This is a genomic window from Mesorhizobium sp. B2-4-2 (assembly GCF_006442845.1).
Taxonomy (GTDB): domain Bacteria; phylum Pseudomonadota; class Alphaproteobacteria; order Rhizobiales; family Rhizobiaceae; genus Mesorhizobium.
On sequence record NZ_VFVM01000001.1, the window covers coordinates 679085 to 736187 of the forward strand.

Below are 57103 nucleotides of genomic sequence, written 5' to 3' on the forward strand. Positions count from 1 at the left end.
GCGCGGTTGCGGCAAGTCGACACCGAATGCCTCGCTGGAGGCCAACACCACATGGCACCTGGTCGCCGATATCGAGCGCCTGCGCGAAATGGCCGGCTTCGACAAATGGCTGGTCTTCGGCGGTTCCTGGGGTTCGACGCTGGCGCTCGCCTATGCCGAGACGCACCCGCAACGCGTCAGTGAGCTCGTCGTACGGGGCATATATACGCTGACCCGCCCCGAACTCGAATGGTACTATCAGTTCGGCGTCTCCGAGATGTTTCCCGACAAGTGGGAGCGCTTCCTGGCGCCGATCCCCGAGGCCGAGCGCGGCGACATGATGGCCGCCTATCGCAAGCGGCTGGTGGGGTCCGACAGAAACGCGCAGATCGAGGCGGCCCGCGCCTGGAGCCTGTGGGAAGGCGAGACGATCACGCTTTTGCCCGAGCCGGAGACCAGCGGACCGTTTGGTGAGGACGACTACGCCGTCGCCTTCGCCCGCATAGAGAACCACTACTTCGTCCATGCCGGTTGGCTGGAGGAGGGACAGTTGCTGCGCGATGCCTGGAAGTTGAAGGACATTCCCGGCACCATCGTCCACGGCCGCTACGACATGCCGTGCCCGGCACGCTACGCCTGGGCGCTGCACAAGGCCTGGCCGAAGGCGGATTTTCACCTGATCGAGGGTGCCGGCCATGCCTATTCCGAGCCAGGGATATTGGACCGGCTGATCCGGGCGACGGATCGGTTTGTGGGGAAGAATTAGTCTATGTACGGCGTTCCGTCACACCTCCCTCTGTCCTGCCGGACATCTCCCCCGCAAGCGGGGAGATTGGATGTCGCTTTCGCTTTCGCCAATCGCCGACGTTGCCGTATCAGCGCTGTCGGCAAAGCTGCTGATCTCCCCCCTTGCGGGGGAGATGGCCGGCAGGCCAGAGGGGGGTGCTCAAGCGCCTTGCCATCATGAAAAAACAAAGATTGTTTCTCTTCGACACAACCCTCCGCGATGGCCAGCAGACGCCCGGTGTCGACTTCTCGGTCGAGGACAAGATCGCTATCGCCAAGTTGCTCGACGAGTTCGGTCTCGACTATGTCGAGGGCGGTTACCCCGGCGCCAACCCGACCGACACGGCCTTCTTTAGGGAAAAGCGCACCGCGCAGGCAAAGTTCGTCGCCTTCGGCATGACCAAGCGGGCGGGGGTGTCGGCTTCCAACGATCCTGGGCTTGCCGCACTCGTCCAGTCGCGGTCGGACGCCATCTGCTTTGTCGCCAAGAGCTGGGACTATCATGTCCGTGTGGCGCTCGGCTGCACCAATGAGGAGAATCTGGAGTCCATCAAGGCCTCGGTGGAAGCCGCCATTGCCGCGGGGAAGGAGGCGATGGTCGATTGCGAGCATTTCTTCGACGGGTTCAAGGCCAATTCGGATTATGCGCTGGCGTGCGCCAAGACCGCTTATGATGCCGGCGCGCGCTGGGTGGTGCTGTGCGACACCAATGGCGGCACGCAGCCCTCGGAACTACGCGCAACCGTCGAAAGGGTCGTCGCCGCGGGCATTCCCGGCGACCATCTCGGCATCCATGCCCATGATGACACCGGCCAGGCGGTGGCGAATTCGCTGGCCGCGGTCGAAGCGGGCGTGCGCCAGATCCAGGGCACGCTGAACGGCATTGGCGAACGCTGCGGCAACGCCAATCTGATCTCCATCGTGCCGACGCTGGCGTTGAAGCCGGCCTTCGCCGACCGTTTCGAGACGGGGATTTCCGCCGAGGCGCTTACCGGCATTTCGCGCTTGTCGCGCGCTTTCGACGAACTCTTGAACCGCGCTCCGGAGGCGCAGGCGCCCTATGTCGGCGCTTCCGCCTTCGCCACCAAGGCCGGCATCCACGCTTCGGCGCTCGCCAAGGAACCTGCGACCTACGAGCATGTGCCGCCGGAAGCGGTTGGCAACCGCCGCCGCGTCATGGTTTCCGACCAGGGCGGCAAGGCCAATTTCCTGGCCGAGCTGAAGCGGCGCGGCATCGATGTGCCGAAGGACGATCACCGGCTCGACGCATTGATATCGGTGGTCAAGGAGCGTGAGGCCTCCGGCTATGCCTATGAGGGCGCCGACGCCTCCTTCGAGCTTCTGGCGCGCAAGATGCTGCACGGCTTGCCCGAGTTCTTCCACGTCACATCGTTCCGCTGCATGATCGAACGCCGCTTCGATGCCAATGGCCAGTTGAAGACGGTGTCGGAAGCGGTGGTCAAGGTGCTGGTCGAGGGCGAGGAGAAGATGTCGGTGGCCGAGGGGCACGGCCCCGTCAACGCGCTCGACATAGCGCTGCGCAAGGATCTCGGCAAATACCAGGGCGAAATCGCCGATCTGGAACTCGCCGACTTCAAGGTGCGTATCCTCAATGGCGGCACCGAGGCGATCACTCGCGTTCTGATCGAATCGCATGATGCGACCGGTGCCCGCTGGTGGACGGTCGGCGTTTCCGAAAACATCATCGACGCCTCGTTCCAGGCGCTGATGGATTCCATCATCTACAAGCTGATGAAGAACCGGGACATGGCGGGTCTGGTGGCGGCGGAGTAAGTTTGAACCATCAGCGAAAGTCCATTGATCCATCAGAACTTTGCGATGGTCTTGCCAAGGTTACTGGGCCATAGCGTTGGGCCATGGCCGCTGAAGCAATTACCCAGGACGCAGTTTCAAAAGCCCGCCGCGGCTTCCTGCTGGCGCTGGCTGCCTATTTCTTGTGGGGTTTGCTGCCTTTCTACATGAAAGCGGTTGCGCACCTGCCGCTTGCCGAGGTGATTGCCCACCGCATCGTCTGGTCGGTGCCGATCGCCGCCGCGGTTCTGGTCTGGGCCGGCCGCACGGCGGATTTCAAGGCGGCAATCCGTTCGCCCCGCACGATCGCCATGGCGGCGCTGACGGCGGCGCTGATCTCGGTCAATTGGGGCGTCTACGTCTGGGCGATCGCCGTCGACCGCACCGTAGAAACCGCCCTTGGCTATTACATCAATCCCCTGGTCAGCGTCGTGGTCGGCGCCCTGCTGCTCGGCGAGCGGCTCGATCGGCTGCAGATCGCGGCCGTGGTGCTTGCGGCGATCGCGGTCGCCGTGCTGACGATCGAGGCTGGCAAGTTGCCATGGGTATCGCTGGCGCTGGCCTTTTCCTTCGCCGCCTACGGTTTTTTCCGCAAGACGCTGCCGATCGGCCCCAGCCAGGGTTTTCTGCTCGAAGTGCTTCTGTTGTCGGTGCCGGCCTTGGGTTATATCGCCTGGCTGATCGCCACCGGACAGGACCATTTCGTTTCCGGCAACGGCGTCGATGCAGCGTTGCTGGCCGGTTGCGGGCCGGTGACCGCGGTGCCGCTGCTGCTGTTCGCATTCGGCGCCAGGCTTTTGCGTCTCTCCACCATAGGCATCATGCAATATATTGCGCCGACCATTGTGTTCCTGATCGCCGTGCTGATCTTCAAAGAGCCGTTCGACACCACCCAGGCTGTCGCCTTTGCCCTGATCTGGGCGGCGCTGGCCATGTATTCCTGGTCGATGCTGGCGACGGCGCGCCGGGCTACATCTGCCCGAGCCGCCTGACGAAGAGATAGGTCGCTCCGGCGATCAGCATCGAAACGGCAGTCACCACCCAGAAGCCTATCGGCGTGTTGACCAGCGGCAAGCCGCCGACATTCATGCCGAACAGGCCCGAGATGATCGTCATTGGCAACAGCACCGCGGTCATCACCGACAGCACGTAGAGCAGCCGGTTCGACTGCGTCGTCAGCTTGGCCATCAGCTCGTCCTGCAACAGCCTGGCGCGCGCCTGCAACTGCTCGCCATCATAGTGCAGCGTCTGCGCGCGGTGCGAAAGCCGTGCTGCCATGTCGTTGATCGAATCGGGCAGGTCGTTGCGGTGCGAATGGTCGAGATGGCGAAACAGATTGGTCAGGGTCGCCATCTGCCGGTGAATCACCACCAGGTGCCGGCGCGCATCGACGAGCGCCTGCCGCTCATTGTGCCATGCGTCGCAGACGATGCGGTCCTCGATGCCGTCGAGACTGTCGCCAAGTGCAGCGAGTTCCACCGCCATGCCGTCGAACGACTGGCCCACGACCGCCTCGATCAGCTCGGCCGGCGAGCGAAACTTGCGCGAGCCGTTCTCGATCGCCTTGCGGATATTGTCGACCGACTGCAAGGGCTGCTTGCGGGCGCCGACCAGCATGGTGTCGTTGAGGGCGAAACGGAAATGGCCGAGCCCGCCGGCTTCCGCCGAATAGTCGTGACGCAGGTCCGGCAGGTCGCCGTAGAGCCAGTCATCCTCGAGGTCGATGTGGCAGCCATGGCTGGCGGACAGGAAGGCCTCGCGCACTGGCGCCGGCAGGGCCTGTTCGGCGGCGATCTCGTGGCGTGCGCGCATGTCGGAAAGCTGGTAGCTGCGCCACGTCCATTGCGCGCCGGCGGCATCCTTGGTGCGCAGGCCGTCGGCGGTGAAATGATAGATGAAGAACAGCCCATGCTCGTCTGGCAGGTAGGGCGACAGGTCGGCGCCTTCCGGGGCGAGAGCAGTATCCATGGTGTGGTGCCGGATGCATATTTCGAGCATCGCACCGCTTGGCGGCGCGTGATTGCAACATCTAGCATGGGCGGCGGGGTTTCGTGTGACGGTTCCTTGACAGCCGATCACACTCTCTCGAGCGGCCGCGTCAGTGCGGCGGCGCCTTTCGCCGCCACCGCATTGCGACTGCCACACTTAGCGCTTCGGACCGAAACCGGGATAAGGGTTCAGCGGCACGATTGCGGCAATGTCCATCATGCCGGCCTTGACCAGCGGCAAGCTGCCGAGATGGCTGCGCACGTCGGCATCGCTGGCCGCCTCGAACATCATGCCGCTCCCGGGAATGTCGCCACGGTTCCAGACCTGGCGAACCGCGCCCTGGGCGTAGAGCGTGCGCCGCTGCTCGGCCTCGCCGGGCAGCAGCGGCGCGAAATCGGCATCGGCGAATTTTTCGGTGTTGCGGGTGAGGAGGGCAAAGAACTGCATGTCGGTCTCCTGTTTGTCAGCGGTAGGTGACGGCAGGTATCGCGCTGGATAGTCAGACTGTCCAAGACTGATTAGGCTAAAGTTGAGACTTTTGAAGACTTGATGCCGCGCGGAGCAAAAAATGTTCGACTTGCGCCAGATCCGATATTTCGTCGCCGTCGCGGAAACCGGCAATGTCGGTCGCGCCGCCGAGCTGCTGCATATTTCGCAGTCGCCGCTGAGCCGGCAGATCATGCAGCTTGAACAGCAGCTTGGCGTAACCCTGTTCGAACGAGTAAAACAGCGCGTCCATCTCAATGCCGAGGGCCGCGCCTTTCTCGCCGAGGCCCGCGCGCTGCTGTCGAACGCGCGCCGGCTGGAGGAACTTGGTCGAAACCTTGCCAGCGGGTCTGTCGGGCGTCTTGCCATCGGCTATGTCGAAGGCGCCGTGCACGCCGGGCTTGTCGCCGCGATGCTGCGCCAATTCCGCCGCGACCGGCCGGATTTTCATCTCCAGTTGAGAAGCCTGCGCTCGGCGGCGCAGATCGAGGAGCTGCGGCAGCGGTCGCTGGATCTGGGCCTGGTCTATTCGCCGCCCGCCGCGGACGATCCCGATGTCGCCAGCATGCCGCTGCGCCACGAGCCGCTGGCGCTGGCGATGCCCGAAGGCGATCCGCTCGCCGAAGTGGCCGATATCCAGCCGCACCCTCTCGACGGCCGCGTCTGGATCACCGTCGTGCGCCAGCCCGACGACACCAATCGCGGCCAGTTCCTGGCCGCCTGCGCCAAGGCGGGTTTCCTGCCCGATATCGCCTATGAGACGGCGGACCCGTTGACCTCGCTCGGCCTTGTCAGCGCCGGCCTCGGCCTTGCCACCGTCCAGTCGAGCCTGCGCATCGCCGCGCCGCCCGGGATCCTGTTTCGGGACCTGCCATGGTTTGAGCGCAAGGTCTCGATCCATCTCGCCTGGCGGCGCCAGGATCGGCGAGCGGTAATCGATGATCTGCGGCTGGCCGGCAGTAGGGCAGTAGGGCAGTAGGGCAGTAGGGCAGTAGGGCAGTAGGTTCTGTCTTCAGCTACTGCCTTACATCTTGTCTATCACCGACTGCACGCCCTCCGTCGGCGCATCGACCGAGGAGCCTGCCACCATGATGGCGGCGACGATTGCCTCGGGGTCATTGACGACCAGCGGCTTGACCCGCTGTGCGGTGTGAATGAAGCCTTCGGTTGCCATATGGTCGATAAGCGCCAGCATCGGATCCCAGAATCCGCCGACATTGCCGAAGACGATCGGCTTGCGGTGATGGCCAAGTTGCGCCCAGGTCATGACCTCGACGATCTCCTCGACTGTGCCGATGCCGCCCGGCAGCGCCACAAAGGCGTCGGATTTCTCGAACATCTTATGTTTGCGCTCGTGCATGTTTTCGGTGATCACGAGCTCGTCGAGCCGGTCTAGCGCGGTTTCGGTTGCTTCCCTGTTGATCAGGAAGCGGGGAATGATGCCGGTGACCTTGCCGCCGGCCTTGAGCGCGCCTTCAGCGACGGCGCCCATGATGCCTTTGGTGCCGCCGCCATAGATCAGCCTGAGGCCGGAGCGCGCAAGCGATCGCCCGAGCAGGTGACCAGCCTTGACATAGGTTTCATCACGGCCCGGAGACGAGCCGCAATACACGCAGACGGATCGAATCGTATTCATGCCGATGATTGGTGATTGGGTCTGAAAGCGCGGTCAAGCCCTAAGGGCCGAGAAGTCCGGGCTTTTTCTTGTCGGTGATGGTAAAACAGGCTAGACCGGCGTTAGATGGCTAAGGGGCAGGGAAGTAGATGGCGATCAATCCTTTGAAGGCGTTTCTGTTCGCGGCGGGTGGGACCGTTGCGGTCGCGGGAACCGCCTATGTGTCGGGCGCGCTCGACCCATATTTCAATCGCACGCCGCCGGCGGACGTCGCGGCGCAGGCTCCGCCTGTGGCGCCGAAGCCGGCCAATCCGGGCACGGAAGCGCGGCTGCCGCAGGCTGCGGCACCGTCCGCTCCCACCTCTGAGGCAACCGCGCCTGCCGTCGCGGGTCCGATCGCCCCGACCTTCGACGTGGTGCGCGTTGAAGGCGATGGTTCGATCGTCGTCGCCGGCAATGCCGCGCCCAATTCAAAGGTCGAGATCCTCAACGGTTCGACCGTGATCGGCTCGACGGTCGCTGGTCCGGATGGCGCCTTCGTCATCGTGCTCGATGATCCGCTGAAGCCCGGTGACTATACGATTGCCTTGCGCTCCACCGCCGGCGATGTGGTGACCGCTTCGGCCCAGACGGCCGTCGTCTCCATTCCCGCCAATGCGAGCGGTCAGGTGCTGGCCATGGTCGAGGAACCGGGCAAGCCGGCCGAACTGCTGACCGTGCCCCAGCCGCAGACAACACCGGAAGCGCCTGCAGCCGCGGCTCCGGCGCCAGGCGCGTCCGCCGCCATCGAAGCAACGCCTGCTCCTGCGGCGCCGACAACGCCGCCCGCGCCATCCGTGGCCGAACCCAAGATCGTCGTCGAAGCGGTCGAGATTGACGGCAGCAAGATTTTTGTCGCCGGCCTCGCCGACCCGGGCCGCAAGGTGCGCGCCTATGCCAACGACATCCTGCTTGGCGAAGCGCAGACATCGCCGAATGGCCATTTCCTGGTTGAGGCGAGGCGCGACGTACCGGTCGGCAGTTACACCATCCGTGTCGATGGCCTCGATGCCGACGGGGTGAAGGTGGTGGCCCGCGCCGCCGTACCGTTCGAGCGCGAACCGGGCGAGGCGGTCGCCGCCGTGGCGCCTGCTGGATCCAAGGCGGCCGATGCAAAGTTTGCCGAACCGTCGGCTGCCGCTGAAGCGCCCGCCAACCCGGCGGAACCGGCTCCGGCCGATGCAGTGGCCACGCCGCCTTCCGATGTGGCCGAGACTGTTTCACCTAAGCTCGAACATGCCAACGGCGCCGTGATCATCCGCCGTCACGACACGCTGTGGCGGATTTCGCGGCGCGTTTACGGCTATGGCATGCGCTACTCGACCATCTATCTCGCCAACCAGGACCAGATCCGCAATCCCGACCGCATCTGGCCGGGACAGGTGTTCAAGGTCCCGCCACGGTCTAAGGAAGGCGAGGCCGCCGACCTCAAGGCGATGGGTGACCAGATGACGACGCATTCGGCGAAGACGGAGTAGGCAAGCGTCAGCGGGGCGGCTGCAAGCCGTTCCGAAGCCGATCCTTCGCAGCCCTCCGCCTGCAATCTCCCCATCCGGCCAGCTTGCCTCGTCACTGTTCATCGTCTATCGCCGATGAACGATGACCGAATCCCTGCCTGAACAAGACCGCGCGACGAGCGCGCCAACCTCTTGCACCACCGACAGCCACTCCATCGCTGCCCGCTTCGCCGCGCTCTCGCACCCTGCGCGCATCGAGATCCTGAAACGCCTGTCTGCCAGCGGTTTCTGCTGCTGTCGGGACGTTGTCGACCACCTCGATCTCGCCCAGTCGACCGTCTCGCAGCATCTGAAGATCCTGGTCGAGGCGGGGCTGGTGCGCTTCGCGCCTGACCGCCAGCGCTCGCGCTACGAGGTGGACCAAGCCGCGCTTGCCGGCGTGTCGGCTTCGCTGAGCGCGCTCGTCGTTTCCTGCTCGACCAGCCGCTGACCCTCTCACCCAAAAGGCAAGAAAAGTGGCCGAAAAAACCGTCTCCGCCGATTCCCCGACCTTCAAGACGCTGCTTAACCTCTGGCCCTATATGTGGCCGGCGGATCGTGCCGATCTGCGGGCGCGCGTCACCTGGGCGACAATTCTGCTGGTGGTTGCCAAGCTGACATTGGTCGCGGGACCCTATTTCTTCAAATGGGCGACCGACGCCTTGGCCGGTGACGGCAGATCGACGCCGCCGCTGCCCGCCTTCCTGCTCGCCCCGGTCATGTTGGTTGTCGCCTACAATGTCGTGCGGCTCGTGCAACTCGGCTTCAACCAGTTGCGCGACGCGCTGTTTGCCCGCGTCGGCCAGTACGCTGTGCGCCAGCTTGCCTTCCGCACCTTCGTCCACATGCACCAGTTGTCCCTGCGCTTCCATCTCGAGCGCCGCACCGGCGGCCTGTCGCGCATCATCGAGCGCGGCACCAAGGGCATCGAGACGATCGTGCGCTTCATCATGCTCAACACGGCGCCGACCATCCTCGAATTCGCGCTGACCACGGGCATCTTCGCCTACACCTATGGCTGGAAATACGTAGCCGTGGTGGCAGTCACCGTCTGGCTCTATGTCTGGTTCACGGTTCGCGCCAGCGACTGGCGCATTTCGATCCGCCGCGACATGAACGACAGCGACACCGACGCCAACACCAAGGCGATCGACTCACTGCTCAATTTCGAGACGGTCAAATATTTCAACAACGAGGCCATGGAGGCCGAGCGCTTCGACCGCTCCATGGCGCGCTACGAGATGTCGGCGACCAGGATCTGGACGTCGCTCGGCTGGCTGAATTTCGGCCAGGGCGTCATCTACGGGCTGGGCACGGTCATCGTCATGTGCATGTCCGCGCTCGAAGTGCAGCGCGGTACGCAGTCTGTCGGTGATTTCGTCTTCATCAACGCCATGCTGATGCAGCTCTCGGTGCCGCTCAATTTCATCGGCTTCATCTACCGCGAGATTCGCCAGGGCCTCACCGATATCGAGCAGATGTTCGGCCTGCTCGACGTGCCGAAGGAGATCGTCGACAAATCTGATGCCAGGCCGCTCGCCATCGAGGCCGGCAAGGTCGAATTCCGTGACGTGCATTTCTCCTACGACCCGAACCGCAAGATCCTGAAAGGCATCAGCTTCGAGGTGCCGGCCGGCAAGACGGTCGCCATCGTCGGTCCTTCGGGCGCGGGCAAGTCGACCATCTCGCGGCTGCTGTTCCGCTTCTACGACATCCAGTCGGGCCAGGTGCTGATCGACGGCCAGGATGTCAGGGAGGTGACGCAGGAGAGCCTGCGCGCGGCGATCGGCATGGTGCCTCAGGACACCGTGCTGTTCAACGACACCATCGCCTACAACATCCGCTACGGCCGCATCGGCGCCAGCGAGGAGGAGGTGCGCAAGGCGGCCGAACTCGCCCAGATCGGCCCCTTCATCGAGCGGCTGCCCGAGGGTTACCGCTCGATGGTCGGCGAGCGCGGTCTGAAGCTTTCCGGCGGCGAGAAGCAGCGCGTGGCAATTGCCCGCACCATCCTCAAGGCGCCGCCGATCCTGATGCTCGACGAGGCGACCTCGGCGCTGGACAGCCATACCGAACAGGAGATCCAGGCCGCGCTCGACCTGGTCAGCCGGGGCCGCACCACCATCGTCATCGCCCACCGGCTGTCGACGGTGATCACGGCCGACGAAATCATCGTGCTCAAGGACGGCCAGATCGCCGAACGCGGCACACATGCCGATCTGATGCGCAAGCACGGGCTTTACGCCTCGATGTGGGACCGCCAGCGCGAGGCGACCGAAGCCGAGGAGCGTCTGCGCATCGCCCGCGAAAGCGACGAACTGGGTGTGGTGGTGCGCAGGCGCACGTCGGAGCTGTCGTAGCGGCGTTGGCTATCTCCGTCGCTTTCGCCAATCAGCGTGTGCCCGAAATGTAAGACGGCCATCCCGCGCCAGGCGAGGAAACAGCGACGCCCAGCACCTGACCAGTGCGGGCGTCGCTTGTCATGTGGTCGAAGCCGCGCCATTCGGCGACGGTGATGAACAGCGTCCTGCCGTCGACACCGCCCAGCATGCAGGCGAAGCAGCCGCGATCGGCGGTCACGGTCTGCATCACTTCACCGCCTTCGCGTACCTGCGCACAGCGCTTGTTGGGAACATCCGCGTACCAGACCGCCCCTTCGGCATCGAGGCAGATGCCGTCGGGATAGCCGTCGACATCGGCCCACACCCGCCGATTAGCCAGAGTGCCGTCGGCGGTTATGTCGAAGGCGGTCAGCCGGTTGGAGTGGGATTCGGCAATGATCAGCGTCCTGTTGTCCGGGGTCACAGCCATGCCATTGGCAAACGCGATATTCCCAGCCACTTGCCTGGCCGTCCCGTCCGGCGTGATCAGTACGATCGTGCCCGGGCCGAAATGCTGGCCGGGTGCCGGCGCCGGGCCGCCACCATTGACATAGATATTGCCGCGCCCATCGACGACGATCTCGTTCCAGGGGCTTTTCGAGAGGTCGCGCAGATCGGCATGGGTGACGAGCCTGCCATCCACCTCCTGCCTTAGCAGCAGGCCTTCGCGGCCTGAAATCACGAGCAACCTGCCATCCGGCAGCCAGTCGATGGAGTAGGGCAGGACCGCTGGCACGGTGAGCATCACCCTGCTCTTGCCGTCTTCGCTCACGGCGACGATCTCTCCGGTACCCCAGTTGCAGAGCCACAGGCGTCCCTCATGCCAACGCGGCGATTCCCCGAAAGCGAGGCCCTTGGCGATAATCTTGGCGTTCTCGGCAACGGATGACATTGCTGGCTCCTTGGCTGCGTGACCCACGTCACCGTTCCGAAGGCGTCGCGGGGCACTGTCCTGCCAAGGACGGGCGAGCGTATGGCTTGCCGACATGGCGGCCGACAATTCTAAAAGGCTACTGCGCGCCCCTCCCTCACCATTGTCGCGTTGCGGGCAGAGGGTGTTTCGGTTATTGAGGCCGGACCTGAAACAGGGACTGCCCCATCCCATGAGCCTTGTCGATACGGTCAAGAACGCGTTCGTACCGATCCATCGCGAGGGCTATCCGTTCATCGCCGCCTTTGGCGCGGGCACGCTTTTCCTCGGCTATTTCTCCTCGATCCTGTTCTGGATCGGGCTCATCCTCACCGCCTGGTGCGCCTATTTCTTCCGCGATCCCGAGCGGGTGACGCCGGTCGACGACCGTCTGGTGGTGAGCCCCGCCGACGGCGTCATCTCGGCGGTCGGCCCGGCCGTGCCGCCGCGCGAGCTTGGCCTCGGCAATGCCGAAATGACCCGCATATCGGTGTTCATGAACGTCTTTTCCTGCCACGTGAACCGCGCCCCGGTGCGTGGCAAGATTTCCCGTATCGAGCATCGGCCCGGGAAGTTCCTTAATGCCGAACTCGACAAGGCAAGCACCGAGAACGAGCGCAACGGGCTGGTCATCGACAGCCCCAACGGCACCGTCGCGGCGGTGCAGATCGCCGGCCTCGTGGCGCGGCGCATCGTCTGCTGGGCCGAGACCGGCGGCTCGATCGCCATCGGCGAGCGTTTCGGCCTGATCCGCTTCGGCTCGCGCGTCGACGTCTTCCTGCCGGAGGCGGCGACACCACGCGTGGCCGTCGGCCAGACGGCGGTCGCCGGCGAAACGGTGCTGGCGGAATTCGGCGGTATCGCCGCCACGCCTCTCGTGCGGATATCCTGACCGGTGGGCGCGCCGTTCAAGAAATTCGAGGCACATGCCAGCGGCGGCCCGCGCATCCGCGAAATCCCGATGCGCATGGTGCTGCCCAATCTGGTTACGGTGCTCGCCATCTGTGCCGGCTTGTCCGGCATCCGCTTCGCTTTCGAGAACCGCTTCGAGCCCGCGGTGGTCATGGTACTGCTCGCCGCGTTTCTCGACGGCATAGACGGCCGGCTGGCGCGAATGCTGAAGGCGACGTCGAAATTCGGCGCGCAGATGGATTCGCTGGCCGACATCGTCAATTTCGGCGTCGCGCCCGCGCTGGTGCTTTACGCTTTCCTGCTCGACCGCGCGGGATCGCCGGGCTGGATTGCCGCCCTTTTGTTCACCATCGCCTGCGGCATGCGGCTCGCCCGCTTCAATGTTCTTGACGAGGAAAAGGCCGAGCGGCCGGCATGGCAGACCGAATATTTCGTTGGGGTACCGGCGCCGGCGGGCGCCGTGCTGGTGATGCTGCCGCTTTATCTGTATTTCCTGCGGCTTGGGCTGGAGCCCGGCCGCCCGGCCGCCTTCATCGCCACCGGCTTCACCGTACTGGTCGCCTTCCTGCTGGTCAGCCGTTTGCCGGTCTATTCGGGTAAGAGCGTCAAGGTGCCGGGTGACAAGGTATTGCCGGTCATCCTGGGGGTCGTGCTCTACATCCTGCTCTTGATGACCTATCCCTGGTACACGCTGACGGCCTCCGTCGCCGGTTATCTCCTCTTCCTGCCCTTCAGCGTGCGTGCCTATTCGAAGCGCGCCAGGCTGGAAGGCGAGCAGGTGCCGCCTTCGGATATAGGATAACGCTGTTATCCCTCTTTGAAGGCGGGGATGTCGCCGAAGGCGACAGAGGGTGCATTGAAGGCCAGCGCTTTGCGCCCGGGCCTGCGATTTAGGCGAGACGACCCTTCAGGCCGTTCGCCTACGCCGCCGCACTCAGCCCCAGACGATCGATGGCCAGTCTGCGGGCCGACACATAGTCGGTCTTGCCCGAGCCCAGCGCCGGGATCTCTTCCACCTTGACGATGTCGTTGGGCACCATCAGTTCGGCCGCCCCGGCCTTCTTGCCGAATTGGCGCAGTTCCTCGGCACTCGCATCGTCGGCGGTGGTCACCAGCACGATGCGCTCGCCGCGCCGTTTGTCGGGCACCGCCACGGCGGCATGGCGCTCTTCCGGCCACAGCGACTGCACCAGCATCTCGACCGCACCCAGCGACACCATCTCGCCGGCGATCTTGGCGAAACGCTTGGCCCGGCCGCGAATGGTGATGAAGCCCTCGCGGTCGACCGAGACGATGTCGCCGGTGTCGTGCCAGCCCTCGAGCCGCTGCAATTCGCCCGGTCGGTCGGCGGTCATGTAGCCCATCATCATATTCGGGCCGTCGAGCCACAGACGGCCGGCGCCATCGATGCCGTCGACGGGTTCGAGCTTCATGCGGATGGCCGGCAGCAGCCGCCCGACGGTGCCGTCGCGGCTATGGATGGCGGTGTTGACGGCAACCACGGGCGCGGCCTCGGTCAGCCCAAAGCCTTCGATGATCTCGGCCTGGAAACGCTCGCGATAGGTGCGGCGGGTTTCCGGCTTCACCGCTTCGGCGCCGGCGACGACGAAGCGCAGGCTGGAAAAATCGCCGTCCTTGGCGGTGCGCGCGTAATTGGCGAGGAAAGTGTCGGTGCCGAACATGACCGTCGGCTTCACCTTACGGGCGATCTCGGGGATGATCTTGTAGTGGAGAGGCGAGGGGTAGAGGAACAACTTTACGCCTGTGACCAGCGGCAGGATGGTGCCGCCCGTCAGCCCGAAGGAGTGGAACACAGGCAATACGTTGAGCAGGATATCGGCCGGCGAGATGGTGATACGGGCTTCCGCCTGCATGGCGTTGGCGTAAAGGTTCTTGTGCGACAGCACCACCGCCTTCGGCGTGCCTTCCGAACCGGAGGTGAACAGGATGACCGCGGGTTTGGCTGCGTCCTGGCGCTGCAGCGGCCAGCGCCACAGCAAGGCGGCGGTAAGCTTTTCCAGCGCCGTCACGCTTGCGCGTGTATCCTCCAGCCAGAGAAATTTCGCGCCGCCCTTTTCGACCGCCGTCACGATATCGCCGAGGTCGGCCTTCTCGATGAAGGCGCGGGAGGAGACGACCGTGCGGATCACCGCCGTGCGGATGGCGGCGGTGACGCTGGCCGGACCCGCGGTGTAGTTGATCATCGCGGCCACCCGACCGGCCGAGAGCAGCCCGACCAGGGACAGCACCACGCCATTGGCGTTGGGCAGGAGCAGGCCGACCGCTTCGCCGGGCGCCGTCACCGCCTCGAAACGCCTGCCCAGCACGCGCGCGCCGATGAACAGTTTTCGATAGCTGAGCGCGCCCGAGACGACGTCCTCGATGATCGGATGCGATGCGCCGACCCTGGTTGCGGCGTCACGCATGGCCAGGAACAGGCCGCGATCGAGATCGGCGGCTGCGAAGCGCGCCTCGGCGAAGCGGTCGAACAGCGCGTTGGTGTTCGAGGCCTGGTCGGGAATGCGCGCCACCAGCTCGGCGATGGTCATTGGTTCCAATGCGCTGATCGACAGGCGAGGGAACCAGCGCCTTGGCGCGATGCTGGCCGGCGTCAGCGAGACAGGAAGGTCGCGGGCGCCGCCGACGAAGATCGGCACGATGCGGGCGTCGGCCTGCATGGCGATGCGGGTGACAGCGCGAAACAGCCGGAACGACTTGACGTCGGGCTCGACCGCGTCCGGCAGGTAGACGGCAAGCCGGCCCTTGCCCTTCAGCACGCGCACCAGCCTGCGGCTGACGAAGACGTGTTCGGCGTTGAAGGCGATGGTGCGGCCAAGCTCGCGCCACGGCTCCAGCCATGGCGCCCTGGCCGAGGCTCCGTCGAGGATGTGCAGCGTGTCGTCAGGCAGCAGCGACAGCATCAGCGCCGGTTCGAAGTGCGACTGATGTGAGATGACATAGATGACTGGCGCCGCCGCATCGCGCGCGATTGCGATGCGGCTGTCGCTGATCCGGTAGGCGAGCTTGAACGGCACGTAGAGCAGCGCCTGGGCAAAGCTCAGGCCGAGGCGGAACTTTTCCACTACCCCGATCAGCAGCCAGGCCACGACCAGACCCGCAAGCAGCGCCAGTGTCAGGATCATGCCGCGTCTCTCCCAACGTTCCTTGCACCTCGGCTCTGCGGCCGCTTCGGCAAGAACCTAGACGATGTGCGGGCAAGGTCAATGCGCAAGGGCCTCTTGCCGCCTCTCACGAAGGGAAGGCAAAAGCGGCATCCTTTACGCCGCCTTCAGTCTCCCGCTGATGAAGCGGAATTCCTGCGTTTTGCCGCCAAAACCGTAGGCGGCGGCCGGCACTTCGTGGACGAAGGCGTAGCTTTCTTCGTGCACGGACCCGAGCAGGCGCCCGAAGGCGGCGAAGATCGCCTTGAGATAGGCTTCCAACTCGAGCTTGGTGTTGGTGCTGTCGACCACCTTGATGTCGAGCCAGAACGTATTGGTCCCATGCTCGGCCAGCGACGTGCCGCCGGCGAACCAGTGCTGCGGATCGAGATAAGAGACGGCAACCGCCGTTATGGTCGGATCCTTGCGAAGGTGCGTGGCGGTGAGTTCGGTCGCCTCCTTGGCGATCCTGGCGGACAGCGTCGCGTCGGGCTTCCCCGGTGACGCTGACGTTGATGATGGGCATTGTCCTTCTCCTTGGTTCTGGCGGCCTCAGTCAGCCGATGACGCAACTCTGTCACCAACCAGGAAACATGAAAATCGAATTGTTTTCAGAGAATACTTCGATAATATCGAATTATGAAAACGCTCGATCCCGACCTCTTGAGGACATTCCTCGCCTTCGCCGACGGCGGCTCGCTGGCGCAGGCGGCCTCTATCGTCGGCCGTTCACCGTCGGCTGTGACGGCGCAGATGCAGCGGCTGGAAGAGGCTGTCGGCGAACCGCTGCTGGCACCGCAGGGCAGGGGCCGCAGCCTGACGCCGACCGGTGAGGAGCTTGTCGGCCATGCCCGGCGTATCCTTGCAGCGCATCGTGAAGCCTGGCTCGGCCTGAAGGGCGCAAAGGCCGACGGACGCATCGCGATCGGCACGACGCAGGATTTCGCCGACAGCGGCTTGCCCGATCTATTGCGTGCTTTCGCCGAAAGCCATCCGCGTGTCAGGATCGAGCTGCGCGTCGGCCGCTCCGCCGAGCTGGCGCAAGCCCTTCAGGGCGGTAGCCTGGATCTGGCGGTCGTTATGCGGCAGGCGGCGACGCCGGACGAAATCGGCATGTTGCGCGAGCCGATGATGTGGCTCTGTTCGCAAAAAGGGCTGGCTGCGCGACAGGACGAATTGCCGCTTGCGCTGCTCGATCCGCATTGCGGCTTCCGCGAAGCGGCGATCTCGGCGCTCGATTCGGCCGGCCGGCGCTATCGCGTTGCGGCCGGCAGCGCGAGCCTGGCCGGCCTGCGCACGGCGGTCAAGGCCGGCATTGCGCTGACGCTGCGCACCGCGCGCTTTGCCCATTCCGGCATCGTCGAAGCACCGCGCACGTTCGACCTGCCGCCCGTGCCCGTTGCCGAATTCGCCATCCGGCTGCGCGCCGATACCGAGAACCCGGCGCGGGATTTGGCCGCACTGCTCGGCGCCGGCCTGGCTGTGCCAGGACTTTTTGGCTGACAGCTGCCTGTCTTCAGGCGTGGGGCCAAAGAAAAAGCCGACCTTGCGGTCGGCTTGGAGTAGGACGGACCGAGGGGTTTGGGGGGACTCGGGGGGTGGTCCGTCGGCTCAACAATGCCTGAACCGGATGATGGTTCCGTGACTGCGCAAATTTTTTTGGGCTCGGCTTTCACAACGGCCCTGGCGCTTGTTGCTGCTTTGCCGACAGCCAGTCGCGGCCGGCATGGGCAAAGACCGCGCAAAGCACGATTGCGCCGCCGATCATGCTGGCCATGGGCGGTATCTCGGCCAGGAAAAGGAAGGCAAACAGGATCGCGAACGGCACTTCGGCAGAGCCGAGCAGGCCGGATTCAGCCGCCGGGATGAGCCTCGCGCCTTCCGTCCACAGGATCGAGGAGAGTGCGAAGCTCGAGCCGAAGGCGACGAGCAGCACGGCATCCCTTGCCGAGACGGCAAGCGGGTCGGTGACGAACCAGCCGAGTATGAACAACAGCAGGGCCGAGACCGCGCCTGCCCAGACCGCCGGCGTGTCGCGGAAGGCGCGCACCATGATCATGTAGAGCGCGCTGCCGACCGTCATCAGCAGCGCCAGCCCGTCTCCGAACAGATTGCCTGTGCCGAAGCTCGACCAGACCATGACCGCGACGCCGCAAAGCGAGACGGCGGCGGCTAACATCGTCTGCAGGCGGAAGGGCTCGCGCACCAGCAGGAAGGCGAGCAGCGCGGCAATGAAAGGCGACGTCGCGTAGATGACCGTGACATTGGCGACGAAGGTGAATTTGAAGGCGCAGATGAAGGCGATGCTGGCCAGCGCGCCTTCCACCGCCAGCAGCCAGCCGCGCCAGCCGAGCCGCAGCGTTTGGCGGTTGCCGGAGCGGTGGCGGCGCCACAGCACATAGAGGCTGATCAGGATCGAGCCGACGAAACCGCGCCAGCAGGTGATGGTCAGCGGATCGGCATGGATCGATTTGGTCAGCACGCCGGTCAATCCGAACACCGCCGCCGACGACGACACCAGGATGATGCCAAGTGTCCGTTCTGCGGTGTCGGTGGCGGCTGCTACATCGGTCATGAAAGCCAATTTACGTGGTTCTGTCCTGACATCGTAGTGTCAGAAGTCTGGCCCGTCACAGCCGTTTGCGGAAATGCTCGCCGCCGACGATCAGCAGCCCTGCGGTGATGATGAGAGCAGCGCCGAAAAACACTTCGCGACGCGGCACGTCGCCCCAGATGGCGAAGCCGAGCGCGAAGGCCCACAACAGCGAAGTGTATTCCAGCGGCGCGATGATCGAGGCCGGCGTCCGTTTCATGCCTTCGAAGAGAAGATACTGCGCCAAGCCGCCGAGCGCGCCGACGCTGGCAAGCAGAAGCAGTTCGCTCCAGCCGGGTATCTTCCACCAGAGCAGCGCGGGCACCGCCGAGAATATCAGGAAATAGAAATTGTTGAGCATGAGCTGGATCATCGAGCGCTCGGCAAGTGCTGTCTTGCGCAACAGCACGATGGCGATGCCCCACAGGAAAGCGGCGGCCAGCACCAGCAGCACCGGCACGGACAGCCCGAGATGGGCAGGGTCACAGGCGACAAAGACGCCGGCGAAGCCGATTGCCACCGCCAGCCAGCGCAGCATTGGCACTTTTTCGCCAAGCATCACCACCGAAAGCACGGTGACGATGATCGGGGCCGCGTAATAGACGGTGGTCAGTTCGGCGAGCTGCAGGCTGCGCGCGGCATTGTAATAACAAAGCCACGCCGCCAGGGTGAAGACGCTGCGCAACAGCATCGGCCACACGATCGGCGACCGCGCCGTCTCCGCATAGAGATGCCGTCCGCCGATCGCCGCGCAGGCGGTCAGTATGGTGATGCTGCGGAAGAACAGGATCTGCCAGACGCTCATGCCGGCTACCAGCAGCTTGATCGAAGCGTCCTGCGTCGAAAAAAGCAAATAGGCGGCGCCGGTCAGGAGGATACCGGCGAGAACCCTTTCGCGTGTTTCGAGAATGGCGACATCGGCCATGCGACAAGCGGCCTTGTGTGAAAACGGCTCCGGCCCCTGTCGGCTCCGCTCCCGCCAGCTATAGGGGCGAAACCTTGCATGGCGCTGCTCCAGCGCCGTGCTTGCGTTGGGGCAGGGCCGATCCCGGATGCGGCTTCTGGCGCGGCGCGACTGATTGGTTTAGCATCGTCTCACAAAGCCGGCGCGTAAGGTTCGGCGAGCCAAGGGAACGGCGCGGATCAGGAAGCCAGCGCTCGCATAAGAGACGCCATTCGCATCATGGCGGCGGGCTGACAGCCGGCACTTACGGATATCGAAACGCCGACATCAGGGGGAGAACGCAATGCAGAAACTGCAATCGCAAGGCGTCCATCACATCACGCTGGTCGGCGCCGGTCGCCAGACGTCGATCGATTTCTGGGAAGGCGTGCTGGGCATGCCATTCATTTTCGAGCAACCCAACCTCGACAAGGCAGCCGAAAGCCATCTCTATTTCGATCCGGGCGACGGGCGGCTGATCACCATCTTTACCGACGAGACCCGCACGCCGGCAAAGCGCCGCACGCCGACCGACACGGGCTGCGTCCACCACATCGCCTTTGCCGTGTCGCGCGTGACCTTCCTGCAGGCGGTCGCCCGGCTTGACGAGCGCGCCATCAAGCACAGTGGCGTCAAGGACCGCGGTTTCATGGATTCGATCTATTTCGAGGATCCGCTTGGCCTGCTGATCGAACTTGCTTCCTACCGTTTCGAGCCGCCGGCCGGCTTTAGCCATGCCGACGTGCTGATGGAAGCGCACAAGCTCCGCGTCGCGCGTGGCGACTACAACATCGCCGAGGCGCATCTGGCCGACGCCATCCAGGCGCTGGTCGAGCGCTTGCGCGCGACATTGTCGGCCGACAGGGCGCCGCGCAATCCATATTGATTTTGAATAAACAAAGGGAGGAACAGATGGCAAAGACAGCGACGAAGGGTGCGAGGAAGCCGGCGGCCAAGGCGACACCAAAGGCTATGGCAAAGCCAGCAGCAAAAGCTTCAGCCAAGCCGGCGCCAAAAATATCGGCAAAGCCTTCGGCCAAGGCGACGTCAAAAGCAGCAACTGCCGGCAAAGCCGCGTCCAGGACCAAGGGGAAGTCGGCGAAGAAACCCGCCCTGATGATCAGCATGCTGAAGCCGAGCGTCAACAACATGACGGTTCGGGTGTTTGCCCGCGCCGCCGGGCTGGACCATGCCGAGGCCGACGCCTGGGGCAGCACGCGTTCGCCCGAATTCATGGCGCGCAACCCGGCCCATCTGACTCCGATGATCGAGGACAAGGGCCTGCCGCGAGGGGTGCTTTGGGAAAGCTGCGCCATCATGCAGTATCTCGCCAACAAGCACGGGCTGGAGAAATTCTACCCCAAGGCGCCTGCCAAGCGGGCGATGATCGACAGCGCCATGTTCTACCTGATCGGTACGCTCTATCCCTATGTGGCGCGCGCCACCTATCCGGCGCTCGGTTTCCCGCAATATGCCGGAGAGGTCGGCCACAGCGACGCTCATCCCGACAGGAAGGCCGAGGCGCAGAAGGCGGCGATCGCAGCCATCTCCGAACCGCTGGAGGTGTTCCACTCCTTCTTCAGGGACGGCAAGCCCTTCATTGGAGGCAAGAACCCGTCTATCGCCGACATCCGCCTGGCGGCGACACTCGAATTTCTCGCCGTCATCGACTATGCCCTGCCGGAATGGGCCAGCGACTACATGGCCGCGATGGAGAAGAAGCTCGGCAAGGCCTATGCAGACCCGGCCAGCGACGTGCGCGGCTACATTGCCCATGTGAAGTCACAGCCACGGGTGTGAGATCGCTTCGGCGCCGCAGGCCGGTTGAAGGCGGCCGGCCGCCAAGATGAACTGCAATGTCCTTCGCGGCTCCCTTGCCTGGAGGACAGAGGAGGGCACTGTCCCGCCAGCGTGTCGCGGACTGCCGGTCACTCCGGTGCTACCAAGCGACGCTTACTGCGTCGCTTGGTAAAGCTCCGCCGCCGCTGCCTTGAGCGCCCGCCTTCCGTCCGGCCTGAAATACATCATGTGTCCTCCGTCCAGCACATCGACGCGGATGGGCTTTGCACCGGCCAGCGTCGGTACCTGGTTCACCAGATAGCGAGATGCCAGATAGGGCGTGACGAGGTCGGTGTAGCCGTTGACGATGACGACGCCGAGCGCGGGATTGAGCGAGCGCGCCCGCTGCAGATCGTTCATCACGCCGGCATAGCCCTGCCGCGATGTGCCGTAGTCCCAATTGCGGCTGATCTCGCCATTGAGCAGCCGGTAGCTGACATCGGTGTGGTAGTTCAATTCGTCCCGGGCATAGCCGACAAAAGCCGAGGTCAACGCTGGAACGCTGCGGTCGAGCACCGGATCGGGTCCGGCGGTGCGAGCGCTTTCAGGAGCGATGTCGGCCGTGCCGATCATGGCGTCATAGGGGCTGAGTACCTTGCTTTTCGAGCGGGCGAACTCCCTCGCGAAAAGGCTGGTCGGTATACGCGCGAAATTCCGCTGCACGAGGTCGAGGGGCAGACCGGTGATCTCGGCCACCCGCTGGCTGGCCAGCCGCCCGCCTTGCTCCAGCCCGCTGGCCAGCGCCGTGAGGTAGTCGCCAAGCGCATAGCGCTCGACCGCGGCCAACTGCGCCCGCAGCGCCTCGCCGGTAACGCCGTCGGCACTGAGCCGCACCGACGCCAGCGAGGGGAGTTCGAGAGCCCAGTGCAGCGGCTCGAATTCGTCAGGTTGCACCAGCATGAATTCCAGCGCCGGCGAGATCAGCACGATGCCGCTCGGGCTAAGGCCGACATCTTCCTGCAAAGTCCTGGCGAGCAGCGCCGCGCGAAACCCGCCATAGCTTTCCCCGGCCAGGAAAAGCGGCGAGCCGCTGCGGCCGTTCTGGGCCAGATAGAGCCGGATGAAGGCGCCGATCGAGCTGGCGTCCTGGTTGACGCCCCAGAAGTCGTGGGTGTTCTGCCCGGGAGCCTCGCGGCTGTAGCCGGTGCCGACCGGATCGACAAAGACGAGGTCGGTCATGTCGAGCCAGCTGTCCGGATTGTCGATGATCTTTTGCGGCGGCGGCAGGAATTCGCCATCGGCTCCGGTCGTGATGATGCGCGGACCGAGCGCACCGAGATGCAGATAGGCGGAAGCCGCCCCGGGGCCGCCATTGAAGACGAAGGTAATGGGGCGTGGTGCCGTTTTTGCCGCGTCGGCCGGTGGCCGCAGCGTATAGGCGACATAAAAGATCTCCGCCGTGACGTCGGCCTTGCCTGAAAGCAGCGACAGCGTGCCGGTCTTGGCCTGATAGTCCAGCTTGCGTCCGGCAACCGTGATCGAATGGCTGGTGACCTGCGGCGGCGGCAGCAGCGACAGCACACCGCCGGTCGGCGCCGGCCTCTCCGGCGTTTCAGCCAGGACAGGCTGTTCGAAGGCAGCAAGCATCAGCAGGATGAGAGAGAGCAGTTTCAACTTGAACGGCATGACGCCTCCGCGAGAACGCTTGTCGCATAGCTATAGCCGATGCGATCGAAGTCAAAGGAAAGGCTCGTCCGGCTGAAGACGGATCGCCTGCCATCAGCAACGAATCCGGGTCAGCGGGTTCCGTGCAAGCCTTCTCGACGCGCTATTGAGAGAGCATTGAATAAAAAAACCGCCTGTACGGCGGGTCCGTGGCGCAACTCAGCACCATAACCAGGAATGTACCATAGCTGCCTTCACCCTGTCAAGAAAAAATTCCTATCAGGAGAAACCGTTGGCACACCCGACTGCCCATCGCCAGCCCTTGTTGACCCGAGTCGGTCACCAGAAAATGGGACGACGGCACTCGCACGGCTCGGACGGTCTTTGAGACCTCGTCCGTCAATGTCCATTTGGGATAGTGATTGCGCGCCTGTGTCCCAGCGCGATGATTATGTTTGCTTTCCGGTGTGATCGGGTCAAATCTCGGTGGCTTGACGCACGCCAGCGCCAGAAACGATCGTCGAAAGGGGCAGCGAAATGGACGCCACCGCACTGAAGGCCATGCAGGCGCCGCTGAAAGAGACCTATCGCGATGATGCTTCGCGCGCGCTCATCACGCTCAGGGCCAGAGGCAGTCTCGATGACCAGTCGATCGCCTGCAAGGTCGAGACGGGCAGGGCTCTCGCGATTGCCGGTCTGCATCCCGCAACCGGCGGCTCGGGGCTCGAGCTTTGCTCGGGCGACATGCTGCTGGAGGCACTTGTGGCCTGCGCCGGCGTGACGCTCAAGGCGGTGGCGACGGCGCTCGAATTCAAGCTCGGCGCCGCCACGGTCGAGGCCGAAGGCGACCTTGATTTTCGCGGCACGCTTGGCGTTGCCAAGGATGCGCCGGTCGGTTTTCGCGCCATCAGGCTGAATTTCAGTCTCGACACCGATGAGCCGCAGGAGCGCATCGATTCCTTGCTGAAGCTGACCGAACGCTACTGCGTGGTGTTCCAGACCATCAACCAGAAGCCGGAACTGACGGTCAGCGCACGGCGCTGACGCCGCATCGCGCCTTACTGCGCTGCCGGTTCCTCCGCGTCGCCCTCATCGGTGAAGGGTGACGCGCTCGGCACGCATTGCAGCGACCAGCCGGTCGGGGCCGGCTGCTTCTGGTATTCGGTGATGGCGGCGGTGCATTGTTCGCGCTTGTCGAACGTGCTGGGCAACACGACCATGCCGCCTTGCGGGCCGGCGATTACCAGGTACCAGACCAACGCTACGCTCGAAGCCATGGGAATTTCCTTGCTCTGCCCAGCCGGGCTTGTTGTGGGAATCTATGCGATCCTATCAACTCTGCGGAAATGACGAAAGCATGACCGCGACTCAGCTTTCCGCCGCCACATCACAGCCGCGTGATGTGGCGGGCGGGCGGGGTCTGGTCAATTCGTTGCGAAACAATAGAACAAGCCGTCGCCGCCGGTGCCTTTCAGCGCCTCCTGGCCGCAGCCGCCGCGCGAAGCATGCGAAGAGTTCCAGGATTTGGCGGCAGCTGAATCGTCGAGCCCGGTGCGGTCGTGATGGCCCATCATGGCTGCCCCTTCCGTGCCGCTCATCGTCCAGTCACCGCAGGTCTGGTCGGCGATCCTGGTGCCGTCGGGTTTCGAGCCGGTCAGCATATCGTGGCGGTTCGGCGTGTCGCCGCGGCCGTTGACCATCTCGCCTTTCTCGGTGAGCGCCGTCTGCTTGGTGATGCCGTTGGCATCGCCGTGCAGCGAGGCGACGTCGTCGGCTATCTTGACGCCCTTGGCATTCACCCACGGTCCCTTGCCGATGCGGTCGCGCGCATCCTCGGTGCTGGTCGACAGATATGCGGCCCAGGTCTTGCCGGTGACGCCGGCTGCTTCCGCCAGCGAGGCGCAATGCGCGTCGGCGCCCTTCAGGCCGCCGAGGTCTGCCCCTTTGCCCGAGCCGACGCTGGTGACGAAGAAGCTCATCTTGGCATCTTGTGACAAGGCTGTGCCGGCGGCCAAGGCTGAGGCAATGGCGGTGGCGGCGATGAGAATAAGTCTGCGCATGTCGGTCCTCCGGGTTTGAGCTTCGAATGTACATTCGAGGAACGCCGCCCGGAGCCGAATTCTTCCGATAAAAAAGATGCGGCTATTCCGGCTGTCGGTAGGCGACGAAACGGTTGTGCTTGGCCTGGAAGATCAATCCTGTCTCTTTCAGGTCGGGGCTTGCCAGCGGCACGATGCGTTTGGCGATCTCGGAGGGATGCGGCAGCGTTTCCGGGTCCTCGCCGGGCACGGCCTGCGCGCGCATCGCGGTGCGGGTGGCCCCCGGATCGGCGGCATTGACGCGCAAGGGCAGGCTCTGCGTCTCATGTGCCCAGGAGCGCATCATCGTCTCGACCGCCGCCTTGGAAGCCGCGTAGGGCGCCCAGAAGGCGCGCGCCGAGTGAGCAGCGTTGGACGACAGGATGATGGCCCGGCCGGCGTCGGAGAGCCGCAGCAGTGGGTCGACCGAGCGGATCAGCCGCCAGGTCGAGATGACGTTGATGGTCATCACCTTCTCGAAGGTTTTCGCCTCGACATGGCCGATCGGCGAGATCACGCCGAGCACGCCCGCATTGGCGACGAGAATGTCGAGCTTGCCCCACCGCTCATGGATGGCGCCGCCCAGGCGGTCGATGCCGGCCATGTCGGCAAGGTCGAGCGGCACCAGCGTCGCTTCGCCCTTGCCGGTTTTGGCGCGCTCGGCCTTGATCTGGTCGTCGAGTTCTTCCAGCCCGCCCACGGTGCGCGCCACGGCAATGACGTGGGCGCCGGCGGCAGCCAGTTCCCTGGCGATGAAGTAACCGATGCCGCGCGAGGCGCCGGTGACGACCGCAACGCGGCCGGAAAGGTCGAAGGTCATGCGATAGATTCCGGAAATATGGCTATGGCAACTGGCAGTGCGGCAATCCTATGCGCCGCTCGTCGCCAGCAGCGACAGCGTGCGCACATTGTCGTGGCCTTCGAAGTCGAGCAGGCGGGTCGGATACTGGCCGGTGAAGCAGGCGTCGCAGAATTGCGGCTGCTCGTTGTCGCGGTTGGCCTCGCCGACGGCGCGATAGAGTCCGTCGATCGACAGGAAGCCGAGCGAATCGACGCGGATGAATTCGGCCATCTCCTCGATCGACATACGTGATGCCAAAAGCTTCGATTTTTCCGGCGTATCGACGCCGTAGAAGCAGGAGGCGCTGGTCGGCGGCGAGGCGATGCGCATATGCACTTCCTTGGCGCCGGCGTCTCGCACCATCTGCACGATCTTCTGGCTGGTGGTGCCGCGCACGATGGAATCGTCGACCAGCACGACGCGCTTGCCCTCGATCATGCGGCGGTTGGCGTTGTGCTTCAGCTTGACGCCCATGTGGCGGATCGAATCGCCGGGCTGGATGAAGGTGCGGCCGACATAGTGGTTGCGGATGATGCCGAGCTCGAAGGGGATGCCCGCGGCTTGCGAAAAGCCGATTGCCGCCGGCGTGCCGGAATCCGGCACCGGCACGACGATGTCGGCCTCGACGGGATTTTCCTGCGCGAGTTCCGCGCCGATGCGCTTGCGCACCTCGTAGACGTTGCGGCCTTCGACCGAAGAGTCCGGGCGTGCGAAATAGACATATTCGAAAATGCAGAAGCGGGTCTTCTGCGGCTCGAACGGGAACAGGCTCTCGATGCCCTTGGAGGTAACGACGACCATCTCGCCTGGCTTCAGGTCGCGCACGAAACGCGCGCCGATGATGTCCAGCGCGCAGGTTTCGGAGGCCAGGATCCAGGCACCGTCGAGGTCACCCAGTACCAGCGGGCGGATGCCGAGCGGGTCACGGCAACCGATCATCTTCTTGGCCGTCATCGCCACCAGCGAAAAGGCGCCCTCGACCTGGCGCACCGCATCGATGAAGCGCGAGTTGAGATCGCGCTCCTTGCTGGTGGCGACGAGGTGCAGAAGCGTCTCGGTGTCGGAGGTCGAGGAGAAGATCGCGCCTTGCTTCTGCAGCGCGCGCTGCACGGTCATGGCGTTGGTCAGATTGCCGTTATGGGCCACGGCAAAACCGCCATCGGCCAGTTCGGCGAAGAAGGGCTGGATGTTGCGCATGCCGGCCCCGCCGGTCGTGGCGTAGCGCGTGTGGCCGATGGCGCGATTGCCTTGCAGGCTGTCGATGACGCGCTGCTTGGTGAAGGTGTCGCCGATCAGGCCGACATGGCGTTCGACATGAAACTGGGTGCCGTCGTAGGAGACGATGCCGGCCGCTTCCTGGCCGCGATGCTGCAGCGCGTGCAGGCCGAGCGTGACGATGGCCGCCGCGTCCTGCCGGCCGAAAATGCCGAACACGCCGCATTCGTCGTGGAAGTGATCGTCAGCTTCCGCGGAAAGCACGTGGTCTGCGTCTGCCATGGGGCTCAAGCTCCGCTAAAATCGCCATATAAGGCGACAGCGTCGTAAAAGCAACGCGCCCGGCGATGGTTCACGATCACCGCCAGTCTCGGGCGCCTGTTCTGCGGCGCCCGATCACTCATCAATTCGCCGGCGCCGCCGGGGCCGGATTGGCCGGTGCGTTGTCCGCGGGAGGCGTTCCGGCATCGCTGTCGTCAGGAGCCGGCGCATTGGCATCGTCCCCTCCCGCCGGGGCATCCGTGGCCGGTGCGTCCGGTGCGGCGGGCGTTTCGGCGGCCGGCTGATTCGGATTGAGCTTCTTGAGGATGGCGTTTTCCGGATCCTCGGGCAGCAGGCTTTCAAGCTTGGCGCCGATCTGTTCCAGCAGCGGCCGCGACTTGGCCTCCGTGACCCAGGCCGGTGCCTTGGCGCCGGCCAGCCAATTGAAGAACAGCAGGGCCACGGCAACCACCAGAATGCCGCGGGCGGCGCCATAGAGGAAGCCGAGCGTGCGGTCGAGCGCGCCGATGCGGGAATCGATGATCCAGTCGGCGAGCTTCATGGTGATGACGCTGACGACGATCAAAGCGATGATGAAGACGACGCCGGCGGAGGCCGCCATGGCGATCTTTTCATTGTCGATGTAGGGTTTCAGGTAGGGCAGCACGGGCTTGTAGAAAAAGAACGCCGCCGCGGCTGCCGCCGCCCAGGACACGATGGACAGGACCTCGCGTGAAAAGCCGCGAACCATGGCGAGCATCGCCGAGACCAGGGTGAAGCCGACGAGAATTCCGTCAAGCAGCGTTATCGGCATCTTTGTCGCCCCACTCCCTGTCGCTCACCACCAGGTGAGCCCGTCATTCTTCGTCGTTGGCGCGGCTGCGCCCTGAGCCGGCTATGCGCGCCACGAGGTCGGCGAGCTCGGTGGGCTGGAAAGCGCCGGCCCCGATTCCTCCGGCAAGTTCCTCGCTGCCCAAGGGCAGAACCGCGCTTGCGAAACCCAGCTTTTCGGCCTCCTTGAGACGCTGCTGCGCATGCGCAACCGGCCTCACGGCGCCAGAAAGGCTGATTTCGCCGAAATAGACGCAATCGGCGGGAAGGGCAAGACCGGTGAGCGAGGAAACCAGTGCGGCCGCCACCGCCACGTCGGCCGCGGGCTCGGAAATGCGGTAGCCGCCGGCTACGTTCAGATAGACGTCCTGTTGGCCGAAGCGCACGCCGCAATGCGCCTCGAGCACCGCCAGGATCATCGACAGCCGGGCGCCGTCCCAGCCAACGACGGCGCGGCGCGGCGTGCCGAGCGAGGAGGGCGCGACCAGCGCCTGGATTTCGACCAGCACCGGCCTTGTGCCTTCCATGCCGGCGAAAACCGCCGCTCCCGGCGATTTCGCATGGCGCTCGCCGAGGAACAGCTCGGAAGGATTGGCAACCTCGCGCAGGCCCTTGTCCGACATTTCGAAGACGCCGATCTCGTCGGTCGGGCCGAAACGGTTCTTGACGGTGCGCAGGATACGGTAGTGATGGCCGCCTTCGCCCTCGAAATAGAGCACGGCGTCGACCATGTGCTCGACGACGCGCGGGCCGGCGATCTGGCCTTCCTTGGTGACATGGCCGACGAGCACGATCGCAGCACCCGTGGATTTCGCATAGCGGATCATCGCCTGGGCGGCCGCACGCACCTGGGTGACGGTGCCGGGCGCCGAATCGGCGAGGTCGGTCCACAGCGTCTGGATCGAATCGAGGATCACCAGGTCCGGCCGCTTGCCGTCGGCGATCGTGGCAAGGATATCCTCGACATTGGTCTCGGCCGCAAGCTCGACCGGTGTGGAAGCGACGCCGAGGCGCTGCGCGCGCAGCCTGATCTGGGCGACCGCCTCCTCACCCGAGACATAGACGATGCGGTGGCCCCTCGAGGCAAGGGCAGCAGCAGCCTGGGTGAGCAGCGTCGACTTGCCGATACCGGGATCGCCGCCGACCAGCAGCGCCGAGCCGCGCACGAAGCCGCCGCCCGTGGCGCGGTCGAGCTCACCGATGCCCGACACGATGCGCGGCGCGTCCTCGATATCGCCGGAAAGCGTGGTCAGCACCACCGCGCGGCCCTTGCGGGCGTTGCGCGTATTGGCCGGCCCGGAACCGATGCCGCCGGACGTACCTTCCTCGACCAGCGTGTTCCATTCGCCGCAGGCGTCGCATTTGCCGGCCCAGCGCTGATGCACCGATCCGCAGTTCTGGCAGATGAACTGGACGCGGGATTTAGCCATTAGCGAGGCCTGCTTCGAGATCGCCGATGCTGGATAGGTGGGCGGGACAGAGGGGGTGTGACGGAGCGTGACGGTGAGTCAAAAAAGCTACTCAAACCTTTCCGCGATATGATGTTCCTCCGCCAGATCCGAGAAGCGGGTAAATTCGCCGTGGAAGGCTAGCGTGACCGTGCCCGTCGGTCCGTGACGCTGCTTGGCCACGATCACCTCGGCCTTGCCGCGCATCTCGTTCATCTCGTTTTCCCACTTGATGTACTCGTCGGTGCCGAGCTTCGGCTCGCGGTTCTTGAGGTAGTATTCCTCGCGGTAGACGAAGATCACGACGTCGGCGTCCTGCTCGATCGAGCCGGATTCGCGCAAGTCCGAGAGCTGCGGGCGCTTGTCGTCGCGGCTTTCAACCTGGCGCGAGAGCTGCGACAGCGCGATGATCGGCACCGCGAGCTCCTTGGCCAGTGCCTTGAGGCCCGTGGTGATCTCGGTGATTTCCTGCACGCGGTTCTGCGAGGCCCTGGCGCTGGAGCCCTGCATCAGCTGGATATAGTCGATGACGATGAGGTCGAGGCCGCGCTGGCGCTTCAGGCGCCGGGCGCGGGCCGAGAGCTGGGCGATCGAGATGCCGCCGGTCTGGTCGATGAACAGCGGGATCTTCTGCATGGTCTGCGAACAGGCGACCAGTTTTTCGAAGTCCATTTCGGTGATCTCGCCGCGGCGGATCTTCGAGGAGGAGATTTCCGTCTGTTCGGAGATGATACGGGTCGCGAGCTGTTCCGACGACATTTCGAGCGAGAAGAAGCCGACGACACCGCCATTCGCCGCCTTGAACGACCCGTCGGCCTGCTGCGCCGGCACATAGGCCTCGGCGACGTTGAAAGCGATGTTGGTGGCGAGCGACGTCTTGCCCATGCCCGGACGGCCGGCAAGGACGATCAGATCGGACGATTGCAGGCCGCCCATGCGGCGGTCGAGGTCGCGCATGCCGGTGGCCAACCCCGACAGGTGGCCGTCGCGCATGTAGGCGGCGTTGGCCATGTCGACCGCGGTCTTGACCGCGTCGGTGAAGCTCTCGAAGCCGCCGTCATAGCGTCCGGTTTCGGCCAGCTCGAACAGGCGCCGTTCGGCATCCTCGATCTGCTCGGACGGCGACATGTCGACCGGCGCGTCATAGGCGATGTTGACCATGTCCTCGCCGACGGTGATCAGGGCCCGACGCGTCGCAAGGTCATAGATGGCGCGGCCGTAATCTGCGGCGTTGACGACCGTGACGGCTTCGACCGCCAGGCGCACGACATATTGCGCCACCGTCATGTCGCCGACCTTCTCGTCGGCCGGCAGGAAGGTCTTCAGCGTGATCGGCGTCGCCACCTTGCCCATGCGAATGAGCTCGGCCGCGATCTCGAAGATCTTGCGATGCAGGGGTTCGTAGAAGTGGCTGGCCTTCAGGAAGTCGGAGACGCGATAGAAGGCATCGTTGTTGACCAGGATCGCGCCGAGCAGCGCCTGTTCCGCCTCGATGTTGTTCGGCGCCTCGCGATAGAGCGGTTGCTCCGCCACGCCGAATTTCCGCGCTGCCTCTGCCATGATGTCCCCGATTTCGATCCCGGTCTCTCGATATCAGAATCGGAAAATTGAGTGCTGACTTATCTGCAACAGTTATCACCCAAGCAGATTTGATGCCCACTGTTCACAGAAACAAAAAACCGTCCACAGGACAGAATTCCCGTGCCCTGATTCCGATTGACTCGACAAGGTGCTGATTCTACGCGACGGTTTGGAACAAAGCAAGAACAATCGTCACCCGAATCCCTAGGCTGTATCGAGCACATCGCCCCAGTCCGACCGCCGTGCCGCCTTGAACAGTTCACCGTCACGCTTGCTGAAAAGCGTCTCGCCGGCACTGCCGTCCGGCCGGCAAAGCTTGAGCGCCGCCTTGCCCGAGCCGGTTTTCGGTGGCGCGATCACCCGCGCCGCGCGGACTGGTGCCGGCTGCCTCGAAGCCGCGACATAGATGAACTTCTCGTCCTCCCATGGCACTTCGGCGTCCTTAGCCAGCCGGTGCAGGCGCGAGCGGGCGACGCGCCGCGAAAAGTGGCACCAGTCGGGCGGGATGAGCGGGCAGGGGGCTTCGTGCGGGCAAGGTGCCAGTACATGCGCGCCCGCTTCCATCAGTTGCCGACGAACCGCGAGAACACGCTGCCAGCCCGCCGGCGTGCCCGGCTCCACGATCAGCAGCGTGTCTGTCGTGAGCTGCCACAGCCGATCGACCATTTTGGGCAGTGATGCCGGTGTGATCTCGTCCAGCACATAGGCGCAGGTGACGAGGTCCGCCGGCTGCGAACCGTCAAGGTCGATGGTCACATCGCCGGCCTGCCAGGCGATCCGGGCAGCGATCGCATCGGCGGCAAGCGCCTCGCCGACCTTGCGCACCGCAGCACTGGCCTCCAGCAAAACGGCATGCTGAAGATCGGGCCACAGGTCCGCCGTGGCCCAAAGCACGGTGCCCGGGCCGGCGCCGACATCGAGCAGGGTTTTCGGCGCGAATTCCGGCTGGGCTTCGTTCACCGCGTCAAGGCTGGCGCGGACGGCGGCATAGGTCGCCGGCAGCCGCGTCGCCAGATAAGCCTTGACCGCCATATCCTGCGCCATATGCAGGCGGCCGTCGCGCATCTCGGCGCGGTAACGGTCCGACAGGGTTTTCGCCGCCTGCCTGAGCACCGGCAGCGGCACGTTTTCGAGGGCACGGTCGACGGCCTGTCGAAGCGGGGCGGGCAGTTCCACGGCTCATGCCCCTCGTGGTGCGAGCAGGATGACAGAGGCACCCAGTATGCAGAGCGCCGCCCCCGCAAGGTCCCACCGGTCGGGACGCACGCTTTCCACCAGCCAAAGCCAGGCCAGTGACGCCGCGATGTAGATGCCGCCATAGGCGGCATAGGCGCGGCCGGCCGCGCCGGTGTCCACCAGGGCCAGAAGCCAGGCGAACACAAGCAACGAAACGAACCCTGGTAGCAGCCACAGCGGCGATTTCTCCAGCCGCCACCACGCCCACACCGAAAAACAGCCAGCGATCTCGGCGAGCGCCGCGGCTGCATAGAGGAGGTAGGTCATGAAAAAGGCCTCGCGACGATCACGAGGCCTTTTTCAGGGCACGAGCCGGGAATGGCAAGCGCCAATGCGGCAAAGCGGTCTGTTCCTACTCCGCCACCTTGCGGCGCCGGGCGGGCTTGGCGGGCTCTTCGACCAGAGCCGCTTCGCGATGGCCCATGTCGCGCATTTCGAGCGCCTTTTCACATTTGACCATATAGTCGCGCGCCATCGGCAGGGTGTCGTTCTTCCTGGCAAGCTGGATCTGGAAGATGACCAGATCCTGCCAGCGGAAGGCGGCTTCCGAGGCTGCCAGATAGAATTCCCACATGCGGCAGAAGCGTTCGTCATAGATCGCCTTGGCCTTGTCGCGGTTGACGGCGAAGCGCTGGCCCCAATGCTTCAACGTGTCGGCATAATGGAGCCGCAGGATTTCGATGTCCGTGACGACGAGGCCTGACTTCTCGATCGCCGGCATGACTTCGGAAAGCGCGGGAATGTAGCCGCCCGGGAAAATGTACTTGCGGATGAAGGCGCTGGTCGCCCACGGCACGCCGGAGCGGCCGATCGTGTGCAGGAGCATGACGCCATCAGGCTTCAGTAACGTCGCGCTCTTGTCGAAGAAAGTGCGGTAGTGATTGACCCCGACATGTTCGAACATGCCGACCGAAACGATGCGGTCGAAGCGTTCGTTGAGTTCGCGGTAATCCTTCAGCTCGAAGTGAACGTGGTTTTCCAGGCCCTGGGCATGCGCCCGGTCGGTGGCGACACCGTGCTGCTCGGTCGACAGTGTCACGCCCTGTACGTCGACGTCGAAGGCCTTGGCGAGGTAGAGGCCCAGCCCGCCCCAGCCGGAGCCGATGTCGAGCACCGTCTGCCCGGCCTTCAGCCTGAGCTTGGCGGCGATGTGGCGTTTCTTGGCTGCCTGCGCCTCGTCCAGCGTCATGTCCGGCTGTTCGAAATAGGCGCAGGAATACTGCATGTCCTCATCAAGGAAGAGCCGGTAAAGGTCGCCCGACAGATCATAGTGGCGCTGCACGTTGCGGCGCGAGCGCGACGCGGTGTTGATCTGCTGCAGGCGGCGGAAAGCGTGGCGCAGGCCTTCGATGGCTTTCGACCACGTCGCGTCGATGCCGCCGCTGCCCATGTTCTGGAAAGCGATGCGCATCAGGCCAAGTACGCCGCCCTCGAGGATGTCGAGTTCGCCATCCATGTAGGCTTCCGGCACGGCCAGCATCGGATCGAAGGTGATGGCGCGCTCGGCGTGCCTGGTCTTGATGTGCAGATGCACCGGCTCGCCGCTGCCGTCACCGAACACGAATGTCGTGCCCTGTGGGCCGGTCACCTTGAGATTGCCTGTGCGCACCAGGCGGTCGAGAACGCGTTTCAACAGAATATTCATGACCCAAATGTCCCCTCTCGGTCAGACAGGCTGTCCTACTCTGCATCAATATATAGGGTTTCGAAAAGTTCCTTTTGGCACAAAAATGCCCAGGTGGTGAACCCGGGCATTGGTCCAGTCTGACTTGAACTGCCGGTCTGATCGGAGCTGCCAGTCTGATTGAACTGATTGAGGCCGAAGCCGAATGCGGCGCGCCGGCAGGCGCGCCGCGCCGATGTCAGGCGTTCTCTTCGCCGCCCTCGAACTCGGCGTTCGGGTCGAAGAAGTTCTCCGGCCGGGCATTGTCGTTGATGTCCTCGCCATAGATGGCCTCGGCGGTGGTCAGCGTCTCGCCCTTGGCCTGCCGCTCGGCTTCGTCGGCCGTGCGGGCGATGTTGAGCGTGATCGTGACCTCGACTTCCGGATGCAGCGCGATCGCCACATTGGTCACGCCGATGGTCTTGATCGGCTGGTTGAGCTGGATCTGGTTGCGGTTGACCGAAAAGCCCTCTGCCGTCAGCAGGTCGGCGATATCGCGCGTCGACACCGAGCCGTAGAGCTGGCCGGTCTCGCCGGCCGAGCGAACGGCGATGAAGCTCTTGCCGTCGAGCTGTTCGGCGACCTGCGAGGCTTCGGACTTCCGCTCGAGGTTGCGGGCTTCGAGCTGCGCGCGCTGGCCTTCGAACTTCTTCTTGTTGGCTTCGTTGGCGCGCAGCGCCTTGCCCTGCGGCAACAGGAAATTGCGGGCAAAGCCGTCCTTGACCTTGACGGTGTCGCCCATTTGGCCGAGGCGGGAAACGCGTTCGAGAAGAATGACTTCCATGGTTTTGTTCCTTTTGGTTAGGGCGCCAATCACGGGATCGGTGCGAAATTCTTTGGAACAGGTCAGGAAGCAAAAGGGCGTTGCCGCCGTTGTCGCTGTCCTGCCTGTCGCGGCAGTTAGAGGCTTTTGGCCTCAACTCGGGATTTGATGCGCAACCCAGCGGCGCCCGTCGCCGTGGAAGAGAAGCGGGCGGCGGAGCCGCCCGCGTCAAGGATTAGCGAACCACGTAGGGCAGCAGGCCGAGGAAGCGGGCGCGCTTGATCGCCTTGGCGAGCTCGCGCTGCTTCTTCTGGCTGACGGCGGTGATGCGCGACGGCACGATCTTGCCGCGCTCGGAAATGTAGCGCTGCAGGAGGCGCACGTCCTTGTAATCGATCTTGGGCGCGTTGGCGCCCGAGAACGGGCAGGTCTTGCGGCGGCGATGGAACGGGCGCCGGGTCGGGATCTGGTTAATGTCGACCATTATTCTGCACCCCCTTCAAAGCCTTCGCGCGGACGGCGCGGACCACGATCGCCACCAGCGTCGCCGCCGAAGCTGCGTGGCGGACGATCGCCGCGATCACGGTCGCCGAACGAGCGTGGACCACGGTCGCCGCGGTCGCGGTCGCCGAAGCCGCCGCGTTCCGAGCGCTCTTCGCGCTTCTGCATCATGGCGGAGGGACCTTCCTCATGCGCATCGACCTTGATGGTCAGGAAACGCAGCACGTCCTCGGACAGGCCCATCTGGCGCTCCATTTCGTTGAGCGCTGCCGGCGGGCAGTCAAGATCCATCAGCGTGTAGTATGCCTTCCGGTTCTTGTTGACCCGGTAGGTGAGGGACTTCAGTCCCCAGTTCTCGACCCGGCCGACGGACCCGCCATTGGCGGAGATGACGCCCTTGTACTGTTCGACAAGCGCATCGACCTGCTGCTGCGAGAGGTCCTGCCGGGCAAGAAACACATGTTCGTAAAGAGCCATTATGTCTTTTCGCCTTTCTTCGTTTCTCTCCCGGTTCCCGGCGGCAAAAGCCTCTGCAACTTCTCTGACCCGCCAGGAGCGGGGAAGAAAGGAGCATGACGAGACGGTCGAGAGCGGAGACACGGGAGGCGGAAGCGCTTCTGGCTTCACGCGAAGGTTTTCGAAAACCTCCGGCCCTCCGTTCAGCCCCCAGCTGGGACCGGCAGATTGGCGGCGTCTATATAGCAATCCACGTGGAAGGCAAGAGCAGGCGGCAATCCCGGATGTCGCAGGGCCGGAAAACCGGCATGTGCGGCGATAGGACTCCGTGGTTCCCGGAAACCAGGCCTTAACCACCATGACAGGTTGTATGGGGTTGCGGCCCCGGCATCAACCGCCGATTCATCATGTCTGGCGCAAAAAGCGGCATCCCGCTGTCAGCAACGGGCTAGGCATTTCCGGGGGTAAGGATGCTTCTCAAGAAATTCTGGCGCTCGAAAAGCGGCAACTTCGCGCTTTTGCTCGGGATCGGCTTGCCGGCCATCCTGTCGGCGGTGGCCTTCGCAGCCGATGTCTCCACCATCATGCGGGCCAAGAGCAACCTGCAGAATGCGCTCGACGCGGCAAATCTCGCCTCCTCGCATCTCGGCGATCTGGACATCACCCGCACCGACGCCTTCAACCGCTATTTCCAGGCCAACGTAGCCGGACATGGCGAACTCACAAATGCGCGGGCCACGTTGACGGTCGACAGGGGCGTCAACTTCGTCAAGACGAAGGCCGTCGCCTCGGCTGACGTCGATTTGAACTTCGCCTTCCTGCTCGGTGAGAGCAGGCACATCGTGGTCGATGCCTCGGCGGTCGAATCGAACAACCAGCTCGAAGTCGTGCTGGTTCTGGACAACACCGGCTCGATGGCCGGCGCCAAAATTGCTGCCCTCAAGACAGCGACGGACAATCTGCTCAAATATCTGGAAGCGGCGCAATCACCGACGCGCAAGGTCCGCGTGGCGCTGGTACCCTTCGTCACGGCTGTCAATGTCAACGGCGACGGGTTCGACCCGTCCTGGATCGACATGGACGGCAAGTCATCCACCAATGGAATCAATTTCCCCGTCATCAACGACAAGCGTCCCAATCATATGGCGCTGTTCAGGCAGTTGATGAAAGATCCGGCCTCTGCCGCCAAATTGACGGGGTGGAAGGACGGCAAGGGGGAGGATACGGGTTGGAAAGGCTGCGTCGAGGCGCGGCCTGGTGTCCTTAATATCGCCGATACGCCGCCTGATCCACGTTACCCTGACACTCTGTTCGTGCCTTATTTCGCGCCGGACAGTCCGGGAAAGGGGACGAGACCTTCCAGCGGCTATTCAAACGATGCCTATCACTACAACAATTCCTTTATCGACGACGCCCCTGATGAGGCCAAACTTGCTCGGAATGGCGGACTGAATATTCTCGGAATAGACCTGAGCGGCCTGCTTGGAAGTGCTGCCGGGCTTTTGCGGGGTGATCTTGAAACAGTCGCCAAATATGTGGCGCCGCAGAACACCGCCATTGCCACCGCGGTCACAAACGATCCAAACGCCTTGCAATTGACGGTGGGGCCAAACCGGTCCTGTCCCTCGCCAATCGTCCCCTTGACCGAAGACTTTACAAAACTTCGCAACGAGGCCGCCAAGATGCTTGCATGGGCGGGGTCCGGCACCAATGTTTCCGAGGGCCTGGCCTGGGGCCAGCGAGTGTTGTCGCCGAGTGCGCCATATGCCGAGGGGACGCCTTGGAAGACGCCTGGGGTGAGCAAGATCGTCATGTTGCTCACCGACGGCGAGAATGTCGTCTACGGCGCCAGCAACGAGACGACCAAGTCCGACTATACGTCCTATGGTTTTCTCGCGGGCTCAGACTATGGCGCTGCCGGTCGGCTTGGATCGGACAACCAGACGACCGCCGCGCGCAATGTCGACGGATGGACCAAAAGCGTCTGCACGCAGCTGAAGAAGCAGGGCGCCGAAATCTACACGATGGTGCTGCAATCCGACACCGCCGCCAACCGCACGCTCTACAGCGCCTGCGCCTCGGATCCCAGCGACTACTATGCCGTCAACGATCCAAACAAATTGCCGAACGTGTTCCAGCAGATCGCCAACAAATTCTCGAAATTGCAACTGACGAATTGAACGCTCGACCCCGCTGGGCGGCATCCTGGAAGGATGCCGCGAATTTCAGCTCATATGGGCGACGACCTTGTCCACCGTTTCGGGGAAGAAGTCGGGCGCCGCGTGGCGTTTGCCGAACATCATGTCGTATTGCAGCAGCCGGAAGTCGCGGATCGCCGGGTCGATCTGCTTTTGCCGCGCCCAATCGGGCGTGGCTTCTCCCGCCGGCGTCAGCAGCAGATTGCGGTCGACTACGCGGTAGCGTTCGCGCATCTCGCCCAGGAAGCCGGTATAGTAGGGGTGGGTGATGCCGGCCGTTTTCAGGATGTGATAGGGCAGGAAGGCGGGGCTGACGGCGCCCATGTCCTTGGCAGGGCCTGTGCGGTTTGACCAGATGACCAGTGGCGTCTGATGATGCTCCAGCGCCGCCTCGGCGGAAGCCTCCTTGCGCGGCGCGACATTGTCCTTCATGAACCCGGTCTCCACATAGACAGGCCCAAGCGGCGGCAGATGGTCGCCGAAGAAGGCGATGACGGTGGGGCGAGAGCGTTTCTTTGCCCATTCGATCAGGCGTTCGAGACCGCGGTCCGCGTCGGCCGAGCCCTCGGTGTAACTCAGCAGCGATTCACGCGCCCATTGGCTGATCGGCGCCTGCACGGTGTGGGTCGGGTTGTAGTAGCGGTTCGGCTCGTAAGGGCCGTGGTTCTGCAGGCTGACGGCAAAGAAGAACACCGGGGCATCGCTGGCATCGGCCTCGCTGATGATCTCGTCCGTCATCGCCGCGTCGGATGCCAGCGGCCCGCGCTTTTGCATCGGCGGCAACGTCTCTTCCGATCTGAAGTCGTCGAAGCCGAAATCGGCATAGACCGCGCCGCGGTTCCAGAACCAGTTGGTGCCCGGATGGATGGCGCGCGCCCTGTAGCCCTCCCTCTTCAGGAAGGTCGCCAGCGACGGCGTCGGCGTGCGCACATATTGCTGGTAGGGGATGCTGCCGGCCGGCAGGAAGGCGTTGGAGAAGCCGGTCAGTGCCTCGAACTCGATATTGGCGGTCATGCCGCCGAATTCGGGTGAGAACATGGAGCCCGAACGCAGCGCCCGCACGTTAGGGATCGGATCGGGCGTGATGGTGACCCCGGGCAGCTTGGTCGGATCCCAGAAGGATTCGCTCATGACGACGATGATGTCGGGCTTTTCCTGGGGCACCGAGGCGGTCACCTGCGGCCTGTCGATGGCCGCGATCGCCTTTTCCGAATAGCCTGGCGGCGCCGAGACATGCGCCATCGGCACGTTCAGCGCGAAGGCGAGCGCAAAGCCGTTGGAGGCGTAATTTTCCTTCTGGTCCCACATAATCGGGATGATCTGCAGCCGGTCCCGGGTCCAGGAGAAGGTGGCATAGTCCATGATCGAGACGAAGAAGGCGAGCAGCGGCACGGCCAGCGTCAGCCGGGCGAGACGGCCCTTGCGGCTGAGTATGGGCACTTTTCGACGCCAGACCCGCCAGCCATAGATGAGCAGCGACAGGCCGGCGACGATGCCGACAATCATGGCAAGGGCAGTCATCGGACGGTCACGCACCAGAAGCGGCAGCAGCGCCACGATCTGGCGGGAGTAGAGGAAATCGGTCGGGTAGAGGGGATCGCCGAGATAATGCGATTTCTGGTGACCGATGAAAGCCAGCGAGAGCGTCAGCGGCGCGACGATCATCAGGCTTTGATAGCTGCGGCCGAAAACGGCATCGAGGCCGACCAGAACCAGTGCGAACACCACGATCGTGGTCCAGCCCGGCTTGAGCGGCTGCAGGAAGAAGGAAACCGTGCCGGCGAAGTCGCCGCGCACGATCAATTCGATGGCGAACACCAGGACGGCCGCGATCAGCAGGCTGGTCAGCCCATAGCGTATGGTCGGCCACTTCCGTCCCGGCAGGTAGCCGGTGGAAGGATCGTCTTCCAGAAACTGTGGCGCGGCTTTGCCTGCGCCTTTCGAAATCCTAGCCACTTTAACTTCCCCACCCAGCGACAGACCCGTCACTCGATTGTCATGGAATTGTCACGCAAAGCTAGCGCCTGTGGCGGAAATAAGAAGAGCCAGCAAACGATTCGTGAGCGGTTTTCATCAGGAGTGATCGCCAAAAAGCCTTTTGGAACAGGCACTCGGCCGGCAAAGCTGCCAAGGGGCCGGGTCGAACCGGGCTTGACTTGGCAGGCCGCGTTGCGTCACAGGCAGGAAAATTCGTGTATCAGGCAAGCAGAACCGAGCTTTGGGAGCCCACACATGGCCGTTGCATTCACCTTTCCGGGACAAGGCAGCCAGGCTGTCGGCATGGGCAAGGACCTCGCCGATGCCTTCCCCGAGGCGCGTAGGGTTTTTAGCGAAGTCGACGACGCGCTCGGCGAAAACCTGTCGAAGCTGATCTGGGAAGGGCCGGAAGAGGCGCTGACGCTCACCGCCAACGCGCAGCCGGCGCTGATGGCCGTATCGCTGGCCGCGATCAGGGCCTTGGAAGCGCGCGGCTTCTCGCTGAAGGACAAGATTACCTACGTCGCTGGCCATTCGCTGGGCGAATATTCGGCGCTTGCCGCCGCCGGCTTCGTCTCGGTTGCCGATGCCGCCAGGCTGCTGCGCATCCGCGGCAATGCCATGCAAGCGGCGGTGCCCGCCGGCGAAGGCGCCATGGCGGCGATCATCGGACTGGAGCAGGCCGATGTCGAAGCCGCCTGCGCCGAGGCTGCCAAAGGATCGGTCTGCCAGATCGCCAACGACAATGGCGGTGGCCAGCTGGTGATTTCCGGCGCCAAGGCAGCGGTCGAACTGGCTGCCAAACTGTGCACGGAAAAAGGCGCCAAGCGAGCGCTGATGCTGCAGGTCTCCGCGCCCTTCCATTCGGCGCTGATGGCGCCCGCCGCCGAGATCATGCGCGAGGCGCTGGCCGGGGTAACCAAGAACGCGCCTGTCGTGCCGCTCGTCTCCAATGTCACGGTCACTCCGACCAGCGATCCCGAAATCATTGCGCGCCGTCTGTTCGAACAGGTGATCGGCCGCGTGCGCTGGCGCGAGACGGTGGAGTGGTTCGGCGCGAACGGCGTCACCACGCTCTATGAAGTCGGCGCGGGAAAAGTGCTTTCAGGGCTGGCCCGGCGCATCAACCGCGAAATCGCCACGGCATCGGTCGGTTCCGCAGCCGAGGTCGAAACCGCACTGGCGGCGCTCGGGTGAGGCGCCGCGTGTGAATTTGATGGCGCGGCTTGTATCGCTGAAGATATTCCGTTGGTGATGGCAATCGGATACCCGCGAGACGTATACAGATAAGGTTGCTCGCTGAGCTTCCGAAACCAAAGAGGAAAACACATGTTCGAACTGACCGGCCGCAAGGCACTTGTCACCGGCGCGTCGGGAGGCATCGGCGAGGCGATCGCCAGGGTGCTGCATGCGCAAGGCGCCATCGTCGGCCTGCACGGCACGCGCGTCGAGAGACTGGAGGCGCTGGCCGCCGACCTGGGCGACCGGGTGAAGCTGTTTCCGGCCGACCTGTCGAACCGCGACGAGGTCAAGGCGCTCGGCCAGAAAGCGGAGGCCGATCTCGAGGGCGTCGACATCCTGGTTAACAATGCCGGCATCACCAAGGACGGGCTGTTCGTGCGCATGTCGGACGCCGACTGGGACAGCGTGCTCGAAGTCAATCTGACGGCCGTGTTCAGGCTGACGCGTGAGCTGACCCATCCGATGATGCGCCGTCGCCACGGCCGCATCATCAACATTACCTCGGTGGTCGGCGTCACCGGCAATCCCGGCCAGACCAACTACTGCGCCTCCAAGGCCGGCATGATCGGCTTTTCCAAATCGCTGGCGCAGGAGATCGCCACCCGCAGCATAACCGTCAACTGTGTCGCCCCGGGCTTCATCGAATCGGCGATGACCGACAAGCTCAACGACAAGCAGAAGGAGGCGATCATGGCCGCTATCCCGACGCGTCGCATGGGCACCAGCGCCGAAGTGGCGTCCGCCGTCGCTTATCTTGCCTCCAACGAGGCCGGCTACGTCACCGGCCAAACCATCCATGTGAACGGCGGCATGGCGATGATCTGATCGGGTCGGCCAAAGCATGCATTTCGGGCCGGGCCCGGGTATTCGCGGTGGCTTTGAGACGGCGACAGGCAACGCCTGGGCGGGCTGTGAAAAGCGACCATTTCGGCTTGGACGCCCACGATTTTTCGTGTAATGCGGCCCGCAACCCGGCGGTTCGGGCAAAAACCGGTCTGCGGCCATTGCGTTTCCGGCGGGACCATCTTTCAGCTTGATTAGCGGCATTCCGCCCGCTAACGAAGACAGACAACCAAAAGACGAGGATGCCCCAAATGAGTGACACCGCAGAGCGCGTCAAGAAGATTGTCATCGAGCACCTGGGCGTCGATGCCGACAAGGTGACGGAGCAGGCGAGCTTCATCGACGATCTGGGCGCCGACAGTCTCGACACGGTCGAACTCGTCATGGCGTTTGAAGAAGAATTCGGCGTCGAGATCCCCGATGACGCGGCTGAAACCATCCTGACGGTGGGCGATGCCGTGAAGTACATCGACAAGGCTTCGGCCTGACGCTTTCCGCAGTCATCACCGGGGAGGACCTGCGATGAGGCGTGTCGTCGTCACGGGCCTTGGATTGCTGTCGCCGTTCGGCATGGGCTTCGAGCACAGCTGGAAGGAACTTCTGACCGGCCGCAGCGCCGCCAAGCGCATCACCGAGTTCGAGGTGGAGGATCTTGCCTGCAAGATCGCCCATGTCGTTCCGCGTGGTGACGGCAGCAACGCCACCTTCAATCCCGAGGCGGTGCTCGAGCCGAAGGAACTGCGCAAGATCGGCGACTTCATCCTGTACGGGATCGCAGCCGCCGACGAGGCGCTGAAGGATTCCGGCTGGCAGCCGAAGACCCATGCCGAGCAGTGCGCCACCGGCGTTCTGATCGGTTCGGGCATTGGCGGCATCGAAGGCATCGCCGAGAACGCGATGATCCTGAAGGAGCGCGGCCCGCGCCGCATCAGCCCCTTCTTCATCCCCGGCCAGATCATCAATCTCGTCTCCGGCCAGGTTTCGATCCGGCATGGGCTGAAAGGCCCCAACCATGCCGTCGTCACCGCTTGCTCGACCGGCGCGCATGCGATCGGCGACGCAGCCCGGCTGATCATCTGGGGCGATGCCGACGTCATGGTCGCCGGCGGCGCCGAAGCGCCGGTGACGCGACTGTCGATCGCTGGCTTCGCTGCCTGCCGTGCGCTCTCGACCGAGCGCAACGACGCGCCGCAAACGGCTTCGCGGCCCTATGACCGCGATCGCGACGGCTTCGTCATGGGCGAGGGCGCCGGCGTCGTCGTGCTTGAGGAACTCGAGCATGCCAAGGCGCGCGGCGCGAAGATCTATGCGGAAGTGACCGGCTACGGCCTGACCGGCGACGCCTATCACATCACCGCACCGGCTGAAGATGGCGACGGCGCATTCCGTTGCATGACGGCGGCGTTGAACCGGGCAAAGCTGACGCCCGCCGATGTCGATTACATCAACGCGCACGGCACTTCGACCATGGCCGACACGATCGAGCTCGGCGCTGTCGAGCGGCTGGTCGGCAATGCCGCATCGAAGATTTCGATGTCGTCGACCAAGTCGTCGATCGGCCATCTCCTCGGCGCGGCAGGGGCTGCCGAAGCGATCTTTTCGATCCTCGCCATCCGCGACAACATCGCGCCGGCGACCATCAACCTTGACAATCCGGAGCGTGAGACCGCGATCGACCTGGTGCCGAACAAGCCGCGTCCCCGCCAGATCGACGTGGCGTTGTCCAATTCCTTCGGCTTCGGCGGCACCAACGCTTCACTGGTCTTCCAGCGCTACAATGGCTGACCGTCCGCCTGCCGGACGGCGCTTCGGCGTGTCGTCAATTTTGCCATATTCGCCCCTACTCTGCCGCAGGGGATTCGTTGAGAGATCAAACGGTAGGGCGAAATGAACACAAATCCGGCCGGCAACGGAGAGTTCGGGCAAGGGCAGGCGACATCGGGACCGATCGTACCGAAGACAGCCGCCGAAGCCTTGCGGCCGGAGGCCGGCACGCCGCCGCCGAAGCGCTCGCGTGCTTCGCGCAGTCAGGTCGTCGTGTTCATGAACTTCATCATCTCCTTGGTGATGCTGATGGTTCTGGCGGCGGGTATCGCGCTTTACTTCGGCAAGCAGGAATTCACCGAGCCCGGCCCATCGGCCAATGGCGACACCTTCCTGGTCAAGCCGAACACCGGCGTCCAGGATATCGCCGACCAGCTCGAGCGGCGCGGCCTGATCAGCGACGCCCGCATATTCCGTCTTGGCGTTAGGGCCTTCGGCAATGATTCGGCGCTGAAGGCCGGCGAATACGAGATCAAGCCCCGGGCGTCCATGCGCGACATCATGGAATTGCTGAAGAGCGGCAAATCGGTCATGTACTCGCTGACCATTCCCGAAGGGCTGACAGTCGAGCAGGCGCTGGCGCGCATCGCAGGCGAGCCCGCCTTGAGCGGCGACATGCCGGCCACCGTGCCTCCAGAGGGCAGTCTCGCCACCGATACGCTGCGCTTCACGCGCGGCGCCACGCGCCAGCAGATGATCGACAAGCTGCTGGCCGACCAGAAGAAGCTGGTCGAGGAGGTCTGGCAGCGGCGCGCCGCCGACCTGCCGCTCGCCAGCATTGACGAGTTCGTCACGCTGGCCTCGATAGTCGAGAAGGAAACAGGCAAGGGCGATGAGCGCTCGCGCGTCGCCGCGGTCTTCCTGAACCGGCTGGCCAAGGGCATGCGCCTGCAATCCGATCCGACCATCATCTACGGTCTGTTCGGCGGCAAGGGCAAACCCGCCGACCGGCCGATCTATCAGTCGGACATCCAGAAGCCGACGCCCTACAACACCTATGTGATCAACGGCCTGCCGCCGACGCCGATCGCCAATCCCGGCCGCGCGGCGCTGGAGGCGGTAGCCAATCCATCAAAGACCGACGACCTCTATTTCGTTGCCGACGGCACTGGCGGACACGTCTTCGCCGCCACGCTTAACGAGCACAATGAGAACGTCGCGCGCTATCGAGCCCAGCAGAAGAAGCAAGTCGACGACGCGGCCAAGGCTGATGCCAAGGTGGAGGGGCAGACCGACGCGCCCATTGACGGCGACGCGGGGGCGGCCCAGTAGCGGCGCACGGTTTTCCAACTCGTCCACGCTGTCGATTGAAAGCAGGAGCGTTTGGATTTATCGGGGCCTCGTAAGCCGATTGGCAGGCGGGCATTTCGGCTTTCTGAAGGTGCGCGAGGCCGGATCACGCAGTATCCGTAATACGCGCCAGGGGGTATGCAGGCACCATGAATTTGCAGAGCATGACCGGGTTTGCGCGTGCTGTCGCCGAGCATGACGGCACCTCGATTGCCTGGGAGGTCAAATCCGTCAACGGCAAGAGCATCGAGGTGCGGCTGCGGCTGCCGCAGGGCTTCGAGCGGCTGGAGCCGGCCATCAGGCAGACGCTTCAGAAACGTTTCGCGCGCGGCAATTTTCAGGCGACGCTGACCATCACGCGCGCCGCCGGAATGCAGTCCCAGCCCGTTGTCAACGAGGCCTTCCTCAAGGACCTGGCCGGGCTCGCCAAGCGGATCGAGGAACAATTTGGTGTTGCTCCTGCGAGCGCCGACGGATTGTTGTCGCTGCGCGGCGTGCTCGATATTCCCGAGACCACCGAAACCGAGGATGTGCGCACGGCGCTCGACAACGCCGTCATGGCGGCACTCGAGGTGGCGCTGGAGGGGCTGGAGCGGTCCCGCGAGGGTGAGGGCGCGGCACTTCGCACGCTTCTGCTGGGCCACATCGACGCCATCGAGGCGCTGACGCTGGGCGCTGAAGCGGATCCGTCGCGCGAACCGGCGGCCATCCGCGAGCGCCTCGCCGAACAGGTGCGGCTCTTGATGGATGCTTCGGCCAACCTCGATGTCGGCCGCTTGCACCAGGAAGCCGCCTTCCTCGCCACCAAGGCCGATATTCGCGAGGAGATCGACCGCTTGAAGACGCATGTGACGTCCGGTCGTGCATTGCTTTCCGGCGGCGGCGCCATGGGACGCAAGCTCGATTTTCTAGCACAGGAATTTAACCGCGAATCGAATACGCTGTGCTCAAAGTCGAACGCTGCCGCGGTCACCGCCATTGGACTGGAACTGAAGGCCGTGGTCGATCAGTTCCGTGAACAGGTCCAGAATCTGGAGTAGCCGATGGTCGCCAGGGATTTAGGGTCCCGCATTCGCCGCCGGGGCCTGATGCTCGTGCTGTCGTCGCCGTCGGGCGCCGGCAAGTCGACGATTGCGCGCAACCTTCTGGAGAGCGATTCCAGCCTCGAACTGTCGGTCTCCGTCACCACCAGGCCGCGCCGCGGCTCGGAGATCGAAGGCGTTCACTATCATTTCCGCACCATGCGCGAGTTCGAGCGGCTGCGCGATTCGGACGCCCTGCTCGAATGGGCGCAGGTGCATGGCAATTGCTACGCGACACCGCGCGAACCGGCGGAACTTGCGCTCGCTCAAGGGCGCGACATGCTGTTCGACATCGATTGGCAAGGCGCCCAGCAGCTCAAGGAGAAGATGCGCGCCGACATCGTCTCGATCTTCATCCTGCCGCCGTCGATGAAGGAGTTGAAGGCAAGGCTGAAGCGCCGCGCCGAGGATCAGGAAGCGGTGATCGAGACGCGGCTGAAGAACGCGCGCAACGAGATCGAGCACTGGAAGGAGTATGATTTCGTCATCGTCAACGATGATCTCGATCGCGCCTTCGCCGAAGTGCGTGGCATCGTTGTCGCCGAGCGGTTGCGGCGCGATCGTCGGCCCGGCTTGTTCGACTTCGTCTCGGGACTTTTGGACGAGAAGACGAGCTAGCCTTTCCTTTGCCCACGAAGATGGGCCGGCGGACAAGCCGAAGGCCGGCAGCACCAAACGATGTGCCCGGGCAGGTCGCGCCTGCAAGATGCGCTTTTCGGCGCCATAAATCAGACAATTGACGAAGAGGGCAGCGCCCCTAGTTTCTCCCGCACGAACGCATCCGCGGCGCCGGTAACGGCCGGGGCGGCAGCGTTTCAGCGTACCGCCATGAGGGAGAGCAGATCTTGAAACGCTTCTGGCTGGGCGTTCTTGCCATCGTCATTGTCTGCGGCGCCGGATTTTTCGCCTATGCCTGGAAGCCGGCGATCGATCCTGTCGAGCCGCCGCAACGATCGTCGTTCGACCCGGCGTTGATCGAGAAAGGCGCTGTACTGGCCTCCGTCGGCAATTGCACCTCCTGCCACACCAGGCCCGGTGAAAAGTCCTATGCCGGCGGGCTCGCCGTGCCGACGCCGTTCGGCACCATCTATTCGACCAACATCACGCCAGATCCGCAGACCGGCATAGGCCGCTGGTCGCAGGCAGCCTTCGACCGCGCCATGCGCGAAGGCGTCGACCGCGAGGGCAGGCATCTCTACCCGGCCTTCCCATTCGATCATTTCACGCGTGTCTCCGATGAGGACAACCGCGCGCTCTACGCCTATCTGATGACGCGCCAGCCGGTGAACAACCCGCCGCCTCCGAACGAGTTGCCTTTCCCGCTCGATATGCGCCTGGTGCTGGCCGGCTGGAAGCTGCTGTTCTTCGACAGGGGCGCCTATCAAAACGATGCGTCGCAAAGCACGCAGTGGAACCGCGGCGCCTATCTGGTCGATGGGCTCGGTCATTGCGGCGCCTGCCACACGCCGCGCAATCGGTTCGGCGCGGAAGAGAAGGGGTCGCACATGGCCGGCGGCGAGGCCGAAGGCTGGACGGCCTTTGCGCTCGAGGGCACTTCACCGGCGCCGATACCGTGGACGCATGACAGCCTGTTTGCCTATCTCAGGCAAGGCTGGCATGCCGACCACGGCGTCGCCAATGGCCCGATGGGCGAAGTGACGGGCAATCTCGGCCGGCTTCCCGATGCCGACATCGACGCCATGGCCACTTACGTCATGTCGCTCATGGGCGAACCATCCGCCGAACGGACGGCCGCCGCGCGGGCCATCCGCGGCCGCGCCGCGGCCGACCCGGCGTCGACCGCCGGCGTGGCGCCGACATCCGCCGATACGCCGGCGGCGCGTGGAGCCGTCATCTACCAGGCGGCATGCGCCACCTGCCACGACGGCAGCCGTCCGCCGCCTTTCGGCGGTATCAATTTCCATCTGTCGAGCGCGGTCAACGCGCCAGATCCGCAGAACGTCATCAACACGGTGCTGTTTGGCCTGCCGGCGGCGAGTGGGCGCCCGAGCGCCATCATGCCGGGATTCGCAGCGACGCTAAAGGACGATCAGGTGAATGATCTGCTGGCCTATCTGCGCGATGCTTTCGCCGGCAAGCCGGCCTGGCAGGATGCGGCCGCCAGGATCGCCGACACCAGGAGCGGAAAATACCAGGTCAGCGTCCGGCCCTCGGACGGCATCGAGCGCGGCCCGGACAATGTAGGAGCGAAGGACAGATGATCAAACTCAACGTCAACGGCATCTCCCACGACGTCGACGTCGATCCCGCGACGCCGCTGCTTTACGTGCTGCGCAACGATTTGAAGCTGAACGGCGCCAAGTTCGGCTGCGGCCTTGGCCAATGCGGCGCCTGCACGGTGATGGTCGACGGCAAGCCCGTCTTCTCCTGCCTGACGCCAGCGATGCTGGTGGAAGGCCGCGAGGTCAAGACCGTCGAGGGCTTGGGCACGATCGAGAACCCGGGTCCGATGCAGAAAGCGTTCATCGAGGAGCAGGCGGCGCAATGCGGCTATTGCATCGCCGGCATGATGATGCGGGCGCAGGCGCTGCTCGAGGCCAAACCCGATGCCGGTGACGCCGATATCAGGCAGGCGCTGGAACCCAACCTCTGCCGCTGTGGCACGCATATGCGCATCCTGCGGGCAGTGAGCCGCGCGCGCGACCTGATGAAATCGAAATCGGCCGGCCTGGCGCCGGCCGCGGCCGCGGGGAGGGCATGATGAACGCGCCAACCTTTCCCGACCTGACACGACGCGGCTTTCTCGCCGGGACCGGCGCGCTGGTCGTGTCCTTCACCATTCCCGTGCAGGCTCAGGAGGCCGCGCCCACGGCGCAGACGCCCGCGACGCCGGCGCCGGCCAAGAAATTGCCGGGCAGCCTTGCCGATGCGCCCTCGCTCGACGCCTGGATCAGGTTGGATGCCGACGGTTCGATCACCGTCTTCACTGGCAAGGCCGAACTCGGTCAAGGCACCAGGACGTCGCTACGCCAGATCGCCGCCGAAGAACTGGAGGTCGAGCCGGCTTCCATCAAGCTCATCACCGCCGACACCGCGCTGACGCCGAACGAGGGCTATACCGCCGGCAGCCAGACGATCCAGAACAGCGGCACCGCCATACGCTACGCCTCGGCGCAGGTGCGCCAGATCCTGGTCGCCAAGGCCAGCGAGAAGCTCGGCGTTCTGGCCGACCAGCTCAAGGCGGCAAGCGGCAGGATCACCGGGCCGGATGGGAAGTCCGTGGGCTATGGCGAACTGGTGGTGGCGGATTTGCTGCATGTGGACGCATCGGCCGACACAGCGCTGAAATCGCCGGACAGCTATCACGCGATCGGCAAGCCGTTTGCCCGCGTCGATATTCCGGCAAAGGTAACGGGCGGCGAGGCCTATGTTCAGGACATGCGGCTTCCCGGCATGGTGCATGCCCGCGTCGTTCGCCCACCAAGCTATTCGGCCAAGCTCGTCAGCGTCGACGAGGCCGCCATCAAGACGATGCCGGGCGTGCTGGCGGTGATCCGCGACGGCGACTTCCTGGCCGTGGTGGCCAGGCAGGAATTCCAGGCGGTCCAGGCCATGCGCGCCATGGCCGCCAAGGCGAAGTGGCAGGAGCAGCCGGCCTTGCCGGACCAGGACAATATCCCCGCCTTCCTCGAACGCTCGGTCGCCGAGGTCGGCACCGTGACCTCGGTCGGCGCGGACACGGCAGCCGGCGCAAAGACGCTGCAGGCGCAGTTCACCCGCGCCTACCAGATGCACGGGTCGATCGGCCCCTCGGCTGCCGTTGCCCTGTCGGACAAGGGTCTCATCACGGTGTGGACGCACACTCAAGGCGTTTATCCAGACCGCAAGGCGATTGCCGAGATGCTCGGCGTCGGACCGGAAAAGGTGCGCTGCATCCACACCGAGGGATCAGGCTGCTACGGCCACAATGGCGCCGACGACGCGGCGGCCGACGCCGCGCTGATCGCGCAGGCGCTGCCCGGCACGCCGGTGCGCGTGCAGTGGATGCGTGATCAGGAGCATTTGTGGGAGCCCTATGGCCCTGGCATGCTGACGCGCGCCAGCGCAACGCTCGACGCCGGCGGCAAGATCGTCAACTGGCACTATGACCTGTGGAGCAACAGCCACGGCACGCGGCCGGGAACGGCAGGTTCGCTGATCGCCGGCCGGCTGGTGGCGAAGCATTTCCCGCCTGATCCGGCCAAGCTGCAGATTTCGCCGCTCGGCAACGGCGACCGCAACGCCATCCCGCTATACGACGTGCCGAACCAGCGGGTGAACTGGCATTTCGTCGCCGACATGCCGGTGCGCGTCTCGTCGCTGCGCGGTCTCGGCGCCTACTGCAACGTCTTCTCGATCGAAAGCTTCATGGACGAGCTGGCGCTCGCGGCCGGCGCCGACCCGGTGGAATACCGGCTGAGGCACATGAAGGACCCGCGCGCCAGGAAGGTGATCGAGGTTGCGGCGCAAAAATTCGGCTGGAGCAATGATCCTACGCCGGAGGGCCGCGGTCGGGGGTTCGCCTTCGCCAAGTACAAGAATCACGCCGCCTATCTCGCAGTCGCGCTTGAAGCGGAGGTCGATCGCGACAGCGGCGCCATCGCCATCTCGCATGTGGTCTCGGCGGTCGACTGCGGCGAAGCGGTGGCGCCGGATTCGATCATCAACCAGACCGAAGGCGGTATCTTGCAGTCGCTAAGCTGGACGCTTTACGAGGCCGTCCATTTCGACGGCACCCGCATCCTGAGCGCGGATTGGTCAGCCTATCCGATCCTGCGCTTCAGCGCCGTTCCGGACAGCGTGGAAGTGCATGTCGTCGACAATCCCGGCACGCCCTATCTCGGCGTCGCGGAAGCAGCGCAGGGCCCGACAGCCGGCGCGATCGCCAACGCCTTCCGCCATGCGGCGGGAAAACGCATCTATGACCTGCCCTACACGCGCGAGCGCGTGAAAGCGGTGTTGGGCGTGTAGTTCGAAGCATGCGCCCGACAAGGATCGGATTGCGCCGCGCTTCCACGGCCGGCGGCATTACACCGCATTGGTCAGCCGCACGAACTCCTCGACATCGAGCGTCTCGGCGCGCCGGGTCGGGTCGATCCCGGCGCGTTCGAGCAGGGCCTCGCCGCCGAGGCTCTTCACGCTCTGCCGCAGCATCTTTCGGCGCTGGCCGAAGGCGGCTTCCGTGACGCGGCCGAGTTTTTTCACGTCGGCGCATAGCGGTGTCACACGCGGCTCGAGATGGACCACGGAGGAGGTCACCTTGGGCGGCGGTGTGAACGCCTGGGGCGGCACGTCGAACGCTATCCTGGCCTGCGTGCGCCACCCCGCCAGCACGCCGAGCCTGCCATAGGCTTCGCTGCCAGGCGCGGCGACGATACGCTGGGCCACCTCACGCTGGAACATCAGGGTCATCGAGGCATAGAAGGGAGGCCAATCCGCGACGGTCAGCCAGCGGACCAGCAGTTCCGTGCCGATATTGTAGGGCAGGTTGGCCACGATCCTGACCGGACCGCCGTCTCCGGCGGTCGCGGCAAGCGTCGGGAAGTCGATCTTCAGAGCGTCGCCGGAAACGACCTCCAGCCGTCCGGGATAATGGGCCGATATCTCGGCGAGGGCCGCCAGGCAGCGTTCGTCGCGCTCGATGGCGACGACCTTGCGCGCGCCGTTGAAAAGCAGGGCCCTTGTCAACCCGCCAGGGCCGGGGCCGACCTCGATTACGGTCGTCTCCGCCAGGCTGCCGGCGGCGCGCGCTATCTTGCCGGTCAGGTTGAGGTCGAACAGAAAATTCTGGCCCAGTGCCTTCTTTGCCTGCAAACCGTGGCGCTCGATGACCTCGCGCAGCGGCGGCAGCCCATCCATGCTCATGAGTTGAGCCTCATTGCGTGACAAGTTTGGCGTCGGTGTCGGCCAGCTGCCGTGCAAGCCGCAGCGCCGCCATCAGGCTGTCGGGCCGGGCGATGCCCTTGCCGGCGATATCGAAGGCGGTGCCGTGGTCGGGCGAGGTGCGGATGAAGGGCAGGCCGAGCGTGACATTGACCGCTTCATCGAAGGCCAGCGCCTTGGCCGGTATCAGCGCCTGGTCGTGATACATGCACAGCGCCACGTCGTAGCCGGCCCGGGCCCGGGCATGGAACAAGGTATCCGCGGGCAACGGCCCGAACGCGTCGATGCCTTCGGCTCGCAGGATCTCGATCGCCGGTCGGATGATGCGCTGGTCCTCCAGGCCCATGGAGCTATCCTCGCCCGCATGCGGGTTGAGGCCGGCGATGGCGAGCCGTGGGTTGGCGATGCCAAAGCGGTCCCTGAGGTCGGCGGCGGTGACCCGCGTCGTGGCGAGGATCAGGTCTGTGGTCAGCGCCTTCGGCACTTCGGCCAGCGCGATGTGAATGGTGACGGGAACGGTGCGCAGGTCGGGGCCTGCCAGCATCATCACCGGCATCGCTTCCACGCCGCTGTGGCGCGCCGCCAGATACGCCAGATATTCGGTGTGGCCAGGAAAGCGGAAGCCGGCGTCGTAGAGCGGCTTCTTGGCGATCGGGCAGGTGACGACGGCCGCGGCGTCGCCGGCGAGGCTGGCGGCCACCGCCCGATCGATCGCTTCGATGATGCCCGCCGCATTGGCCGGGTCCGGCTGGCCGGGGCTGTCGATGAAGCGGGCAGCCAGCGCAACGACCGGCAGTGCGCGGCCAAAGACCTCGCTTGCCTGCGCTGGCGTCGTTTCCTCGATAGGCAGCGAAACGCCGAGGCGGCGCGCCCGCGAGGCGATCAGCGCGGGATCGGCGAGGAGATAGAAGGGCGGAAGGGCCGCGGCGGTACGCGCCAGAAACGCGGCAATCGCGATTTCCGGCCCGATGCCGGAAGGATCGCCGACGCTCAACGCCAGCGCGCGCATCGCCCTGTCCACCTCAGCGCTTGACGATGCGGGCTTTTGCCTTCAGCTCGTCGACATATTTCTTGCTGAGATCGTCGGCCGCCTTGTCGTTGGAGCCTTCGCTCTGGAACACCATCTGGGCGACCTTGTCGTCCGACACCTCGCGCGACGAACAGATGCCGATGAACTCGACACCGCGCTCCGTTTGGCGGGTAGGCGTGGCGCCGCCAACCTTGGTGGCCTTGATCTGCTCGGCCCAGTCCGGCGGCAGTTGCGGCGCCAGCACCCGGCCGAGATCGCGAACCGTGACGTCGATCAGGCCCTTGGCGAACTGCCGCGTCGTGTTGCAGCCATTGAAGCGGGCACGCATGGCGTCGGCTTCGCGCTTGCGCTTGCCCAGCGTCGCGCTGCGTTCGGCCGCTGGCACGACGAAGATGACCTGCTGGAGCATGTATTCAGTGGCGCTCGGCTTGGAGCCGCCCTTGTCGAGCATGCGCCTGACCGCGTCCTGCTCGGTCACGCTGCCGCCCTCGCCGGAACGGTACCGCGCGCTCAAGGCCTGATTCCAGGCCATCTGGGCGCGGATGAACTCCTTGAAATGGCCCTTGCTGACGCCGGACTTTTCCATGACGCCGTCGAGCTGGCTGAGCTGCATCTTGTTGCTCGAGGCAAAGCGCTGGTACGCGGCCTCGACCTGCGCGTCGCTGATGTGAATCCCAAGCCGTCTGGCTTCGGCCATGCGCAAGGTCTGATCGATCATTTCCTGGCCGGCGTCGCCCTTCTTGCGCTGCAGCTTGAGGAAGGCGGCGCGATGCGCGATGTCGCCGCTGGTGATCGGTATGTCGTTGACGACGTACTTGATCTCGCTGGCGAAAGCCGGCGGCGTGATGACGGTCATCGACACGGATGTCGCCACCACAAGCAGCGCCAACCCTGCTGAAAAGAGGTATTTCCTCATCGCAAACATCCCAATTCTATCCCGGTCCCGCCCAACTTCATCCTTCTTCGGGGTTTGTGAAGTCCCTGCCAGCCCTATGCGGCGAAACGATGTCGCGGACTACTGGGTGGTGTCGAAGGCGCTGCTCGACGATCCGAAATCGCCGAGGGTGCGGAACGACAGGTTGAAGCCGACACTCTGCGTCACCTCCCTGGTGTGCAGGTCGCGCGACTGCGAGTACGTCATCAGATAGGTGAAGCAGGAATCATTGTAGGCGAAACCGACCCCGTCCTTGACCAGCAGGCTTTCCTCGAGGTCATAGGTTCCCGTCCCGAACACGCGCCAGTTCTCGGCAAGATGCGTGGACGCGCCGAGCGTGACCTCGTGGCGGTCGGTGGTGAAACCATAGAGCGGCTGAGCCTGGATGAAGGCGTATTTGGCGCTCAGCGACACCGGTAGGCCGGAATAGGCGGCCTTTACCTCGGCGCGGCGAACCTCGAAGCTCTGCTCGTCGAAACGGCCGCTGACCGAGGCGGCGAACCCGTTCGGGCTGCTGACGCCAAACAGGCCGACATAGTCCGACTTGGTGTTTTCGAGGCCCGAATAGGCGCCGACATTGACCAGGTCCGGCGCGTCGAAGGAGTTCTCGCCGCCGATCTGGTAGGACTGGCCGAAGATGGCGTTGGTGCCCCAGCCGTTGATGTAGGAACCGGAATAGCGAAGGCCCACATTGGCGCGCGAGCCGCCTTCGATGCGGTCATAGCCGGAGAACTTGTCGCGCTCGAACAGGGTGCTCGCGTCGAAAACCATGCTCTGCGCATCTTCGTTCGGGACGGCAAGGCCGCCGACATATTGTTCGTTCGGGCGCAGGAAGACCTGCGCCATCGGCTCGAACACATGACTGGAGCCGCTGGCCATCGAAAACAGCAGCGGCCAGCTCATCTCGAGTCCGGCGGTTGCCATATAGCGGGCGAAAGACGAGCGCATGTCATCCTGCTCGCCCAAATTCGTCGCCATCTGGTTGACGGCTGCGAGTGAAGCTGATGACGCGTTGACATAGTCGACGTCGCCCTGCAGCGCCAGCAAGGGTGTCAGCACCAACCCGTCATCGGTGACAAATGACCGCTTCCATTCGGCTTGGGCGGTGAGCCGGCCGGCTTCGCCCTCGATGCCGCGCACACGTTGGGTGCCTGAAGGGGGGAAGTAGGGAGTGAAATAGGTCTCGTCGAGGTCATCGCGGCGGATGACGCGCGAATTGACGTTGAACGACAGCTGGCCGCCTGCGACCGATGTATCCGGAATGTAGGCATAGTCAAGCGAGGGCAGCACCCAGGGCTGCTGGCCGCTTCGCGCAGCGATGCTGCTGTCGAGCGTGTTTTCCTGCACCTCGAAATGCATGGCGCGCAGGTCGAAATAATTACGGCCGTCGAGCCCCGTCAGGTAAACCGACGACTGGTGAACGTACCCGTTGTATTTGTCGATGGCGTAGGTATTCGAGAAGTTCTTGTCGGTCTGCAGCAGCACGTCCCAGCCGAAATTCCAGCGCGAATTGATGGCGAACTGGCCTTGTGTGCCCATCATGCCGCGGAATTTGTTGGGATCGCCAGCCTTGCCCGAATCGATATTGCGGCCGGCGGCGTCGATGAAGGCGTCGGGGTCTCGCTGCTGAATCCCCGCGATCTTCAGGCTGTATTCGCCATTGTTGAAGCGCTGGCGCCACTCGGCCTCACCGAGAAAGCCCTGCTTGGTAAAGCCGGTGCCGGTGACGGTCAGGTCGTAGGTCGGCGAGAGCGCGAAATAATAGGGGACCTTCACCCCCACGCCCAGATCGCTTTTGAAGACGATGCCGGGGATCAGGAAGCCGCTCTTGCGCTTCACCGTCGGGTCGGCGATCTCGAACGCCGGCAGGTAGGCTAGCGGGAAGCCGAAGAATTCGAAATTCGCGTTCTCGAAGCGGACCGTCTTCTTTTCGCCGTTCCAGATGATCTTCCTGGCCTTCACACGCCAGGTCGGCGCCTTGTCGGGCTTGTCCTCGCACGGTTCGCAGGCAGTGTAGACGCCATTGTGGAAGGTGGTCAGCACGCCGCCCATGCGTTCGGCGCTTTCGGCGGCGAAATAGGCCTTGTCGATGGTTTCGACGCGGAGCGCGTTGACGAAACCGTCGGCGAAGTCGTCGGTGATGTCGATATGATCCGAATTGATCTTGGTGCCGTCGCTGTTGATCACCTCGACATTGCCGCTTGCGACCATGCGCTTGGTGTTGCGGTTGTACTCGACCTTCTGCGCGACAAGTCGGTTGCCGCCATAGTCGATCTGCACGCCGCCGACGGCGGTCACGGTCTGATTGTCGTTGTTATAGACCAGCGTATCGGCCGCCAGCAGCATCTGCGAGCCGGACGGCACCTTGGTCGCCATGTCGCCGACATCCTGCGCGATCGCAGGCAGCGGAACCGCGCATGCAAACAGGCATGCCAAGGCGGTCGCCGCATAAAGGCGCGCCAAACCGGCCTGCCTGTTACTGGGCAAAAAGGCCTCCCTCACTAGCCGTCTTCCTTGTATAGCAGGAAAGTCACCCCGAAGAACATAGCTACCACGACCGGCACCCAGGCAGCTACGACAGTCGGCACGAACCCCGCCACGCCGAATGCCTTCACCAGCACCGAAACGACATAAAGCAGAAACCCGGCAACGACGCCACCCAGAATCATCGTTGCCGATTGCCCCATCCTCGCAAATCGCATTGAAACTGTTGCCGCAATTAGCGTCATGGCGACGAGCAGGAACGGCAACGCCACCAGCGAATCGAACTGCATGGCAAAGGCATTTGCCTTGAGGCCGAAGGAACGGGCAACCTCGATTTTTCCCGGCAGATCGTAGAATGGAATGGTCTCCGGGCGCGCCAGCCGCTCCTGCACGAATTCGGGCTTCAGATTGGTCGGCACGCGATCGTTTGCCGCAGGCTGGATGGTGCCGTTCCTGAAGGTCTTGACGTCCTGCAATTCCCAGTAGCCGTCCCGCAGGTAGGCGCGCGCGGCATCCTTGCGCTCGACGATATCGCCTTGCGGGTCGAGGATGAAAAAGACAGCGTCAGCCATCTCCAGGCCCTGGTTGAGGATGGCGCGCGCTCCGATGATGGTGTCTCCGGAGCTGGTTTTCTGCCGGATCCAGGGCGCGGCGTCGGCCGACACCGTATTCGACTTGCCCGAGCGCAACTGGGTTTCGATCTGTTCGGACCAGGAAAAGGCGTGCGCTGCGAGCGGGTTGATGAGACCGACCGACAGGACGCCGAACAACAGCGCTCCGATGCAGCACGGCAGAAGGAACTGCCAGGCCGAAACGCCGGCTGAGCGCGCTATGACCAGTTCATACCTGCGGTTGAGCGAGACCAGCGTCGCCATCGCCGAGAAGAGACCGACAAA

General features: G+C 64.1%; 51 protein-coding genes and 1 pseudogene (2 of these 52 cut by a window edge). 24 read left to right on the top strand and 28 right to left on the bottom strand.

Going from position 1 to position 57103, the window contains the following annotated elements; genetic code table 11:
- The 3 genes from pip to rarD all read left to right on the top strand — a co-directional run.
- Positions 1-745, top strand: the 3' portion of a protein-coding gene (pip, locus tag FJ942_RS03275) for a prolyl aminopeptidase (RefSeq protein WP_140818858.1). It extends 215 nt beyond the left edge of the window; only the last 745 of its 960 coding nucleotides appear in the window; its start codon lies beyond the left edge, outside the window; its stop codon occupies positions 743-745.
- 197 nt (positions 746-942) lie between these two features.
- Entirely contained in the window at positions 943-2559 is a 1617-nt protein-coding gene (gene cimA, locus FJ942_RS03285; protein WP_140897207.1) for a citramalate synthase, read from the top strand.
- A gap of 83 nt (positions 2560-2642) precedes the next feature.
- Positions 2643-3569, top strand: coding sequence for an EamA family transporter RarD (gene rarD, locus FJ942_RS03290; protein ID WP_140897208.1), 927 nt, complete (start codon positions 2643-2645; stop codon positions 3567-3569).
- On the opposite strand, the gene FJ942_RS03295 is transcribed toward rarD, so the two are convergent.
- Both FJ942_RS03295 and FJ942_RS03300 read right to left on the bottom strand, forming a co-directional pair.
- A complete protein-coding gene (locus FJ942_RS03295) occupies positions 3547-4545 on the bottom strand; it encodes a transporter (RefSeq protein WP_140494524.1) in 999 nt (332 codons plus the stop codon). The genes rarD and FJ942_RS03295 overlap by 23 nt on opposite strands.
- 177 nt (positions 4546-4722) lie before the next feature.
- A complete protein-coding gene (locus tag FJ942_RS03300) occupies positions 4723-5013 on the bottom strand; it encodes a muconolactone Delta-isomerase family protein (protein WP_140666247.1) in 291 nt (96 codons plus the stop codon).
- Between the two features lie 121 nt (positions 5014-5134).
- Here FJ942_RS03300 and FJ942_RS03305 point away from each other — a divergent pair, with 121 nt between their 5' ends.
- Positions 5135-6031 carry a LysR substrate-binding domain-containing protein gene (locus FJ942_RS03305; protein WP_140897209.1) on the top strand — a complete coding sequence of 299 codons (897 nt, stop codon included), beginning with the start codon at positions 5135-5137 and terminating at the stop codon, positions 6029-6031.
- 45 nt (positions 6032-6076) lie between these two features.
- Here the strand turns inward: FJ942_RS03305 and FJ942_RS03310 are convergent, their stop codons facing one another.
- Positions 6077-6688 carry a TIGR00730 family Rossman fold protein gene (locus FJ942_RS03310; RefSeq protein ID WP_140517827.1) on the bottom strand — a complete coding sequence of 204 codons (612 nt, stop codon included), beginning with the start codon at positions 6686-6688 and terminating at the stop codon, positions 6077-6079.
- Between the two features lie 128 nt (positions 6689-6816).
- Between FJ942_RS03310 and FJ942_RS03315 the strand changes: the two genes are divergently transcribed.
- The 3 genes from FJ942_RS03315 to FJ942_RS03325 all read left to right on the top strand — a co-directional run bounded on the left by FJ942_RS03315 (position 6817) and on the right by FJ942_RS03325 (position 10562).
- On the top strand, positions 6817-8184 hold the full coding sequence (locus FJ942_RS03315) for a LysM peptidoglycan-binding domain-containing protein (RefSeq protein WP_140897210.1): 1368 nt from the start codon (positions 6817-6819) through the stop codon (positions 8182-8184).
- 121 nt (positions 8185-8305) lie between these two features.
- On the top strand, positions 8306-8653 hold the full coding sequence (locus FJ942_RS03320; protein WP_140520669.1) for a metalloregulator ArsR/SmtB family transcription factor: 348 nt from the start codon (positions 8306-8308) through the stop codon (positions 8651-8653).
- A 25-nt stretch (positions 8654-8678) separates the two neighbouring features.
- Positions 8679-10562, top strand: a complete 1884-nt coding sequence (locus tag FJ942_RS03325) for an ABC transporter ATP-binding protein/permease (protein WP_140897211.1) — start codon at positions 8679-8681, stop codon at positions 10560-10562.
- Between the two features lie 31 nt (positions 10563-10593).
- On the opposite strand, the gene FJ942_RS03330 is transcribed toward FJ942_RS03325, so the two are convergent.
- A complete protein-coding gene (locus FJ942_RS03330; RefSeq protein WP_140897212.1) occupies positions 10594-11475 on the bottom strand; it encodes an SMP-30/gluconolactonase/LRE family protein in 882 nt (293 codons plus the stop codon).
- 211 nt (positions 11476-11686) lie between these two features.
- Here FJ942_RS03330 and FJ942_RS03335 point away from each other — a divergent pair, with 211 nt between their 5' ends.
- The gene (locus FJ942_RS03335; protein ID WP_140624543.1) at positions 11687-12385 is read left to right on the top strand and encodes a phosphatidylserine decarboxylase; all 699 of its coding nucleotides are present in this window, start codon (positions 11687-11689) and stop codon (positions 12383-12385) included.
- Positions 12386-12388: 3 nt separating this feature from the next.
- Positions 12389-13207: a phosphatidylcholine/phosphatidylserine synthase gene (locus FJ942_RS03340; RefSeq protein WP_140494505.1), complete on the top strand. Its 819-nt coding sequence runs from the start codon at positions 12389-12391 to the stop codon at positions 13205-13207.
- A 118-nt stretch (positions 13208-13325) separates the two neighbouring features.
- On the opposite strand, the gene FJ942_RS03345 is transcribed toward FJ942_RS03340, so the two are convergent.
- Entirely contained in the window at positions 13326-15548 is a 2223-nt protein-coding gene (locus FJ942_RS03345) for an AMP-binding protein (protein ID WP_140897213.1), read from the bottom strand.
- Between the two features lie 135 nt (positions 15549-15683).
- Positions 15684-16092: pseudogene (locus FJ942_RS03350) on the bottom strand (4-oxalocrotonate tautomerase family protein).
- A gap of 113 nt (positions 16093-16205) precedes the next feature.
- Here FJ942_RS03350 and FJ942_RS03355 point away from each other — a divergent pair.
- Complete coding sequence (locus tag FJ942_RS03355; RefSeq protein WP_140897214.1) at positions 16206-17069, top strand: LysR substrate-binding domain-containing protein; 864 nt, start codon at positions 16206-16208, stop codon at positions 17067-17069.
- Between the two features lie 169 nt (positions 17070-17238).
- On the opposite strand, the gene FJ942_RS03360 is transcribed toward FJ942_RS03355, so the two are convergent.
- Together FJ942_RS03360 and FJ942_RS03365 are read right to left on the bottom strand one after the other, a co-directional pair.
- On the bottom strand, positions 17239-18141 hold the full coding sequence (locus tag FJ942_RS03360) for a DMT family transporter (protein ID WP_140562454.1): 903 nt from the start codon (positions 18139-18141) through the stop codon (positions 17239-17241).
- A 55-nt stretch (positions 18142-18196) separates the two neighbouring features.
- Positions 18197-19084 carry a DMT family transporter gene (locus FJ942_RS03365; protein ID WP_140728187.1) on the bottom strand — a complete coding sequence of 296 codons (888 nt, stop codon included), beginning with the start codon at positions 19082-19084 and terminating at the stop codon, positions 18197-18199.
- A 322-nt stretch (positions 19085-19406) separates the two neighbouring features.
- Here FJ942_RS03365 and FJ942_RS03370 point away from each other — a divergent pair, with 322 nt between their 5' ends.
- Positions 19407-19988 carry a VOC family protein gene (locus FJ942_RS03370; protein WP_140555764.1) on the top strand — a complete coding sequence of 194 codons (582 nt, stop codon included), beginning with the start codon at positions 19407-19409 and terminating at the stop codon, positions 19986-19988.
- 26 nt (positions 19989-20014) lie between these two features.
- Positions 20015-20902, top strand: a complete 888-nt coding sequence (locus FJ942_RS03375) for a glutathione S-transferase family protein (RefSeq protein ID WP_140520661.1) — start codon at positions 20015-20017, stop codon at positions 20900-20902.
- A 153-nt stretch (positions 20903-21055) separates the two neighbouring features.
- On the opposite strand, the gene FJ942_RS03380 is transcribed toward FJ942_RS03375, so the two are convergent.
- Positions 21056-22567 carry a peptidase S10 gene (locus FJ942_RS03380; protein WP_140494490.1) on the bottom strand — a complete coding sequence of 504 codons (1512 nt, stop codon included), beginning with the start codon at positions 22565-22567 and terminating at the stop codon, positions 21056-21058.
- Between the two features lie 516 nt (positions 22568-23083).
- Here FJ942_RS03380 and FJ942_RS03385 point away from each other — a divergent pair.
- Positions 23084-23590: an OsmC family protein gene (locus FJ942_RS03385; RefSeq protein WP_140494488.1), complete on the top strand. Its 507-nt coding sequence runs from the start codon at positions 23084-23086 to the stop codon at positions 23588-23590.
- Positions 23591-23604: 14 nt separating this feature from the next.
- Here FJ942_RS03385 and FJ942_RS03390 read toward each other — a convergent pair whose 3' ends face one another.
- From FJ942_RS03390 to rpsF, 13 genes are all read right to left on the bottom strand, one after another.
- Positions 23605-23823 carry a hypothetical protein gene (locus tag FJ942_RS03390; protein ID WP_140494486.1) on the bottom strand — a complete coding sequence of 73 codons (219 nt, stop codon included), beginning with the start codon at positions 23821-23823 and terminating at the stop codon, positions 23605-23607.
- Between the two features lie 147 nt (positions 23824-23970).
- On the bottom strand, positions 23971-24606 hold the full coding sequence (locus tag FJ942_RS03395) for a hypothetical protein (protein WP_140555762.1): 636 nt from the start codon (positions 24604-24606) through the stop codon (positions 23971-23973).
- 82 nt (positions 24607-24688) lie between these two features.
- Positions 24689-25444 (bottom strand): SDR family NAD(P)-dependent oxidoreductase, encoded by a 756-nt coding sequence (locus tag FJ942_RS03400; RefSeq protein ID WP_140580931.1) that lies wholly within the window; start codon positions 25442-25444, stop codon positions 24689-24691.
- A 48-nt stretch (positions 25445-25492) separates the two neighbouring features.
- Positions 25493-26962 (bottom strand): amidophosphoribosyltransferase, encoded by a 1470-nt coding sequence (purF, locus tag FJ942_RS03405; protein ID WP_140494480.1) that lies wholly within the window; start codon positions 26960-26962, stop codon positions 25493-25495.
- Between the two features lie 121 nt (positions 26963-27083).
- A complete protein-coding gene (locus FJ942_RS03410) occupies positions 27084-27755 on the bottom strand; it encodes a CvpA family protein (protein WP_140494478.1) in 672 nt (223 codons plus the stop codon).
- A gap of 43 nt (positions 27756-27798) precedes the next feature.
- Positions 27799-29202 (bottom strand): DNA repair protein RadA, encoded by a 1404-nt coding sequence (radA, locus tag FJ942_RS03415; RefSeq protein ID WP_140897215.1) that lies wholly within the window; start codon positions 29200-29202, stop codon positions 27799-27801.
- Positions 29203-29289: 87 nt separating this feature from the next.
- A complete protein-coding gene (locus FJ942_RS03420) occupies positions 29290-30780 on the bottom strand; it encodes a replicative DNA helicase (RefSeq protein ID WP_140494474.1) in 1491 nt (496 codons plus the stop codon).
- Between the two features lie 225 nt (positions 30781-31005).
- Positions 31006-31977 (bottom strand): small ribosomal subunit Rsm22 family protein, encoded by a 972-nt coding sequence (locus FJ942_RS03425; protein ID WP_140520655.1) that lies wholly within the window; start codon positions 31975-31977, stop codon positions 31006-31008.
- A gap of 3 nt (positions 31978-31980) precedes the next feature.
- Positions 31981-32304: a YnfA family protein gene (locus tag FJ942_RS03430; RefSeq protein ID WP_140517843.1), complete on the bottom strand. Its 324-nt coding sequence runs from the start codon at positions 32302-32304 to the stop codon at positions 31981-31983.
- A gap of 85 nt (positions 32305-32389) precedes the next feature.
- Positions 32390-33682 (bottom strand): cyclopropane-fatty-acyl-phospholipid synthase family protein, encoded by a 1293-nt coding sequence (locus FJ942_RS03435; RefSeq protein WP_140633415.1) that lies wholly within the window; start codon positions 33680-33682, stop codon positions 32390-32392.
- 217 nt (positions 33683-33899) lie between these two features.
- Positions 33900-34484, bottom strand: coding sequence for a 50S ribosomal protein L9 (rplI, locus tag FJ942_RS03440; protein WP_140494465.1), 585 nt, complete (start codon positions 34482-34484; stop codon positions 33900-33902).
- A gap of 214 nt (positions 34485-34698) precedes the next feature.
- Positions 34699-34947: a 30S ribosomal protein S18 gene (rpsR, locus tag FJ942_RS03445; RefSeq protein WP_006203718.1), complete on the bottom strand. Its 249-nt coding sequence runs from the start codon at positions 34945-34947 to the stop codon at positions 34699-34701.
- Positions 34947-35441 carry a 30S ribosomal protein S6 gene (gene rpsF / locus FJ942_RS03450; protein WP_140494463.1) on the bottom strand — a complete coding sequence of 165 codons (495 nt, stop codon included), beginning with the start codon at positions 35439-35441 and terminating at the stop codon, positions 34947-34949. Before rpsF ends, rpsR begins: the two co-directional genes overlap by 1 nt.
- Before the next feature lie 449 nt (positions 35442-35890).
- Between rpsF and FJ942_RS03455 the strand changes: the two genes are divergently transcribed.
- Complete coding sequence (locus FJ942_RS03455) at positions 35891-37600, top strand: pilus assembly protein (protein WP_140897216.1); 1710 nt, start codon at positions 35891-35893, stop codon at positions 37598-37600.
- 45 nt (positions 37601-37645) lie between these two features.
- On the opposite strand, the gene FJ942_RS03460 is transcribed toward FJ942_RS03455, so the two are convergent.
- A complete protein-coding gene (locus tag FJ942_RS03460; RefSeq protein ID WP_224646406.1) occupies positions 37646-39574 on the bottom strand; it encodes an LTA synthase family protein in 1929 nt (642 codons plus the stop codon).
- Between the two features lie 276 nt (positions 39575-39850).
- Between FJ942_RS03460 and fabD the strand changes: the two genes are divergently transcribed.
- The 10 genes from fabD (at position 39851) to FJ942_RS03510 (ending at position 50847) form a co-directional block, all read left to right on the top strand.
- Positions 39851-40792: an ACP S-malonyltransferase gene (gene fabD, locus FJ942_RS03465; protein WP_140565050.1), complete on the top strand. Its 942-nt coding sequence runs from the start codon at positions 39851-39853 to the stop codon at positions 40790-40792.
- 132 nt (positions 40793-40924) lie between these two features.
- Positions 40925-41662 (top strand): 3-oxoacyl-[acyl-carrier-protein] reductase, encoded by a 738-nt coding sequence (gene fabG, locus FJ942_RS03470; protein WP_140494457.1) that lies wholly within the window; start codon positions 40925-40927, stop codon positions 41660-41662.
- A gap of 269 nt (positions 41663-41931) precedes the next feature.
- Positions 41932-42168 carry an acyl carrier protein gene (locus FJ942_RS03475; protein ID WP_006203723.1) on the top strand — a complete coding sequence of 79 codons (237 nt, stop codon included), beginning with the start codon at positions 41932-41934 and terminating at the stop codon, positions 42166-42168.
- A gap of 34 nt (positions 42169-42202) precedes the next feature.
- Positions 42203-43465, top strand: coding sequence for a beta-ketoacyl-ACP synthase II (fabF, locus tag FJ942_RS03480; RefSeq protein ID WP_140897217.1), 1263 nt, complete (start codon positions 42203-42205; stop codon positions 43463-43465).
- 102 nt (positions 43466-43567) lie between these two features.
- Positions 43568-44776: an endolytic transglycosylase MltG gene (gene mltG / locus FJ942_RS03485; protein ID WP_140897218.1), complete on the top strand. Its 1209-nt coding sequence runs from the start codon at positions 43568-43570 to the stop codon at positions 44774-44776.
- Between the two features lie 167 nt (positions 44777-44943).
- Complete coding sequence (locus FJ942_RS03490) at positions 44944-45834, top strand: YicC/YloC family endoribonuclease (RefSeq protein WP_140897219.1); 891 nt, start codon at positions 44944-44946, stop codon at positions 45832-45834.
- Positions 45835-45837: 3 nt separating this feature from the next.
- Positions 45838-46494: a guanylate kinase gene (gene gmk, locus FJ942_RS03495; protein ID WP_140633426.1), complete on the top strand. Its 657-nt coding sequence runs from the start codon at positions 45838-45840 to the stop codon at positions 46492-46494.
- A gap of 227 nt (positions 46495-46721) precedes the next feature.
- On the top strand, positions 46722-48098 hold the full coding sequence (locus tag FJ942_RS03500) for a c-type cytochrome (protein ID WP_140897220.1): 1377 nt from the start codon (positions 46722-46724) through the stop codon (positions 48096-48098).
- Positions 48095-48598, top strand: coding sequence for a (2Fe-2S)-binding protein (locus tag FJ942_RS03505; protein WP_140738133.1), 504 nt, complete (start codon positions 48095-48097; stop codon positions 48596-48598). The genes FJ942_RS03500 and FJ942_RS03505 overlap by 4 nt, the downstream gene beginning before the upstream one ends.
- Complete coding sequence (locus FJ942_RS03510) at positions 48598-50847, top strand: molybdopterin cofactor-binding domain-containing protein (protein ID WP_140897221.1); 2250 nt, start codon at positions 48598-48600, stop codon at positions 50845-50847. The genes FJ942_RS03505 and FJ942_RS03510 overlap by 1 nt, the downstream gene beginning before the upstream one ends.
- A gap of 57 nt (positions 50848-50904) precedes the next feature.
- On the opposite strand, the gene rsmA is transcribed toward FJ942_RS03510, so the two are convergent.
- The 5 genes from rsmA to lptG form a co-directional block, all read right to left on the bottom strand.
- Positions 50905-51741, bottom strand: a complete 837-nt coding sequence (gene rsmA, locus FJ942_RS03515; protein ID WP_140728199.1) for a 16S rRNA (adenine(1518)-N(6)/adenine(1519)-N(6))-dimethyltransferase RsmA — start codon at positions 51739-51741, stop codon at positions 50905-50907.
- A gap of 10 nt (positions 51742-51751) precedes the next feature.
- On the bottom strand, positions 51752-52768 hold the full coding sequence (gene pdxA, locus FJ942_RS03520) for a 4-hydroxythreonine-4-phosphate dehydrogenase PdxA (RefSeq protein WP_181169793.1): 1017 nt from the start codon (positions 52766-52768) through the stop codon (positions 51752-51754).
- 13 nt (positions 52769-52781) lie between these two features.
- A complete protein-coding gene (locus FJ942_RS03525) occupies positions 52782-53714 on the bottom strand; it encodes a peptidylprolyl isomerase (RefSeq protein ID WP_181165136.1) in 933 nt (310 codons plus the stop codon).
- Positions 53715-53804: 90 nt separating this feature from the next.
- On the bottom strand, positions 53805-56225 hold the full coding sequence (locus tag FJ942_RS03530) for an LPS-assembly protein LptD (RefSeq protein WP_181169795.1): 2421 nt from the start codon (positions 56223-56225) through the stop codon (positions 53805-53807).
- Positions 56225-57103, bottom strand: the 3' portion of a protein-coding gene (lptG, locus tag FJ942_RS03535; protein ID WP_181165175.1) for an LPS export ABC transporter permease LptG. It continues 207 nt past the right edge of the window; 879 of the gene's 1086 nt are visible here — the last part of the coding sequence; the start codon falls outside the window, past its right edge; the stop codon is at positions 56225-56227. The genes FJ942_RS03530 and lptG overlap by 1 nt, the downstream gene beginning before the upstream one ends.

Coding starts and splice junctions, on each gene's coding strand:
- cimA (WP_140897207.1), top strand. CDS start 943: ATGAAAAAACAAAGATTGTTTCTCTTCGACACAACCCTCCGCGATGGC.
- rarD (WP_140897208.1), top strand. CDS start 2,643: ATGGCCGCTGAAGCAATTACCCAGGACGCAGTTTCAAAAGCCCGCCGC.
- FJ942_RS03295 (WP_140494524.1), bottom strand. CDS start 4,545: ATGGATACTGCTCTCGCCCCGGAAGGCGCCGACCTGTCGCCCTACCTG.
- FJ942_RS03300 (WP_140666247.1), bottom strand. CDS start 5,013: ATGCAGTTCTTTGCCCTCCTCACCCGCAACACCGAAAAATTCGCCGAT.
- FJ942_RS03305 (WP_140897209.1), top strand. CDS start 5,135: ATGTTCGACTTGCGCCAGATCCGATATTTCGTCGCCGTCGCGGAAACC.
- FJ942_RS03310 (WP_140517827.1), bottom strand. CDS start 6,688: ATGAATACGATTCGATCCGTCTGCGTGTATTGCGGCTCGTCTCCGGGC.
- FJ942_RS03315 (WP_140897210.1), top strand. CDS start 6,817: ATGGCGATCAATCCTTTGAAGGCGTTTCTGTTCGCGGCGGGTGGGACC.
- FJ942_RS03320 (WP_140520669.1), top strand. CDS start 8,306: ATGACCGAATCCCTGCCTGAACAAGACCGCGCGACGAGCGCGCCAACC.
- FJ942_RS03330 (WP_140897212.1), bottom strand. CDS start 11,475: ATGTCATCCGTTGCCGAGAACGCCAAGATTATCGCCAAGGGCCTCGCT.
- FJ942_RS03335 (WP_140624543.1), top strand. CDS start 11,687: ATGAGCCTTGTCGATACGGTCAAGAACGCGTTCGTACCGATCCATCGC.
- FJ942_RS03345 (WP_140897213.1), bottom strand. CDS start 15,548: ATGATCCTGACACTGGCGCTGCTTGCGGGTCTGGTCGTGGCCTGGCTG.
- FJ942_RS03355 (WP_140897214.1), top strand. CDS start 16,206: ATGAAAACGCTCGATCCCGACCTCTTGAGGACATTCCTCGCCTTCGCC.
- FJ942_RS03360 (WP_140562454.1), bottom strand. CDS start 18,141: ATGACCGATGTAGCAGCCGCCACCGACACCGCAGAACGGACACTTGGC.
- FJ942_RS03365 (WP_140728187.1), bottom strand. CDS start 19,084: ATGGCCGATGTCGCCATTCTCGAAACACGCGAAAGGGTTCTCGCCGGT.
- FJ942_RS03370 (WP_140555764.1), top strand. CDS start 19,407: ATGCAGAAACTGCAATCGCAAGGCGTCCATCACATCACGCTGGTCGGC.
- FJ942_RS03375 (WP_140520661.1), top strand. CDS start 20,015: ATGGCAAAGACAGCGACGAAGGGTGCGAGGAAGCCGGCGGCCAAGGCG.
- FJ942_RS03380 (WP_140494490.1), bottom strand. CDS start 22,567: ATGCCGTTCAAGTTGAAACTGCTCTCTCTCATCCTGCTGATGCTTGCT.
- FJ942_RS03385 (WP_140494488.1), top strand. CDS start 23,084: ATGGACGCCACCGCACTGAAGGCCATGCAGGCGCCGCTGAAAGAGACC.
- FJ942_RS03390 (WP_140494486.1), bottom strand. CDS start 23,823: ATGGCTTCGAGCGTAGCGTTGGTCTGGTACCTGGTAATCGCCGGCCCG.
- FJ942_RS03395 (WP_140555762.1), bottom strand. CDS start 24,606: ATGCGCAGACTTATTCTCATCGCCGCCACCGCCATTGCCTCAGCCTTG.
- FJ942_RS03400 (WP_140580931.1), bottom strand. CDS start 25,444: ATGACCTTCGACCTTTCCGGCCGCGTTGCGGTCGTCACCGGCGCCTCG.
- purF (WP_140494480.1), bottom strand. CDS start 26,962: ATGGCAGACGCAGACCACGTGCTTTCCGCGGAAGCTGACGATCACTTC.
- FJ942_RS03410 (WP_140494478.1), bottom strand. CDS start 27,755: ATGCCGATAACGCTGCTTGACGGAATTCTCGTCGGCTTCACCCTGGTC.
- radA (WP_140897215.1), bottom strand. CDS start 29,202: ATGGCTAAATCCCGCGTCCAGTTCATCTGCCAGAACTGCGGATCGGTG.
- FJ942_RS03420 (WP_140494474.1), bottom strand. CDS start 30,780: ATGGCAGAGGCAGCGCGGAAATTCGGCGTGGCGGAGCAACCGCTCTAT.
- FJ942_RS03430 (WP_140517843.1), bottom strand. CDS start 32,304: ATGACCTACCTCCTCTATGCAGCCGCGGCGCTCGCCGAGATCGCTGGC.
- FJ942_RS03435 (WP_140633415.1), bottom strand. CDS start 33,682: ATGAATATTCTGTTGAAACGCGTTCTCGACCGCCTGGTGCGCACAGGC.
- rplI (WP_140494465.1), bottom strand. CDS start 34,484: ATGGAAGTCATTCTTCTCGAACGCGTTTCCCGCCTCGGCCAAATGGGC.
- rpsR (WP_006203718.1), bottom strand. CDS start 34,947: ATGGTCGACATTAACCAGATCCCGACCCGGCGCCCGTTCCATCGCCGC.
- rpsF (WP_140494463.1), bottom strand. CDS start 35,441: ATGGCTCTTTACGAACATGTGTTTCTTGCCCGGCAGGACCTCTCGCAG.
- FJ942_RS03455 (WP_140897216.1), top strand. CDS start 35,891: ATGCTTCTCAAGAAATTCTGGCGCTCGAAAAGCGGCAACTTCGCGCTT.
- fabD (WP_140565050.1), top strand. CDS start 39,851: ATGGCCGTTGCATTCACCTTTCCGGGACAAGGCAGCCAGGCTGTCGGC.
- fabG (WP_140494457.1), top strand. CDS start 40,925: ATGTTCGAACTGACCGGCCGCAAGGCACTTGTCACCGGCGCGTCGGGA.
- FJ942_RS03475 (WP_006203723.1), top strand. CDS start 41,932: ATGAGTGACACCGCAGAGCGCGTCAAGAAGATTGTCATCGAGCACCTG.
- fabF (WP_140897217.1), top strand. CDS start 42,203: ATGAGGCGTGTCGTCGTCACGGGCCTTGGATTGCTGTCGCCGTTCGGC.
- mltG (WP_140897218.1), top strand. CDS start 43,568: ATGAACACAAATCCGGCCGGCAACGGAGAGTTCGGGCAAGGGCAGGCG.
- FJ942_RS03490 (WP_140897219.1), top strand. CDS start 44,944: ATGAATTTGCAGAGCATGACCGGGTTTGCGCGTGCTGTCGCCGAGCAT.
- gmk (WP_140633426.1), top strand. CDS start 45,838: ATGGTCGCCAGGGATTTAGGGTCCCGCATTCGCCGCCGGGGCCTGATG.
- FJ942_RS03505 (WP_140738133.1), top strand. CDS start 48,095: ATGATCAAACTCAACGTCAACGGCATCTCCCACGACGTCGACGTCGAT.
- FJ942_RS03510 (WP_140897221.1), top strand. CDS start 48,598: ATGAACGCGCCAACCTTTCCCGACCTGACACGACGCGGCTTTCTCGCC.
- rsmA (WP_140728199.1), bottom strand. CDS start 51,741: ATGAGCATGGATGGGCTGCCGCCGCTGCGCGAGGTCATCGAGCGCCAC.
- pdxA (WP_181169793.1), bottom strand. CDS start 52,768: ATGCGCGCGCTGGCGTTGAGCGTCGGCGATCCTTCCGGCATCGGGCCG.
- FJ942_RS03525 (WP_181165136.1), bottom strand. CDS start 53,714: ATGTTTGCGATGAGGAAATACCTCTTTTCAGCAGGGTTGGCGCTGCTT.